Below are 55,671 nucleotides of genomic sequence, written 5' to 3' on the forward strand. Positions count from 1 at the left end.
AAATAGCACCGCTGTCCTTGTCGACTTCGTATTTGATCGGGTCGGCATTCTGCGGGATTTCGATGATGACATAGATATCGTCGGGCAGGCTCTTGCCGGCCGGTACCAGGTTCAGGCTCATGATAATTCCTTCGTTGTTAGTATCAGGTTTGCAGGCCGATATTATAGCGATGTGATGTTAAATGACCATATTTCAGCGGCTATCGCTAACAAAGAAGGGGGATGTTTCCGCTTTGCGGCGCTTTGATGTGTGCGGGATGCAACAAAACGGCTGTTTTGATGCCCTGCCGGTGAGCAAGGTCACCGGCAGAGCATGTGGAGTTGCGAGCAAAGGGGGTCAGAGCGAGTAGGGGAGTCTCGACTCGTTGACCAGTCGCGACAGGGCTGTCACTACATGAGGGTCAAACTGGGTGCCGGAGCGGGACTGGATATACTCCATGGTCTGCGCCAGCGTCCAGGGCTCCTTGTAGGGGCGCTTGCTGAGCAGGGCATCGAATACATCGACTACCGCCACAATCCTCGCCGACAGCGGGATCTGCTGGCCAGTCAGCTGCTGAGGGTAGCCCTTGCCATCGAAGTGCTCGTGGTGGCCCCGGGCGATTTCGGCGCCGAGAGAGAGGTAGCTGGTTCCCTCCACCATTTCGCCCGCCTTGTGCAGGATATTGGCGCCGATACCGGCGTGCTGCTCCATGATGGCCCGCTCTTCCGGGTCGAAACGGCCGGGTTTGTGCAGGATATGATCCGGGGTGCCCACCTTGCCCACATCGTGCAGGATGGAGGCCATGCCGATCATCTCGACAAACTCCGGGGTTAGCTGCTCGGGATAGGCTGCCATTTGCTTCAATTCGGCCACGATGGCATCCGAGAGCTTCTGCACCCGCAAGACATGCTCGCCGGTATCGGAGTCGCGAAACTCCGCCAGCGCCGCCAGCGCCACCACGGTGGCCTCTTGGGCGCGCAGCAACTGGTTGTAGAGATAGAGGTTGTCGTAGGCTGCCGAGATGCGCTGGCAGAAGACATCCAGCAGGTCGCACTCGAGGGGATCGAGGGGCTGGGTCGGGGTAAAACTCAACACGAACTCGCGACCATTCTGGGCGGCGATATAGAGGGAGTCCTGCGGGTGTTCAAAGCGGTTGCAGCGCGCCGCCAGTGCCTTCAGGACCGAGTCATTGAGGGTGGGAAAGTCGGTGATCTTGCCATCATCCAGCAGAGTCTCGTAGTCGCCGGTGGCGGCGAGGATCTCCAGCCCCTGTTCGCCGGGACGGCGCTCGGCGCAGATGGCCCCTTCGGTGCCCACATCGAGAATGGCGCTGATCTGTTTCAGCACGCCGGAGGCAAACTCCTTGAGTGAATGAAGATGGTAGAGATCGCCTGCCCCTTCCAGAATTTTTCCGAGCCCCTGCCGGCTCTTGTCGATGGCACTGAGGGTTTCGTATGAGCGCAGGGATGCGATGACAGTGGTGTAGAGTTTTTGTACCGTCAGCTCGGTCTTTGTCTTGTAGTCATTGATGTCGTAATCGAGGATCACCCGCTGCTCGGGGGCTTGGCCGGGTTGGCCGGTACGCAGCACGATCCGCACCAGCGAGTTGTGCATTTCGTTGCGGATCCGGTGCACCAGCCGCAGACCTGCGTCTTCGGTCTCCATCACCACATCGAGCAGGATCAGTGCAATCCTGGGATTGGCCTCCAGCATGCGGCCAGCTTCGGCGCCGCTGTAGGCATTGAGCAGCTCTAGCGGGCGGGATTTGTAGTGAATGTTGGAGAGGGCCAGGCGGGTGGCATGATGGATATCCGGCTCATCATCCACGATCAGCACTTGCCATGGGTTGAGTGCCTTGGGGACCACGACCTCCTCATCATCGAGTTCGATGATGTCGTCGTCCAGCAAGATATCGTCCTTGTCTTGGGCACTGCTCATATCGGTTACGCCTCCGGCGCTCAATGAGTATGTGAACAGTATGCACGATCACATCCTCTCGGATCATCAGGATAAGTAGATATCGTGAGCTGGCTCCGCCTCTTTATCGCTACTCGAAAGGTTCCAGATACCCCTGGATAGACTTCTTCAACCAGGCCAACACCTTGCCGTGATAGGCGTTTTCCGCCAGATAGACCCCGTAATCCCGCCACTGCAGGCTGAACTTGTGTTTCAGGGTCAGCAGGGAGCCTTGTCGCAACTGGCTCTGGATCAGTGGCGAGGGGAGCACTGCCCAGCCCAGCCCGTCCAGCACCGCATTGCGCATCAACTCGAAGCTGGAGAGACCGATATGCTGCCCTCCCACAGGTAGCAGGCTTTTTACAGAAAATTCATCTACATACGAGAGGGTAACCTGGGTGTGATCGGTCAGATCCTGCTGTTTGACCCGCTTCAGTCCGGCCAGCGGATGGCTGGGTGCCACCACCATCAGGGTGCGGATCGGGTTGAGCACGTCGATATTGAGGCCGCTGCGCTCCTGATCTTCGGTAATAAGGCCAAAGGCGGCATCGACGAATCCCTCTTCCACCAGCGCCGGCAGTTCAGGCGGAGAGGCGAGCACCAGCGAGATACTGGTGCCAGGAAACTGATTGTGCAGGCTGGCCAGCATCTCGCGCCACACCGGCTCGGGAATGGCGTCATCGCGGGCAACCCGCAGCGCCACTTCGGCCCCAGAGGCGTAATGTTTGCACTTCTGCTGCAGGCTGTTGGCTGCCTGCAGCAGGCGAGTGCAATCATCAAGCACCAGCTCGCCGATCTCGGTCAGGCGACTCTGATTGGCGCCTCGTTCAAAAAGTTCGACGCCAAGCTCAACTTCCAGCGCCGCGATGGCGGTGCTGACGGCGCTGCGGCTTTTGCCGAGGCGACGGGCAGTGTTGGCAATAGAGCCTCTATTGGCGGACTCTACAAAGAGTTCTATCTGATATAGCTTCATGTTTTACAGGCTATGGCGGAGTTTTTCACTATCACCTTAGCGTGTCGAACCAAGGCAAGGCAAACCTGTGGCGTCGGAATAATCGACGCTGAGCGATTGTCGCGAGTTGCTTCTCCCCGTTTACCATCTCTCCCGTCGAAGCAACAAAGGCATCTTATATGTTATTAAGTCGTATGTTTCTGGCCCGGCTGTTTTTGACCGGCGCCATCGTGACCGAGGTCGCCGGTACCTCCAGCATGGCCATGATCCCCGAGCAGGGAGCTGGCTGGATGAATTACATCCCGATGTGGCTGTTGATCGGCTTCTCGTACTGGTTGCTGGCGAAAGCCGCCAAAACAATCTCCATTGGTATTGCGTTTGCGCTCTGGGAGGGGCTCGGGATCACCTTGATCACCATAGTGTCGGTCATGTTCCTTGGTTACGATGTGACCGTTCAGGAGCTGATTGGCCTGGCTCTCGCGATAGTGGGGATTGTTATGGTGACCATGGGGGAGACCCATGATGAGCCTGCAGACAAGTCAGTAGAAGCGGAGGCCACAGCATGAGTCCGTTTGTGATTGTATTGGGTGCCGCACTGATCGATATCGGCGCCAACATGGCCATCAACCGCTCCAAGGGTTTTCGTTACAAGGGGTGGGGCTTCCTGGGGATCATGCTGGTACTCGGCGCCTTTACCCTGCTCTCGGAAGCGGTAAGTGGCGGCCAGATTGACCTGGCTGTTGCCTACGCCACCTGGGGGGCTATCGGCATCGTCGGTACGGCGCTGGGCGGTTTGCTCTTCTTTGGTGAGCGGCTCAAGCCCATCGGTTGGGCTGGCATGATGGTGATGGCGCTGGCTGTCGTTATGCTGACTACCGCCTGATAACCTGAAGCAATAAGAAAAGCCGCCCGGTCGCAACCGGGCGGCTTTTGTTTGGCTGATTGCTTGGTAAATGCAGGCTCAGCGCGGCGCTTCGTAGAGTTCCAGCGGCAGACCATCGGGGTCGGCGAAGAAGGTAAAGCGCTTGCCGGTCAGCTCGTCCACTCGCACCGGCTCTACCTCGACCCGATGGGCCTGCAGGTGGGCGATGACCCGGTCAAGATCGCTGACCCGAAAGGCAAGATGGCGCAGGCCGCACGCCTCGGGGCGGGAGGGGCGCTCGGGAGGCGAGGGGAAGCTGAACAGCTCCAGCTGGCTGCCGTCCGGCAGGGCCAGATCCAGTTTCCACGATTGGCGCGCTTCGCGCAGAGTCTCGGCGATGATGGGCAGCCCCAGCACCTCGTGGTAGAAGTGGCGCGAGCGTGGGTAATCGCTGGCGATGATGGCCACATGGTGGATGGCGTCAAACAGCGGAAAGGTCATGGTGTTTCCTTGTCAGCAGCATAGTGAACGGGCAGCCTGTGCTGCCCGTGTCGTTGATCTAGTTGAAGAAACCGCCGAACCAGTCATCCAGCGCACTGCGCGGCGTCGCACTGCTGGCGCAACCGGCCGGGGAGCCCATGGTGGAGGCTTTGGCCGGCACCTGCAGGCTGCCCGGGCAGTCGCTGGCGACGCGGGTGCCGCTGGCGCGGGAGAAGTTGGCCCAGGTGACCCCTTCCGGCATCTTCAATCCCAGACTGTTGACGCCGCGCTGGCTCATGTAGCCGCTAAAGAGCTGCAAGGCACCGCTGGCACCGGTCAAACCCGCCGGGGTGTTGTCGTCGCGACCGACCCAGATACTGACCAGTTCGTTGTTGTCCATCCCGGCAAACCAGGAGTCGCGCAGCTCGTTGGTGGTGCCTGTCTTGGCCGCCATGGTGGCGCCCGGGAACTTGGCACTGAGCGCGCGGGCCGTGCCCTGACTCACCGTCTTGGTCATGGCGAACAGGGTCAGCCAGCTTGCTTGCTGGTCGGTGACCCGCTTGGCGGTCTGATCATGCTGATAGAGCAGGCTGCCATCCCCGTTGACTACGGCGCGAATGGCCGACAGCGGCTGGGTCAGTCCCTGATTGGCGATGGGCAGATACATCTGGTTCACCTCCAGCGGGGAGAGGGCCACTGCCCCCAGCACCAGCGACGGATAGGGCTGGATCTCCTGCTGGACTCCCAGCTTGTGCAGGGTGTCGACTACCTTCTCCAGCCCGACTTGCAGACCCAGATTGACGGTCGGTACGTTGAGGGAGCTGGCCAATGCATCCATCAGCGGCACGCTCTGGCGGAACTTGCGATCGTAGTTTTGCGGCGTCCAGACCTGACCATCCTGACCGCGAATGCGGATCGGCTGATCTTTGAGCGGGGTCGCCAGGGTAAGACCGTTGGATAGACCGGTGAGGTAGACTGCCGGTTTCACCAGCGAGCCGATCTGGCGGCGGGCATCGAGCGCCCGGTTGAACCCGGCGTAGCGGGGATCGCGGCCACCCACCAGCGCGACCACTTCGCCCTTGTGCCAGTCGGAGACCACCATGGCCGCCTCCAGCTTCTTCTTGCCGCGCAGCTTCTCGATATCGGCGAGGCCCGATTCGACCGCCCGCTCGGCCGCGTGCTGGGCGATGGGGTCGAGACTGGTGAAGATCTTGAGGCCGGACTGCTTGAGCAGATCGGCGCCGAAGCGGCTCTGGATCTCCCGTTTGAGCAGCCCCATAAAGGCCGGGGTGCGACCATAACTCATCTGGCCGCGAGCGATGATGCCGAGGGGCTGACGGCTGGCCAGTTCATACTCGGCCTGGGTCAGGCTGCCGTGATCCATCAGCAGCTTCAGCACCAGATCACGGCGGGTCTTGGCCCGCTCCGGGAAGCGCCATGGGTCGTAATAGGAGGGGCCTTTCACCAGACCGACCAGCAGGGCGACCTGATCGATATCCAGCTCGTTGACCGGAATGCCGAAGTAGAAGTAGGAGGCGAGGCCGAAACCGTAGACCCCTTGCGAGAAGTTTTGCCCCAGATAGACCTCGTTGAGGTAGGACTCCAGGATCTCGTCCTTGCTGTAGCGATAGTCGATCAGCACCGCCATGTAGGCTTCCTGCAGTTTTCGCCACAGGCTGCGTTCACGGGTCAGGAAGAAGTTCTTGGCCAGCTGCTGGGTCAGGGTACTGCCCCCCTGCACGGTACGACCCGCGATCAGGTTGGCGAACATGGCGCGCATGATGGCCACCGGCGAGACGCCACCATGCTGGTAGAAGTCGCGATCTTCGGTGGTGAGCAGGGTCACCAGCAGGCTGTCGGGCACTTCGGCGATACGCACCAGCAGGCGATCTTCCCGATCTTCGGTATTGAGGCGATCGAGCAGCACCGGGTCCATCTGGGCGTAACCGAGCTGGCGCTGGTTCTCCAGCGACTGGATCCCCTCAAGGCGCGGGCCGTTGAAGGTGAGGCGCAGGCCGCGGGCTCCATCGGCGCCATCATAGAACTCGAAAGGACGGCGAATCAACTCGATGCGGTTGCCGTTGATGGTGTATTCACCCGGCGTGTGAGGCTGGCGCACCTGCTTGTAACTCAGCATGTTGAGCTCGCGCAGCATCTGGTCCCGCGACAGGCGCTGGCTGGGGTAGAGCTCCAGCGGGCGGCTGTAGACCATCACCGGCAGCTGCCACTTCTCGCCATCGAAGCGCTCGCGCACCTTGGTATCGAGGTAGATGCCAAACACCACCATAAAGGCCGCCACCACCAGGGAGAGCTTGAAGCCAAGCCAGAACAGCTTGCGCCAGATGGTGCGTTTGGGCGCTGCCTTCTTGGGGGCACGCTTGCGTCGTTGGGTTGCCATAAATCCTCTTTGCTTTCCTTTCTACTTGTTATGTCGCATTCGCGAACGTTCGAGCGGGATTAACCCATCGAACCTAGATGCCCATCTTCTTTTTGGTGACTTTGGTCGGCATCGCTTCCAGCGGATTATCCGGCCAGTAGTGGCGGGGATAGCGCCCCTTCATCTCTTTTTTCACCTGCTCGTAGGATCCAGCCCAGAAGGCAGCCAGATCGGCGGTGATCTGCAGCGGTCGCTGGGCGGGGGAGAGCAGCTCTACCACCAGCGGCACCCTGCCATCTGCCACGCAGGGGGTCGAACCTTGACCGAACATCTCCTGAATGCGCACCGGGATTACCGGTGCCTGCCCGGGCTGATAGCGGATCCGCACCCGGCTGCCGGTGGGCGCTGCAAAGTGGCTCGGCAGCGCCTCGTCCAGCCGCTTGGGCTGCGGCCAGGGCAGGGATTGGCGCAGGATGTCGCCGAGGTTGAGCTTTTTCAACTGCTCAAGCCGGGTCATGCCGCTCACCGCTGGCAGCAGCCACTGTTCGAGGGTGGCCAGCAGGCTCTCGTCATCCATGGCTGGCCACCCCTCATCGGGCAGCCAGTCGCGGGCACAGCGTAGACGGGCCAGCAGCCCTTCGCTGCTCTCGTCCCACGGCAGCACATGCAGCCCCTTGCGGCGAATGCCTTGCAGCAGGCAGCGCCCTTTCTGCTCGTCAGAGAGTTCGGTCAGCGGTCGCTGGCTCAGCACCAGCTCGCCGATCACCTGCTGGCGTTCGGCGCGCACCCGCTCTTCACGTTCATCCCAGTCGAACCACTGCCGTTCGCTCACCAGTTCCGGCAGCAGGCGTACCAGCTCGTCCAGATCGACCGGTTCGGCGATAAAGATGCGGCTGCCGCGATCGTTCTGCCCCATCTCAATGGCGATGAGGGCGGCTTGTCCCTGACAGGGATGACCTTCTACCAGATCGCAGCTCACCCCACCACTGAGTTGATAGCGACTGCCGCTACGCAGTTTGCCGATGCGATCCGGCCAGGCGAGGGCACAGATCAGCCCCAGCCACTGACCCTGTGCATTGGCAGGGCGCACGCCAAGCCGTTCAAACCAGCGGGCCGCGCTCTGGCGCAGAGCGTTTTGACGGCGGTGGAACAGCACAGAGAGGCGCTCCGATCCTCGCAGATCTTCTTCCTGCAACGCCACCAGATAAGCGGCATCGGCGACAATCCCTGTCAGACCTTCAGCTTCCAGCTCGCGGGCGCGCAGCAGCATGCGGGCGAGCCGAGGGTGGGTACCGAAGGCCGCCATGGCGCGGCCAGCGGCAGTGAGTTGTTGCTCACCCTCCGGCTTCATGGCGCCAAGATCCACCAGCAGCCGCTGGGCGCTGGCCACCGCAGCGGCGGGGGGCATGTCCAGCAGCGGCAGATCTTCCACCTTTGCCCCCCACTGGGCGGCATCCAGCAGCAGGCCGGTCAGCTCCTGAGTGAGGATATCTGGCGGGCTCTGCTCGGCGAGCCGCTCCTGCACCTCGCTGCTCCAGAGCCGGTAGCAGACGCCGGGGCCGAGACGACCGGCGCGGCCTGCCCGCTGGATGGCGGAGGCTTTGGCGATGGGGCGGGTCTCCAGTCGGGTGACACCGCTTTTCAGATCATAGGAAGCCCGTCGTTCCAGCCCGCTATCGATCACCACCGAAATCCCCTCAATAGTGAGGGAGGTCTCCGCCACATTGGTGGTAAGCACCAGCTTACGGCGGCCCGCAGGCGCCGGTTCGATGGCCGCCTGCTGGGCTGCCATATCGAGGCGGCCGTAGAGGGGGGCGAAGGTCACGTCGTCCGGCAGTTTGTCTGCCAACCATTGCGCCAACCGCTCGATCTCCCCCTGTCCCGGCAGAAAGACCAGCAGGCTGCCATCTTGATCGGCCAGCGCCTCGAGTACCACGGTTCCGACTTGTGGCTCCAGCCACTGCTGGCGATTGGCGGGGCGGTAGTGGTAATCGATAGGGAAACCACGCCCCTCGGAGCGAACCACAGGAGCATCCGGCAGCAAGGTCTCGAGTGCCATGCCATCCAGGGTTGCGGACATCACCAGGAGCTTGAGGTCATCGCGCAATCCCTGCTGGCTCTCGATAGCGAAGGCCAGCGCGGTATCGGCGTGCAGACTGCGTTCGTGGAACTCATCGAAGATGACCAGCGAGACGCCATTCAGCTCAGGGTCTTGCTGCAACATCCGGGTCAGCACCCCTTCGGTGACGATCTCTAGCCGGGTCGCTGAGCTGGTGCGGCTCTCGCCACGCACTCGCAGGCCGATGCGCTCGCCCACCTTCTCCCCCAGCTGGCGCGCCAGAAAGCTGGCGATATTGCGCGCCGCGAGGCGCCTTGGCTCCAGCATGATGATGCGGCCGGGCAGCCGGTTCTGACGCACCAGCTCCAGCGGCAGCAGGGTCGATTTGCCTGCGCCGGGGGGCGCCTGCAGGATCACGCTGGTGTGGCTGTCGAGGGCGGCAAAGAGTTCGGGCAATACCGAAACGATGGGGAGCTGGGACAAAGCGATGAGCACCTTCTGTAGCAACCGGTAAAACGGCGCCTATTCTGCCACAGCCGCCCGCGCCACCGTGAGTGGATGTGCGGATATGGCCACTCGGGCGGGAGGGTGGCGAGACATGGCCGGATAGCTGCCATAGAATGGGCCCATCCAATGAGCGTGAAAAAGGCATTATCACCACATGGCCAAACTCTTCTTTGCCCTGCCCGTCAAGGAGCTCGCCCCCGAGCTCATCGCCTGGCGCGATCAGCTGCCTTGGCCCGGTCAGCCGGTGCCGCAAGCCAACCTTCATCTGACCCTCGCCTTTCTGGGGGAGGCGGACGAGTTGACCACCCGCCGCCTGATCGCCGCCGTAGAGCGCCAGCACTGTCCGCCGCTCACCATCAGGCTGGATGAGACCGGCTGGTTCAGCCGGGCCAAGGCGGCCTGGATTGGCCCGAAGGAGTGGCCCAATGAGCTGACCGTGCTGGCGAAGGCGCTGCGCCGCCACGGCGAGAAGTTGCGTCTTGGCAATGGCGAGCAGGGTTATCGACCCCATGTCACCCTGTCGCGCAAGGCGGGTGAGGCTCCGGCCATCCTGCCAGCCCCAAATTTTCTGCTGCAGGCCGATGAGTTCTGCCTCTATCAATCCATCTCGACTCCGGACGGGGTGCGCTACGAGCCGCTTGCCTGCTGGCCGCTGCGCGCCCGGGTAAAAGAAGATGCGCGGAGGGCTAACCCGTGATTTTTGATCCCCCCCTGCAATCGGGCCAGCTGCTGGCCCGCTACAAGCGCTTTCTGACCGATGTGCAACTCGATAACGGCGAGGTCATCACTATCCACTGCGCCAATACCGGTGCCATGACCGGTTGTGCCGATCCGGGCACCCGGGTCTGGTACTCCACCTCTGATAACCCCAAGCGCAAGCTGCCCAACAGCTGGGAGATCGCCGAGAGCCCGGCGGGCCACTTTATCTGCGTCAACACGGCGCGCGCCAACCAGATCGCCCGGGAGTTGATCGAGCAGGAGGCTATCGCTCCGCTGGCGGGTTACAGTCGGTTGCGCACCGAGGTGAAGTATGGCGAAGAGAACAGTCGCATCGATCTGTTGCTGGAAGATGATGAGAAGGGCAATTGTTACATCGAGGTAAAATCGGTCACCCTGCTCGACGAGCGGGAGGAGGTTGGCATGGGCTACTTCCCCGATGCGGTCACCGCCCGTGGTGCCAAGCATTTGCGCGAGTTGATGGCGATGAAAGCGGCGGGCCACAGGGCCGTGCTGCTCTTTATGGTGTTGCACTCCGGAATAAGCCGGATGCGCCCTGCAACCCATATAGATCCGCACTATAGTCTGCTAATTGAGCAGGCAATCGCGGCGGGGGTTGAAATTTTATGCTATCGGCCCCATGTTGGGGTGCAAGGCATGGTGGCTCAAGGGTTTATTCCGTTTGAATCTGGTCACCTGTTACCCGAGGGGAGTGCATAAATATTGGAGTGGGTAACATTATTGGTACGGCTCGTTTGCTTACCCGTTACCCTTCTGCTATAGATGTCGCCCTCAATTTATGGATGGCACGGGTAGCGTGCTGAATTAGGAGACAGGGCATGCCAACAGGCGAAAACAGGAAATCTCTGGGCCCCCTGGCCATTGCGGGTGTCGCGCCTTACCAGGAAAAGCCGGGTGAGGAGTACATGAATGACCAACAAAAGGCGCATTTTCGCAAGATCCTGGGTGCCTGGCGCAACCAACTGATGCAGGAAGTTGATCGTACCGTCGACCATATGAAAGACGAGGCTGCCAACTTCCCGGATCCCGTGGATCGTGCCGCGCAAGAAGAAGAGTTCGCTCTTGAACTGCGTACCCGCGACCGTGAACGCAAGCTGATCAAGAAGATCGAGAAGACCTTGCAGCTGCTTGAAGACGATGATTTCGGTTACTGCGAACACTGCGGTATCGAGATCGGTATCCGTCGTCTGGAAGCCCGTCCGACTGCCGACCTCTGTGTCGATTGCAAGACGCTGGCCGAGATCAAGGAAAAACAGATGGCCGGTTGATCCCGACCCTCTGGTATATGAAAAAGGGAGCTTGCGGGCTCCCTTTTTTATTGAGCTTTTGGCGGTCGCGCCCCAGAATGCAGCCTCAATGAATCGCTTACCCGAACAGTCATGCCAGTGAATTCCCCGTCCTCACCCCTTGTGCGCCCCTATGTGGGCCGTTTTGCCCCCTCACCCTCAGGCCCGCTTCATTTCGGTTCGCTGATCGCCGCCCTCGGCAGCTTTTTGCAGGCCAGAGCGCAGCAGGGACGTTGGCTGGTGCGCATCGAAGATATCGATCCGCCTCGGGAGATGGCGGGGGCGGCCGACCTTATTCTCAAAACCCTTGAGGCATATGGTCTCGAGTGGGATGGGGAGGTGATGTTCCAGAGTGCGCGCCACGGCCGTTATGACGAGATCATCGACCAGCTCTATCGGGCGGGGGACCTCTACTGGTGCCGTTGCACCCGGCGCGAAATTATGGCTGCGGGCGGTCTTTACAGCGGCCACTGCCGCACCCTCGGGCTGGCGGCCGAAGGTTGCGCCGCCCGGCTGCGCCAGCACCATCCGGTCTACCACTTCGACGATCGTTTGCAGGGCCATATCGCGGTCCCGGCGGCGCTCGCCGAGGAGGATTTCATTATCCGCCGCCGCGACGGGCTCTACGCCTACAACCTGGCGGTGGTGGTGGATGATATGGACAGCGGCATCACCGAGATAGTGCGCGGTGCCGATCTGCTGGAGCCCACGGTGCGCCAGATTGCCCTCTACCAGACCCTGGGGGCAGCGGTGCCCGACTGGGTGCACCTGCCGCTGGCGGTGCTGGCAGATGGCAACAAGCTCTCCAAGCAGAACCATGCGCCTGCGCTGGCGCTTGATGAGGTGCGCCCGGCACTGTGGCAGGCGCTGCACTTCCTCGGCCAGTGCCCGCCGCCCGAGCTGATGGCGAGCCGGATCGACGAGATCATCCGGTGGGGGATCGCTAACTGGCAGCTCGAACGGGTGCCCGCCAGCGAGAAAATCCCGCTCGCGGATTGCTGAGTCGACCAGGTGATTTTTGTTTGATTGAGCGTAAATTGCCGCTGTTGATTGTGATTTTACCGGGATGATCCGTTTCAAACGGGATCAATTGTCAGCACGGTTTTTCATTTGGTCAGGCGTGAGCTATGCGCAGTTAGACCGCTATTTTTTGGCTCGGCTTGATTCAAATGAGCTGAAGTAGCCACATGGTTTTTCATTTGTGCAGGCCTGAGCTATGTGCAGATTGACCGCTATTTTCGCTGGCAGACGGTTTCATGCGGGATCAATTGTCAGCACGGTTTTTCATTTGGTTAGGCGTGAGCTATCATAGGCCGCTATTTTTTGGCCTCCCGTCAATTTAGAAGTCATGAAGAGGTGTACCATTTTTTCCCAGATCGCAAACTTTTGCCGCAAGGTGCTCGGCAAGGAAGACGGCGAGCAGTCGGTGGAATCCCCCATTCCAGCCCGTGTCGCCGGTCAACGTCGTACCTTAAGCCGTGATCAGCACCCTATTTCGCGCAAAGAGATCAGCGAGAATGCACTCAAGGTGCTCTATCGCCTGAACAAAGGGGGCTATGAGGCCTACCTGGTCGGCGGCGGAGTCCGGGATCTGCTGCTCGGGAAGACGCCCAAGGATTTCGACATCGCAACCGATGCGACGCCGGAGCAGATCAAGGCGCTGTTCAGCAACTGCCGCCTGATTGGCCGTCGTTTCCGCCTGGCCCACATTGTCTTTGGTCGTGACGTGATCGAAGTGGCCACCTTCCGGGGTCACCACCATCAGGTCAATACCAGCAAACATGTGTCGGCCCAGTCTGATGAAGGCATGCTGCTGCGCGACAACGTCTACGGCACCATCGAAGAGGATGCCGAGCGCCGCGACTTTACCGTCAACGCCCTCTACTACAGCGCCAAAGATTTCACTCTGCACGATTTCGAAGGGGGTCTGGAAGATCTGGCCGAGCGCAAGCTTGAGCTGATCGGCGATCCCGAGACCCGTTATCGTGAAGATCCGGTGCGGATGCTGCGCGCCGTGCGCTTCGCCGCCAAGCTGGATATGACCATCAGTCCGCGTACCGCCGCCCCCATCAAGGAGCTGGCGCCACTGCTGCAAGACATACCGGCTGCCCGCCTGTTTGAGGAGACCCTCAAGCTGTTCCTGGCTGGCGACGGTCTGGCGACCTACAAACTGCTGCGCGAGTATGGCCTGTTCCAACAGCTGTTCCCGCAAGTGGCGGCGCTGTTTACCCCGCACGGCAACTCGCCCTACGAGCAGTTTATCGAGCAGGCACTGATCGATACCGACACCCGCGTTCGTGAAGACAAGCGCGTCACCCCCGCCTTCCTCTACGCCACCCTGCTGTGGGGCTGCGTCGAGGCCCGTGGTCGGGTGCTGGAGAACGAGAGCGGCCTGCCCTGGTATGACGCCTTCATGCTGGCGATCAACGAGGTGCTGGACAATCAGGTGCGGATCATCGCCGTTCCCCGCCGTTTCACCACAGATGTCCGCGACATCTGGGCACTGCAACAGCGGCTGACCCGTCGTCAGGGCAAGCACCCCGAGCGCGCCATGGAGCATCCCAAGTTCCGCGCGGCGTTCGACTTCCTGTTGCTGCGCAACCGGGTCGAGCGCGGTCTCGGCGAGCTGGCCAGCTGGTGGGAGCGCTATGTCGCCTCCAATCCGGATGTGCGCCCGCAACTGCAGCGTGAAGCGACCCGTCGCCCGGCCAGCGGTGAGCGCGGCGAGGCTCGCAGCCACGATGGCGAGAAGCGCAGCAGCAACAGCCGTAACCGCCGTCGCCCCCGTCGCCGCAAACCGAAAGTGGCCGAGTGACAACAGACGTGATGACCGAGGTCTTCATCGCCATTGGTTCCAACCTGTCTGATCCGCTGGGTCAGGCTCGTCGCGCCGTTGCCGCCTTGGCAAGGTTGCCGGAATCTGTGCTGGTGGATGCCTCGTCGTTTTACAGCAGCCGCCCCATGGGGCCTGCTGACCAACCGGACTACGTCAATGCCGTGGCCCGGCTCAATACCCGGCTCGCGCCCCTTGCGCTGCTGGACCAATTACAAAAAATCGAGCTGGAACAGGGACGTGTGCGCAAAGATGAGCGGTGGGGGCCGAGAACTCTGGATCTCGATCTGCTGCTCTATGGGGATCAGGTGATCAACCATGAGCGCCTCATCGTACCCCACTACGGCATGAAGGAGCGGGAGTTCGTGCTGCTGCCCCTTGCCGAAATTGCGCCTGCTCTGGTGCTGCCCTGCGGCACCCCGCTCGCCCGACTGGTTGCCCGCTGCCCGCACAATGATTTGGCCATCATTGCCCCGCGTGCAGACGTACAGGAGCCTCTATGAGCAAGATCACCACCGCCAGCCTGCTGAAGATGAAGCAGGAAGGTCAAAAGTTCACCGCCATCACCGCCTATGATGCCACCTTTGCCAAGCTGTTCGACGACGAGGGGGCCCACGTGCTGCTCATCGGCGATTCGCTGGGCATGGTGCTGCAAGGGGGTCAGGATACCCTGGCGGTCAACATGGATGAGATGGTCTATCACACCCGCTGTGTGGCGCGCGGTGCCAGCAAGGCACTGGTGGTCGCCGACATGCCGTTCATGAGCTACGCCACCCCCGAGCAGACTTACCAGAACGCCGCCCGCCTGATGGCGGCCGGTGCCCGCATGGTGAAGATGGAAGGGGGCGACTGGCTCTGTGACTCCATTCGCCACCTCACCCGCAACGGGGTGCCGGTGTGCGGTCACCTCGGCCTCACTCCGCAATCCGTTCATGTCTTTGGCGGCTTCAAGGTGCAGGGGCGCGATGAGTTTCAAGCCCAGGAAATCTACCGCCAGGCCCTCGAACTGCAAGCGGCCGGTATCCAGCTACTGGTGCTCGAGTGTGTGCCCACTGCGCTGGCCGAGCGCATCACCAAGGCGCTTCGCATCCCGGTGATCGGCATTGGTGCCGGCCCCGCGACCGATGGTCAAATTTTGGTGATGCACGATGCCTTTGGCGTCACCTCCGGCTATGTGCCCAAGTTCACCAAGAACTTCCTGGCCGAGACCGGCGATGTGCGTGCCGCCATCCGCCTCTATGTCCAGCAGGTGAGCGAGGGGAGCTTCCCCGGCCCGGAGCACTGCTTCAACTGATCCTGGCGGTTGCATGATGGGGGCTGCGGCCCCCGTCTCTGCTTCTCAGCCTCGCACAGTTAATCTGTATAGCTAATCCGTATCTTATTGATTCATCTAAAGGTGAACTGCTGATAGCCATGTTCGTGCCCCATCCCGCCCGAGCGCTATCTGTGGATGCAACCCGTCTCTCTTTTTGATTTATCGGAAGGTGAACTGCTGATGTTGGTCGTAAATAATCCCGTCGTTCTGCGTGAGCAGATAAGCCAATGGCGCCGTGAAGGGCGTGCCATCGCATTCGTGCCCACCATGGGCAATCTGCATCAGGGCCACCTGACGCTGGTGAAGGAGGCGCACAGCCACGCCGAGAAGGTGGTGGTCAGCATCTTCGTCAACCCGATGCAGTTCGACAAGGCCGAGGATCTTGCCAACTATCCGCGCACTCTGGAGCAGGATTGCGCTGCGCTGGAGGCGGCCGGGGTCGACATGGTATTCACCCCGACCCCGGAGATCATGTATCCGCAGGGGCTGGCGAGCCAGACCTTCGTCGAGGTGCCGGGTCTCTCCAATCTGCTGGAGGGAGCGCTGCGCCCGGGTCACTTCCGTGGTGTCAGTACCGTCGTCACCAAGCTGTTCAATCTGGTACAGCCGGATGTGGCCTGCTTTGGCCAGAAGGATTACCAGCAGTTGGCGCTTATTCGAAAGATGGTGGCCGACATGGCGATGCCCATCGAGATCGTCGGCGTGCCCACCGTGCGGGCCGAAGACGGGCTGGCGCTCTCTTCCCGCAACGGCTACCTGACTGCCGCCGAGCGGGCCATTGCCCCCGAGCTGGCGCGCACCATGAACTGGATCGCCGAGCAGATCGAAGCGGGTGATCACCACCTGCCGTCCTTGGTGGCGCAGGCCAGCCAGCGTCTCGACAACGCCGGTTTTCGTACCGATGCCATCGACATCGTCGATGCCGCCACCCTCGAATCCGCCACAGATGAGAGCGCGCAGCTGGTGATCCTGATGGCTGCTTATCTTGGCAAGGCCCGCCTTATCGACAATCAAGTGGTCACGCTGTAGCAAGCCTGAGCCCGCCACAACCAGGAGGACCCCATGTCCAAGAAGGTTTACTGCATTGCCCAATTCCTGCCCAAACCCGGTCAGGAGCAGGCCCTGTTTCAGGTGCTGCAGGCGCTCGAGCCCAACACCCTGCGTGAGGATGGTTGCCTGCAATATCGGGTGACCCGCCACATCGAGAGCCCGTTTGCCGATGGGGAAAGCTTTCCCATCGTGTTCAACGAGATTTGGCAAGATATGGCGGCCTTTGAAGCCCACTGCCAGCGCACGGAGATCAAGGCTTTCTTCGAGCGTTACTGTCTGGCGGAAGATGGTTTGGCTGCCAAGTGGAATGTCTGCGTCTATAGCGACGAACCCGAACAGTACGACGCCCCCGTAAAGAAGTAATTCCCCCGAATGCCAGCGGACGCCCCCTCGGGCGTCCGCTGCTTTTTCACGCCTGCACTCTCCTGCATTCCGGCGTTTTGTTCTGCGGCCCAGCCCGCATCTCCCTTCGTTTCTATCCACTTTTGGCCTGATGGCCGCTACAGGTACTCATGATGTTTGTCCTGATTGCATCGCTTGTTTTCTGTCTGCTCTGTTTTGCCCTGACCCGGATTCCCTCTACTGTGCCGCTCTCGCGCAAGGTGCTTGCGGGTCTGTTGCTTGGCGCCCTGTTCGGGCTGGCGCTGCAACTGGGTTGGGGCGCCGATGATGCCGACGTTCAGCAGACCCTGGAGTGGGTCAATATCGTCGGCGGTGGCTATGTCAGCCTGCTCAAGGTGGTGATGATGCCGCTGGTGTTCACCTCCATCCTCTCCGCCATCAACAAGCTGGAGCAGGCCCAGTCCCTCGGCAAGATCAGTGCCGTGCTGATCGGCTCCATGCTGACGCTGGTGATGATCGCCGGTGTGGTGGGGATGACCATCACCCACCTAAGCGGTCTCACGGCAGCCGGGTTGTTGAGTCACGGTAGCGACAGCGCCACCCTGCAACAGAGCATGAGCACCATCGACAGAGCCCAGACCCTGCCGGCCCTGCTACTCTCGCTGGTGCCCACCAACTTTGCCGCCGATATGGCGGGTAGCCGCAGCCTCTCGGTGATCGGGGTGGTGATTTTCACCGTGCTGGCGGGGGTTGCTCTGCTCCAGATGAAGACGGAGCACCCGGAGGCCGGTGCTCGCGCCGCCGTGGCCATCGACACTCTGCAACTGTGGGTGATGAAGATGGTGCGGGTGGTGATTGCCCTCACCCCTTATGGCGTGATGGCGCTGATCGCCCGGGTGGTGGCTCACTATCCCATGAGCGAGATCCTCAGCCTGCTCGGCTTTATTCTGGTCTGCTACGTCGCCATTCTGGCGATGTTTGCGGTACACATGGTGATCCTGCTGCTGATCGGCCAGAACCCGCTGCACTATCTGCGGGAAGTGTGGGGTGTGCTCACCTTCGCTTTTGTCTCCCGCAGCAGTGCCGCCTCCATCCCCCTCAGCATCGAGACCCAGCAGCGCCTTGGGGTGCCCGCCAGCATCGCCAACTTTGCCGCCTCGTTCGGTGCCAATCTGGGCCAGAACGGTTGCGCCGGCATCTATCCGGCCATGATGGTGGCGATGATCGCCCCCATGCTCGGCATCAACCCCTTTGATCCCCTGTTTCTGCTGACTCTGTTGCCGGTCATTGCGCTCGGCTCCATCGGGGTGGCTGGCGTTGGCGGCGGAGGCACTTTCGCCGCGCTGATCGTGCTCTCCACCCTCAACTTCCCCATCGCGCTGGTGGGGGTGATGATCGCCATCGAGCCACTGGTGGATATGGGCCGCACAGCTCTCAACGTCAACGGCTCCATCATGGCGGCCATGATCACCAAGCGGTTGCTGGGCAAACAGCAGCTGGCCGAGACGCAGGTGCTGGAGCAGCAGGCCGCCAGCTAACCCCGAGCGTTACCCAATATGAAAGAAGCCCGCAGTTGCGGGCTTCTTTCATATTGGCTGTGTTGCCTTGTAGGCAGACGCGGTTATTCGGCAGAGACGGGGTAACCGGCTCCTTTCCAGGCGAAGATGCCGCCCGGCACCCGATAGACTTGCTGATAGCCCTGAGTCACCGCCCAGGCGGCTGCGTTGTGGCTGCGGCCGCACTTGACGAAGCCGCAGTAGATCACCACGGGGCGGGCTTTGTCTTCACCCAGCAGCGCCTGGAACTGCTCCGGTGTACCGCTTCCCTCGACGATCTCGCTCCAGTTGTCGCCTGACTTGGCCTCCTTCACGAAGACAAAGTTCTTGGCGCCCGGGATGTGCTCTTTCTTGTAGGAGTCCTCATAGGGCATGGTGTCGATGATCACCAGCTCCTCGCCCTTGTCCATCCGGGTTTTCAGCTCGGCAACGGTCAGCAGCTGATAGCCCCCCTGCTGCGCCTCCTGTGCCAGTTGTACCGCCGATTGTTCCAGCTTCACCTCCTGCTCGAACTGGTTGTCGCCACAGCCTGCGAGGGCAAAGCTGGCGGCGATCAGCGAGGCTACCAGAGTGCGGGATCGCAATGTCATCATGTCACTACTCCTTTGGAACGGGAAAACGGGGCGGGAAGTTCGCAGCAGGGCGCCCGCAAGCGTCAGTAGCAGCAGATCCCGCACAATGGCCTCCGGCAGCGAGCTGAGATCAGCCCTGCCAAGACAGCCGCAAGAGATGTCGAGCCCGATGGCAATGCCATAGCCCAACACCGGAATAAACAGGGCGAGCAGCCCGATCACCAGCCACAATCCCCAGCGCCGGTTGGCGATGACTGCAAGCCCGGCGCAGAGCTCAAGGGCAATCAGCCCCCAGGCGGCGAACGGGATCAGCTGCGGCCAGATCAGACCAAAGGCGCCGATCTGCTCGATGAACAGGGCGGGGGAGACCAGCTTGAACCCAGCGGAGGCGAGGAAGAATCCCCCCAGCGCCAGATTGGCCAGCATGCGCAGATAAACAGCCATGGGATAGCTCTTTATCATCCATGACTCCGACTGCCAGCCACAGGCGTTTGCTTCGCCATGTCCGGGCTATTGGCCGGATAGCGGGCCAGCTCCTGATAGTCGCCGTCCGCTTCGCAGCGAAAGACGGCGGCGGTTTCACCGCTCTGGCACCACTGCTGCCACTCGTCTGGCGGGCTGTGGAGGCGAATGGCGAGGCCACAGCCGGCGCTGAGCAGGCGCGGCACATCGCAGACCCGAAACGCCTGGCCGTGCTGCTCCAGCCGTTTGCGCAGCCTGACCGTGCCGAGGGTGGAGTGGAACAGGTAGAGAAACTCCTGATTCATGATTTGCCTCCCGTGCTGGCGCGGGCGCCGAACAGGGCGGCCCCCAGCGCACCGGCAAACTGGGCATCCGGGTGGGTGGCGACCTCACAGCCCAATCCTTGCGCCAGATAGTGGCGGAAGGTGGCGCAGTGGCTGACTCCGCCGGTAAAGAGCACGCTCGGTCGGGCGCCGAGGCGGCCGATAAAGCTGGCGCTGCGCCGGGCCATGGAGCGGACGATGCCGGCCAGGATCGACTCGGCGGGAATGCCCGCCGAGCGCAGGCTGATCGCCTCCGACTCGGCAAACACGGTGCACATGCTGCTGATGTCGTGGGGTTCGGCCCCTTGCAGCAGTTCGTCGAGCTGTTCGACCCGCGCCCCCAGAGTGCGGGTGATCACCTGGAGAAAGCGCCCGGTACCGGCGGCGCACTTGTCGTTCATCAGAAAATCGGTGAGGTTGCCGTCACTATCGAGCTGGATCACCTTGCTGTCCTGGCCGCCGATGTCGATGACGGTATGCACTGACGGGCAGAGCAGGCGGGCGCCCAGCCCGTGGCAGGAGATCTCGGTGACCCGCCGATCGGCGAACGACGCCAGATCCCGGCCATAGCCGGTCAGGGTCAGGTGGGGGCGCTCTGGCAAATCGGCCGAGAGCTCCTCCCAGCCTTGCTCGATGGCAGCCAGCGGACGAAAGGGAGTCGGCACCAGAAAACGGCGGACGATACGCCCGCCATCCTTGTGGTCGAACAGGATCCCCTTGGTCGCGGTGGAGCCCGAGTCAATCCCGATGGAGAGTGACACTGCGCCTCCTTACAGCATTTCGATAAAGGCGGCCAGCCGGGTGGCCAGCTGTCCCTTGTCGGCGCTGGAGTAGTCGGTCTCGACCGCCATGTAGGGGATGCCATGGCATTCGCGCACATGGCGCTTGATGGCGAGCGACTCCACCGCATAGGTGTGGCAGGCTTGCAGGATCACATCGATCACCCCGTCTGCCTGATACTCCTCCACCATCTGGCTCAGCAGATTCATGCGCTGGTGGTTGGGGGAGATGCAAGAGCAGCCGATGGCCAGATACTTGTCGGTCAGCGCATCGAACAGGTCGCCCTCTTCCCTGACGCACTGCTCGGTTGCCTTGGCGCCGGTGCAGTTCTCGTAACCCACCACCCAGCCGCCGTGCTCCTCGATGAGGCGCACCACCTTGTCAGCTGCGCCGCCGATGGGGCAGCCGGTGATGAGGATGCGCGGACGGGCATCGAGCCGCTTGCCCTCGGCATACTCGGCCTTGATGCGGCGGGTCATCTCCTGCAGCTCGCTGATGAGCTGCTCCTTGTCGAAGCGGAAGGTGGCGCCATAGACCACCTTGAGCAGGTCGGTGCCGCTCAGCGCCGGCGGGTTGAGCTGACCCAGCCGGTAGAAGTCGGCCAGCGCGCGGCGCTCGCGGTTTTTCAGCACGATGGCCTCTCGTAGCGCCTGCTCGCTGATCGGTTGGCCAAACTGCTGCTCCAGCAACTCCTTGAAGCGGACGATTTCGCTGCGCCACAGGGTGCGGGAGGCTTCGTCATCGGCGCGGTTGGGCAACTGCATCACATGCACCGGTTTGAACTCGGCCATGTACTCGTACATCTTCTTCTTGCCGTCGCAGGTGGTTTCCCCCACCACCAGATCGGAGAAGTAGAAGTAGGGGCACTTGTCGGTCTTGCCAAAACCGTAGCTGCTCTTGATGAGCGGGCAGAGGTTGCGGGGCAGATCTTTCTCGGCCTCCTCGATGGTCTCGTCGCTGGTGGAGCAGAGCGATACCACCACGGCGCCGGCGGCCATCGCCACCTCCTGCGGCATAAAGGTACAGTAGGTACCGACCAGGGGGATCTGTCGCTCCTTGAGTGCCATTACAGCCAGAAAGCCCTGACGACGGGCATCTGAAAAGCTATCGAATATGGCTGGCAACTCGGTGATAAGTGACATAGGCGATCCTGCCCTGATGAGAGAAATGAAGAGACGGACGAGCCATCCGTGACGGCACATCCAACCGCGAGAATTATACCTTTAGGGGTAATTAGAAAATTGCGGTGGATCACAAGGTGTCAGGTAAATCCTTAATGACAGGCAGGTTATTGAGAAGGGAGCTGGCAGGTTGAAGGGGCTACAGGGGGAATAAAAAACGGGCACCGTGAGGTGCCCGTTTTGGCAATCAGTGGCGCAGGCCGGTGCCCCGGGAGATAAGCCACCAGGCGATACCGTAGAGGGCCACGATAAAGCCGATGATGATGAGGTAGGCGGTGCCGAGCGGCACGTCGGAGATGCCGAGGAAGCCGTAACGGAACGCGTTCACCATGTAGATGATCGGGTTCACCTGGGAGACACTCTGCCAGAAGGGGGGCAGCAGGCTGATGGAGTAGAACACCCCGCCCAGATAGGTGAGCGGCGTCAGCACGAAGGTGGGGATGATGCTGATGTCGTCGAAGGTCTTGGCAAACACCGCATTGATAAGGCCACCCAGCGAGAAGAGGATCGCGGTGAGCAGCACGGTCACGCAGACGCTGAACAGATGGTGGATCTGCAGCGGCACGAAGAACAGCGACACCAGGGTGACGATGAGGCCGACACAGAGGCCGCGTGCCACGCCCCCACCCACGTAACCGGCGATGATGACGTAGTTGGGTACCGGCGCGACTAGCATCTCCTCGATATTGCGCTGGAACTTGGCGCTGAAGAAGGAGGAGGCGACGTTGGAGTAGGAGTTGGTGATCACCGACATCATGATGAGGCCGGGCACGATGAACTCCATGTAGGTGAAACCGCCCATGTCACCGATGCGCGAACCGATCAGGTTGCCGAAAATGACGAAGTAGAGGCTCATGGTGATGGCCGGTGGCACCAGGGTCTGGATCCAGATGCGGGTGAAGCGGCTCACCTCTTTGGCCAGAATGCTCTTGAAGGCGATGTAGTAGATGGCCAGATTCATGCTTTTCTCCCCTCTTCGACCAGATTGACGAACAGCTCTTCCAGCCGGTTGGCCTTGTTGCGCATGCTCACGACCTGCACCTGCTGCTTCGACAGTTGCTCGAACAGGCTGTTGAGTGACTGGCTCTTGTCGAGATCCACCTCAAGGGTGCGCTCATCCTGCATGCGGCCGTTGAACTCTGGCACCTCGGGTACGGCAGAACCTGGCGCAAGGTCGAGCAGGAAGGTCTCGCGACCCAGCTTGCCCAGCAGATTCTTCATGCTGGTGTTCTCGATCAGACGACCCTTGTCGATGATGCCGATGTTGCGGCAGAGCATCTCGGCCTCTTCCAGATAGTGGGTGGTGAGAATGATGGTCACCCCCTGCTCGTTGAGATCCTTGAGGAAACTCCACATGGAGCGACGGATCTCGATATCGACCCCGGCGGTCGGCTCATCGAGGATCAACAGCTTGGGCTCGTGCATCAGGGCGCGGGCGATCATCAGGCGACGCTTCATGCCGCCGGAGAGGGTGCGGGCCGGCATGTCGCGCTTTTCCCACAGATCGAGCTGGCGCAGGTACTTCTCGGCGCGGATCTTGGCTTCTGCCTTGGGCACGCCGTAGAAACCGGCCTGATGGGTGACAATCTGGATCACCTTCTCGAACTGGCTGAAGTTGAACTCCTGCGGCACCAGTCCGAGCTGGGCCTTGGCCTGTTCCAGATCGCTGTCGATGTCGTAGCCAAACACCTTCACCTTGCCGGCGCTCTTGTTTACCAGCGAGCTGATGACGCCGATGGTGGTGGATTTGCCCGCGCCGTTCGGGCCGAGCAGGGCGAAGAAATCCCCCTGCCTGACGGTAAGATCGATGCCTTTAAGGGCTTCGACGCCCCCCTGATAGGTCTTTTTCAGGCCGCTGATTTCCAGTGCGTTCATTGCAACCTCTGTGATGGTTGAATCCGGCTCGATACAGAAAAGGCGGCCAAGGCCGCCTGCACAGAGTAAAGGGCGCAAGGCCGCTTCACCCGTGATATTCCTGAACCTGGCTTACTCCTGGGGTACCACTTTGCCGATAAACGGCAGGTTGCGGTACTTCTGGGCGTAGTCGATGCCACAGCCGACCACGAATTCGTCCGGAATGGCGAAGCCAATCCAGTCTACCGGCACCTGCACTTCGCGGCGGGAGGGTTTGTCCAGCAGGGTGCAGATGGCCAGGGATTTCGGCTCGCGCAGGGAGAGGATCTCGCGCACCTTGTTGAGGGTGTAACCGGTGTCGATGATGTCTTCCACGATCACCACATCTTTGCCCTTGATGTCATCGTCCAGGTCTTTGAGGATGCGGACGTCACGGGTGCTGTGCATGCCGGAGCCGTAGCTGGAGGCGGTCATGAAGTCCAGGGTGATGGGCAGCTGGCACTGGCGGCAGAGGTCGGCCAGGAAGATGCAGGAACCGCGCAGCAGCGCAATCATCACGACTTCGTCAGAACCCTGATAGCGGGCGGTGATCTCTTCACCCAATTTGGCGATCCGGGCGGCTACTTCAGCCTCGGAGATCATCACCTCGACGGTGTGTTTCATCACTTACTCCCATAAGGCCAAAGGGGATTTGGCCGTTCATGAATATCAAAACCGATGATTCTACCACTCATGTTGAAGGGTGCTAGAGATACGTGGTGCTTTTATCGGCTTATTTTAATTGATAGAGTTAGCAGGCACTCAGGCATGATTAGTTAAAATACTATAAACACCATAATCAATAACTATTAGATGATAAAAACTATGGAACCACGCGCAGAAATAAGACGTCGTACCCGGCTGTCGCCGGAAGCTCGTCGCTCCCAATTGATGGAATGTGCCATCGAGGTGTTCTCCCGTCGCGGCATTGGCCGTGCAGGTCACGCCGAGATAGCCGAACAGGCCAAGGTCTCTGTGGCTACCGTCTTCAACTATTTCAACACCCGTGAGGAGTTGGTAGATGAGGTGCTGGCCGAGATCGAACGCTTTGTGAACCAGATGCTGTCGCAGGCATACGGTGACCAGGGCTCCATTTTCGACAAGATCCAGCGTCATGTACGCCTCTCTGTCGATGCCGCCTACGATCAACCGGATTATGCCGGTATCTGGCTGGAGTGGAGCTCATCGGTTCGGGAAGAGGTATGGCCCCGCTATACCCGGCTGCTCGATCACTGCCTTGAGCTGATCGCCAGCGAGCTGCAAACCGCCATGGATGCAGGGGAGATCACCAGCGTGCTGTCAGCACAGGATCTGGCCCGCTCTTTGACCGGTTTTGGCTATGTGATGATGCAGATGATCAATCAACCTCAGCGCCCGGCGCGCCAAGAGGTGACTGATTTCCTGTTCAAGTACGTGACGGCGCCAATTCAGGCTCGCTAACACGGCTTAACGAAAAAACGGCGTCACTCATTGAGTGGCGCCGTTTTTTTATGGCCGGATATGGCGGTCAGCTCAGTGGTGGCCATAGCCCCAGCGGTGGGTCAACTCATGCTCGACACCGAGATGATCGAGGATGCGGGCGACCATAAAGTCCACCAGATCGGCGATGCTTTTCGGCTCATGATAGAAACCGGGGGCGGCAGGCATGATGGTCACCCCGAGCCGCGCCAGTTTCAGCATGTTCTCCAGATGGATCGCCGAGAAGGGGGTTTCGCGGGGCACCAGGATCAGTTGGCCACGCTCCTTGAGCACCACATCCGCTGCCCGCTCCAGCAGGTTGTCCGAGGTGCCGTTGGCAATGGCCGAGACGGTGCCCATGGAGCAGGGGCAGACCACCATCTGTTTGGGCGCGGCCGAACCGGAGGCCACCGGCGAGAACCACTCCTCCTTGCCGCAGGCGACAATCTGCCCCTCCTTGGCGCCATATTGGCGACAGAGATAGGCAGAGAGCTCTTTCGGCGAGCCCGGCCAATCCTGCTGCTGCTCGGTCTTGAGTACCACACGAGCCGCCGAGGAGGCGAGCAGGTAGACCCGATAGTCCGCCTGCACCAGACACTGGAGCAGGCGCAGGGCGTAGGGGGCGCCGGAGGCGCCGGTCAGCGCCAGGGTGATCGCTTTGTTCATAGTTCGCCGTGGTAATCCTTGAGGCGGGCGATCAGCTTGTCATGAATGCCACCGAAGCCGCCGTTGCTCATGATCAGAATATGGTCGCCATCGCGGCTCTCGGCCACCAGCCGGTTGATCAGGGTCTCCAGATCATTGAATACCTTGGCCGGTCGGGTCATATGGGCGGTCACCTCGCCGAGATCCCAGCCGATGTTGGGCGGCTGGAAGAAGAACACCTCGTCGGCGCCATCGAAGCAGCCAGCCAGCTCCTCCTTGTGAACCCCCAGCTTCATGGTGTTGGAGCGCGGCTCCAGCACCGCCAGAATGCGGGCCTCGCCCACTTTGGCGCGCAGGCCGCCGAGGGTGGTCTCGATGGCGGTGGGGTGGTGGGCGAAGTCGTCATAGACGCTGATGCCCGCTACCTCACCCTTGAGCTCCATCCGCCGCTTGGGGGATTTGAATTGGCAGAGGGCGGCGATGCCATGCTCTACCATGACACCGGCGTGGCGGGCAGCGGCGATGGCCATCAGGCCATTGTTGACGTTGTGCTCGCCGATGCACTCCCAGTGCACCTCGCCCTGTTTTTCACCATCCAGCCACACCTCGAAGGCGGAGCCGTCATCGGCCAGCTTGACCGCCTGCCACTTGGCGTCGTCCTGACCTACCAGCTCCACTTCGCTCCAGCAGCCCATCTTGCGCACGGCGGTGAGGTTGTCATCGGCTTGCGGGAACAGCACTCGGCCGTTGCTCGGCACGGTGCGCATCAGGTGGTGGAACTGGCGCTGGATCGCGGCGAGATCCGGGAAGATGTCCGCGTGGTCGAACTCCAGATTGTTCATCACCAGGGTGCGCGGGTGGTAGTGGACGAACTTGGAGCGTTTGTCGAAGAAGGCGCAGTCATACTCGTCCGCTTCGATGACGAAGAAGGGGGCGGAGCCGAGACGGGCCGAGACCGGGAAGTTGCCCGGCACGCCGCCAATAAGGAAACCGGGCTCCAGTTTGGCGTACTCCAGCACCCAGGCCAGCATGCTGGCGGTGGTGGTCTTGCCGTGGGTGCCGGCTACGGCCAGCACCCAGCGATCTTGCAGCACGTGCTCCAGCAGCCACTGGGGGCCGGAGATGTAGGGCAGATTGCGGTCCAGCACATATTCAACACAGGGGTTGCCGCGGCTCATGGCGTTGCCAATCACCACCAGATCCGGCGCCGGATCGAGTTGGGAGGGGTCATAGCCTTCGGTCAGTTCGATGCCCTGTTGCTCGAGCTGGGTACTCATGGGGGGATAGACATTGGCATCCGAACCGGTTACCCGGTAACCAAGCTGTTTTGCCAACACCGCCAGACCACCCATAAAGGTGCCGCAGATCCCGAGAATGTGAATATGCATACCGCTTCCTTTCGCAGTAAAGGGAAGTGCGCATTCTAGGGGGTGTTGCGGTGGTGGCACAAGCCGCACTCATGGTGAGAGGCCCACAGATGCAGCACCGGAGGCAGAAATCTTGGCGCTGTTGGGATATGCGAGATTGGAATGGGCTGATGGGCTTTATTTGAGGCTTGATATTGTGTCGCACTTTCTTACAATTCTTCGGTTTTGTGACGCACTCTACAGTTTTACGATATCGCCCTTTTCCAAAGGAGAGTCCCCATGGGCAAGTTCCTGCTTTGCTATCTGGTCGGTGGTCTGGTGGCCATCAGTTGGGCTGCGCTGCCCGCTCACGGTCCCTGGGATCAGTGGGACCTCGCGATTTTTCATACCGTCAACGGCTGGCTCGGCCAGTCGGCTCTGTGGGCCGATCTGGTGGCCATCACCAATAACCGGCTGTTCGATCTGGCGGTGCTGGCCTGTATGGGGCTGATCCTGGCCCGCTGCTTCTTCGCCCGGGATTTGGCGGGTCGTCGCCAGCTGGTGGCGATGGGCATAGTGATGCTGCTGAGTGCACTGGTGATCAACCAGCTTGGTCACCGATTGCCGGTGGAGCGACCCAGCCCGACCCTGATGGTGGCCGATGCGCTGCGGGTGACCCAGATCAGCGCTATTCCGACCAAGGACTCTTCCGGTGACAGCTTCCCCGGGGATCACGCCCTGTTCCTGATGATCTTCGCCGGCTACGCCTTGCGCTATCTACCGCGCTGGGCGGGAGTCACCGCATTGCTGATGGTGCCGATCTTTTCCGCGCCGCGCATTCTGGCTGGGGCTCACTGGTTTACCGATGTCTACGTCGGCGCACTGGGGCTGGCGACCCTCTGTCTGCCCTGGTTGCTGCTGACCCCGCTGGCGGATCGGCTGATAGAGCGCATCGCCCCCCGATTGGCCCGTGTGCCGCTGCTGCGCAGTCAGACCCACTGATTGAACGTCGCAAAATAAAACGCCCCGACATGAAAATGTCGGGGCGTTTTGTTATCCACCCGCTAGATCATCAGCCTTGATAGCCGTTCGGGTTGTTGCTTTGCCAGCGCCAGGTATCGACCATCATCTGCTCCAGACCGCGCTCTGCCTGCCAGCCCAGCTCGGCACGGGCCAGCGTCGGCTCTGCCCAGCACTCGGCGATGTCGCCCGGGCGACGGGGTTTGATCTGGTAGGGAATGGGTCGGCCGCTGGCCGCTTCAAACGCCTTGACCATCTCCAGTACCGAGTAGCCCTGACCTGTGCCCAGGTTGTAGGTGAAGACGCCGGTGTCGCTCTTGATGCGCGCCAGTGCTTTCAGGTGGCCGATGGCGAGATCCACCACATGGATGTAGTCACGTACGCCGGTGCCATCCGGGGTCGGGTAGTCGTTGCCAAATACCCCCAGCTCCTTGAGCTTGCCGACACCCACCTGGCTGATATAGGGCAACAGGTTGTTGGGGATGCCGTTGGGATCTTCACCAATCAGGCCGCTCTCGTGGGCGCCGACCGGGTTGAAGTAACGCAGCAGTACGATAGCCCAGCGGGGATCGGATTTGGCGAGATCACGGAGGATCTCCTCCACCATCAGCTTGGAGCGACCATAGGGGTTGGTGGCGCTGGTGGGGAAATCTTCCCGCAGTGGTACCGAGGCGGGATCGCCATAGACAGTGGCCGAGGAGCTGAATACCAGCCGGAAAACCCCGGCCTTGGCCATCTCTTCGCACAGCACCAGAGTGCCGCTGATGTTGTTCTGGTAGTAGGTGAGCGGGATCTGGCTCGACTCCCCGACCGCCTTGAGGCCGGCGAAGTGGATGACCGATTCGATCTGGTGGTTGGCAAACAGCTGCTGCAGGCAGGCTCTGTCCAGCACATCCCCTTCGACGAAGGTGACCGGTTTGCCGGTGATCTGCTCGACCCGCTTGAGTGACTCCGGTGAGGAGTTGGAGAGGTTGTCGAGTACCACGACCTGCTGCCCCGCGCCGAGCAGCTCAACCAGGGTGTGGGAGCCGATATAGCCGGCGCCCCCTGTGACCAGTATTGTCATTTTTTATCCCGTGTTCTGGTGAAACTGGGGCCGAGTCTACCCGTCCTGCCCGCTCGAGAAAAGGTTGAGATACCAATGAAGCCCTTTGTGTATCTCAATAATCGAGGTTGATATCCCCTTTTGCGGTGCAGGAGCAGGCCAGAGCAACGCCGCTCTCCAGATCCTGAGCACTCAGGGTCATCACGCTCTGGCGCTCGATGTCACCTGTGGTGGTGCAACGACAGCTGCCACATACCCCGGCGCGACAAGCCGCCATTATGGTTTCGCCTGCAGCTTCCAGCGCCGCCAGCAGGGTCTGACCCGGCAGGATCTTCACCTTTTTGCCGCTCTTTTTCAGGGTCAGCCAGAAGTGGTCGCTGGTGGTCGTGGCTGGCTCTACGGGAGGAAGACCGAAGGACTCCTGATGCAGCTGCTCCTGCGGCAGTCCCAGTTCGGCCAGCATGGTTTTGACCGCCGCCATATAGGGTGCCGGGCCACAGAGATAGACGTGGCGTTCGCGCAGATCCGGGGCCAGTTCGGCCAGCATGGCGGGGGTGAGTCGGCCAATCCAGGGGTGATCTGCTGGGGCCCCTTCCAGTATCAGGGCATGCCGTACACCGGGGTGCGCTTCGGCCAATGCAGCCAAGTCATCTGCGAAGATCACATCTGCTGGCGAGCGGGCGCTATGGATAAAGCGAATATCGGCATCCGGCCGTTTGGCGAGCTCGTCTCGCAGCATGGCCCACATGGGGGTGATGCCGGAACCGGCGCTCAAGAGCAGTGGTCGTTCGCAGGGCAAGGCGGTTAGGTTGAAGTCGCCAAAGGGACCATCCACCCGGATCTCGTCGCCCACTTGCAGGGTCTGGTGCAGATGGCGAGAGACCCGTCCCACATACTTGATAGTCACTTGCCAGCAGGCATCCTGCGGGCTGGAGGAGAGGGTATAGGCGCGGCACTCCGGCTGGCCGTCGATCTCGGTGTGCAGGGTGATGCACTGGCCTGCCAGCACGGGAGGGAGGCTGCCGGAAAACGGCACCAGCTGCCAGCTCACTACGTCGTGGGTGTTCTGTTGGCGGCCAATGCAGGTGAGCGTGAGAGAGGTCATCACAAGGCTCCTTAGGTTTGAAACGGTTCGAAAAACGTCTGGTGAAAAAGCCGGGTCCAGAAAAAAGGCGAGCCGGGCGGCTCGCCAAACGCTTACAACATGCGGTACCGATCAGGCCGCCAGGATCTCGGCCAAGTCAGCCTCGGCCGTGGTGGTCCCTTTCAGACCGAACTGCTCTTCCAGCACCTTGAGCAGGGCCGGGGTGAGGAAGGCGGGGGCGGTCGGGCCGGTACGAATATCCTTCACCCCGAGGGAGAGCAGGGTGAGCAGAATAACGATGGCTTTTTGCTCGAACCAGGAGAGCACCAGCGTCAGCGGCAGATCGTTGACCCCGCACTCGAACGCCTCGGAGAGTGCCAGCGCCAACTGAATGGCGGAGTAGGCATCGTTGCACTGGCCCACGTCCAGCAGACGCGGAATGCCGCCGATGTCGCCAAAATCGAGCTTGTTGAACTTGTATTTGCCGCAGCCCAGGGTGAGCAGCAGGCTGTCGCGCGGCGCCGCCTTGGCAAACTCGGTGAAGTAGGCGCGCTCGGCCTTGTCGCCGTCACAGCCACCCACCAGGAAGAAGTGGCTGATCTCTCCGGCTTTGACCTTCTCAATCACCGCGGGGGCGGCCTGCATCAGGGCGTTGCGGGCAAAGCCGATGGTGATGAAGTGCTCGAGCTCTGTGTGTTTGAAGCCTTCCAGCGCTTGCGCCTTGGCGATCACGGCGGAGAAATCATCCCCCTCCAGATGAGTGACGCCCGGCCAGCCGACGATGGAGCGGGTGAAGATACGATCCGAGTAGTTGCCCACATTCGGGTCGATGATGCAGTTGGAGGTCATCACCACGGCGCCCGGGAAGTTGGCAAACTCCTTCTGCTGGTTCTGCCAGGCGGAGCCGTAGTTGCCCACCAGATGGGGGTACTGCTTGAAGAAGGGGTAGGCCAGCGCGGGCAGCATCTCGCCGTGGGTGTAGACATGAATGCCGGCCCCCTTGGTCTGCTCCAGAATGAGCTTGAGATCCATCATGTCGTGGCCGGAGACCAGAATGCACTTGCCGGGGATGGGGGTGACGCGTACCTGGGTCGGCTCCGGATGGCCGAAGGCGCTGGTTTCACCCAGATCCAGCATCTCCATGATTTTGAAGTTGAGCTGACCGATCTCCATGGCGCAGCTGAACAGCCGACCCATTTCGCTCGGGTCTGTGCTGAGCCAGCTCATGATGCGGTGGAATTCGGCGGCCACCTCGTCACTCTGCTGATCCAGCACCCGGGCGTGCTCCATGTAGGCGGCGGCGCCCTTGAGGCCGTAGAGACAGAGCAGACGCAGCCCCATGATGTCTTCGTTCACCTCGCTCTTGCCCCGATTGGGGGCGGCTGGTGCGGCATGGGCAAGTTGTTCCAGCAGTTCGGCACCGGGTTCGAAGTAAGCGGACTGTGGCAAGTCGTTGACCTGCACCGCCATGGCGGTCAGACGATCGGCTAACTGCTGGCGATAGGCGAGGGCCTGATTGACGTAGGCCACGATGCGATTCGAGTCGAAGTTGACGTTGGTGAGGGTGGCGAAGAAGGCCTTGGGCACGAAAGCATCGACCTCGCGATCTATGATGCCTTGCTCGCGGGCGGCCAGCGCCCAGGCGCTGAGCCCCTGCAGGGTGTAGATCAGCACATCCTGCAGATCCGAGGTTTCCGCCGTCTTGCCGCACATACCTTGTGCGTAGGCACAGCCGTTGCCTGCCGGGGTACGAATTGTCTGTTCACATTGCACACAAAACATCATGCCTCTCCTAATTGGACATTTCAGTTGTCTGTTTTGTGGTGATTCTATTCCTCTCGCGAAAAACTTAATAGGTATTCAATTTGCCAATTAAGATTCCCTTGATGCAGATCAAAAACAAAAAAAGCCGCCCAAACAGGGCGGCAAGCGGGTGGATAAAAGGAGAGACAACTCAGGTTTGCAACAGAACATAACAATCAGACGGATTGGGCCGTGGTCTGGTCAGGAGCTTTCGGCCCGGTACTTACTCAAGCCAGCATACGTACGCTGTAGCTGGCTTGGTTCACTATCAGGCCAGATAAGCGCGCAGCATCCAGACCAGTTTTTCCTGCTGCTGCACATAGTCGGAGAGGATGGAGGCAGTGCCCTCATCACCGGCTTCGGCGGCCTGGCCCAGAATACGACGCTGGGCGACCAGCAGTTCGCGGAAGCTCTCCAGCAGGGATTCGACACAGGCGCGGCCATCGCGAAGCCCCTTTTGCTCTGGGATGGCAGAGACTTTCAGGTAGTCACTGAAGCTGTGCATCGGCACGCCATCCAGGGTCAGGATCCGCTCGGCCAGTGCATCGACTTTCAGCAGCAGGTCGTTGTAAATCTCTTCAAATTTCAGGTGCAGTTCGAAGAACTGGTTGCCACGGATATTCCAGTGGAAGCCGCGCACGTTCATGTAGAGGATCTGGTAGCTGGCCAGCAATTTGTTCAACTCGGCTGCCAGGGCTTGTGATTGAGCAGTATCAAGACCAATCGGGCTTTTCATCATTCACCTCCAGATTTGGAAATCGGTTTTAAATTCTCTTTCGGAACGCAGTCAGAATAACGCCTTGCAAAATGCAGGGACAATTGCTTGTGCCTAACTGTTTGATAGCTAACGGCTATCAAACAGTACGCAGCAACGGGGGCAATGGATGAGGATTAGGGGAAGTATTTTTCGAGCAGCGCCATCAGGATGGCCTGACACTCGCGGTCCGGTTTGCTATCGACCTTGCTGGCGCGAAAGTGGAGCTGAAAGGCGCCCATGACGGCGCGGCTCTGCTCATCCCACTGGCCGCTCCGGGGCAGACCATAGCCATAGCGGGCCAACTGCTGCTGCCACATGGCCGCATCCCAATAGGGCAAGGGACTGGCCAGCAACTCGGCCACCCGACCTGCATCGGGCCAGGCACCGACCCCGTACGTCAGATATAGCTGGCGCCAGGGGAAGTGAGGGCCGGGATCCTGCTTGCGCTCGGGGGCGATATCGCTGTGGCCCAGCACCTGGGTCGGTGGAATCTGGTAGCGGGCGACCAGCTCCCGGCTGAGTGCGCCGACGGCAGCTATCTGCTGCGGGGTATAGGGTTGCCAGCGCCGGGCATCGGGGGCCAGCGGCTCATCTTCCGCTGGATAGCCGAGGTTGACGATCTCGATGCCAAGGGAGCTGGCATTGAGCCCGGCATATTGGTGCCAGCGGCTGCGTCCCGCATGCCAGGCGCGCGCGCTGTCCGGCACCAGCTGATAGACCGGTAGCGGGGTCTCGTGACTGTCGCGGGGGATCAGGTAGTGGGCGCTCACCTTGTGCTCCGGCTCGGTCAGCAGGCGCAGGGAGTTGGCATCATCTTCATCGGTGTAGTGGAGGATCAGAAAGGCGATCCGCTCATTCTGGTTGGCGCTCTGATAGCGGGTAGATAGCTGGTATTCGGACGGAGTGCAACCACCCAGCAGCAGAACCAGTGGCAGAAAAAAGAGGGGAAGAAGACAGCACCAGCGCCATCCCCCTGCCACAGCCAGGCTGCTGAGCGTGGGAGGAGTGAGTCGCTGGCACATGTCGAAGGACCTGTCTGGTCAGTCGCGCGGCTGGTTAGCCGCGGTATTTGGCCGTGAGACCGATCAGGAAGTTGCGCAGGATCTGATCCCCGCAATCCTGATAGTGCTTGTGATCCTTGGAGCGGAACAGGGCACTGAGCTCGGACTTGGAGAGGTTGAAGTCGGCGAGCTTGAGGGTGCCGAGCATGTCCTCTTCCTTGAAGTTGAGACCGATGCGCAGCTTACGCAGGATCATGTTGTTGTTGATCCGGTTCGGGATCACCTGGGCCGGTGCATCTTCCCGCACACCGCGGCGGGCGATGATGAAACCGTCGAGGAACTGGCTCAGGGCCGAGTCGGGACAGGCGACATAGCCTGCCTCTTGCTCTTCACCTTCCGCTGCCTCTTTCATCAACCAGCTGTGCAGCTGGGCGTGAGTGACCGTCAGGTTGCCCTTGGCAAACATCTCGACCATCTGGTCGTTGCTGATGGTGAGGGCGTAGCGCAGACGGCGCAGAATATCGTTGTTGGTCATGCTGACTCCTGTGTAAACGGCGCAACTTTACCATCTGGCAGCCCTCGCGTCAGAAAAAGCGGGGGCCGATACAGTTCAGGTCAAGCTCATCAAGCTTTGCCGAGATAGCGGGGCGCCTCCTGGCGCACCAGTTCCAGCGCATCTTGCAGCTCCAGCAGCTCGGGTTCCAGCTCGCTCACCGGCACGCCGTCACGCAGCTGTTGCTCCAGCTGGGAGAGCAGCCGTTGCAGTCCCGGCACACCGGAATAGGCACAGCCGCCGTTGAGGCGATGGAGCTGGGCCAGCACTTCGCTATCTTCAATTTCGCCCGCCAGCGCGCTATCCAGCACCGGCTCGACCTCGTCAAAACTGGCCAGCAGCATGGTCAGCATCTCTCTGGCGAGATGCTCTTTCCCCGCCGCCTGTCGCACCGCCAGTGCCCAGTCGATCTGTTGGGCACCATTATTCTGGTGGCGGCGATGGGCAAAGTCGGTGATGAGCTGGGCCAGCATGCTCTCGTCGATGGGTTTGGCCAGATAGTCGTCCATCCCCTGCCTGATCAGCCGCTCTCGCTCTCCGGGAATTGCGTGGGCGGTCACCGCCACGATCGGGGTGGTGGTGTTGAGGGACTGGTTGCGGATCGCCTGGGTGGCGCTGATGCCATCCATGATCGGCATCTGGATATCCATGAAGATGATGTCGAACGGCTGGCTCTGGGCCTGCTTGACCGCTTCCTTGCCGTTTTTGCACACCACCACCTGACTCACCATCTCCTTGAGCATGGCGGCGATCAACTTGAGGTTGGCGGCGTTGTCATCCACCGCCAGCACCTTGATTGGCTGCAACTGGCGCGGCGCAGGCTGGGCGGGCAGCTTCTGGCGGCTCGATTCCGGCGAGAGCAGGGCGTGCAGCAGCTTGCGGTGGTTGACCGGTTTGGAGAGGCAGTGCTGGGCGCCATGGGCCAGCATCGCTTCATAGAGCGCCGGCTCGTGGCTGCTGAGCAGCACTATGGTGTTCTGCTGCTGGCCATTCAGTCTGTCGAGACGGCCGATCACCTGCTGCGGCGTATGCAGGGTGCTGCTGCCGATGATCACCATCTCCTGCTCGCTCATCTCGGGCCAAGGATCATCGCTGGTCAGTGGGTGCACATCGAGGTGCCATTCCGCCAGCAGGGCGAGCAGAGAGGTTTGCGCGAAGGGATCCGGCTCCAGCAGCCAGAGCCGTTTGCCACGGATCCGATCCAGCGGTAGTTGATCGGTCTGGGGCAGGGGCGAGACCTCCACATCCAGACTGAACGAGAAGATGGAGCCCTTGCCGAGCTCCGATTCAAAGCGGATCTGGCCGCCCATCTGCTGCACCAGCTTCTGGGTGATAACGAGGCCCAGGCCCGTGCCGCCATAACGGCGGGAGATGGATGAGTCGGCCTGATTGAAGGCCTGGAACAGCTGATGTTGCTGCTCTTGGGAGATGCCGATGCCGGTATCGCGGATCTGGACGTTGAGCCTCACCTTGTGGTTGCCACTGCCGGTCTGCTCGATATGGACATCCACGTTGCCTTGCTCGGTGAACTTGATGGCGTTGCCGGTGAGGTTGGTCAGCACCTGTTGCAGACGCATGGGGTCGCCGGTGAGGTAGTCCGGCACATCGGCATCTACCCGCAGGGAGAGCTCCAGCTGCTTGTCGTGGGCGCTGGGGCCGAGCAGGTGCATGGTCTCGTTGAGGGTGTCGCGCAGGCTGAACGGGATATGCTCCAGCTGCAGTTTGCCCGCTTCCAGCTTCGAGAAGTCGAGGATGTCGTTGATGATGCCAAGCAGGTTGCGCGCCGACTTCTCGATGGTCTGCATGTAGTCGGTTTGGCTCGGGGTCAGGCTGGTTTTCAGCAGCTGGCGGGTAAAGCCGATGACCCCGTTGAGTGGGGTACGCAATTCGTGGGACATGTTGGCCAGAAACTCCGACTTGACCCGCGCCGCCTCCTGCGCCCGTTTCTTGGCCATGTCGAGTTCGACGTTCTGGATCTCGATCTGCTCCAGAGTTTCGCGCAGGTCAGAGGTGGCCTGATCGATATTCTGCTGCATCTCTTCGTGATATTCGGAGAGCGCCTTGGCCATGGCGTTGATGCCATTTTTCAGCATATCCAGCTCGCCGGTGAGCTGGCCGCTGACCCGTGTATCGAGCCGCCCCTCCCTGATCTTGTGCACCGCCTGCACCATGTTGGTGATGGGCTGGGTCACGCTCTTGACCAGACGGAAGCCAAACAGGGTACTGAAGGCGACCCCGATGAGCACCATGATCACCGCAAAGAAGGTGTCGCGGTACTGCAGCAGCATGGCCCTGTCGGTCGCCATCTGCATCGAGATGTAGCCGATCATCGGCGGCTCTACATCGCTGGGCAGCGGGAAGCCATCCAGACTGGTTTCAGCCTGGATCGGTGTGCGCAAAATGATGTCGTCCCCCTGAAACGTCACGCTGGTCAGATCCGGAATGGGCTCGCCATCGGGCAGCCTGAGCCGGGTGAAATCCCGGTGATAGTTCGAGGTAACGAACAGCTGGTTGTCTTGGGTGAAAACCGCGATGGACTTGATGAAGGGGGAGTTCTTGCGATGGGTCAGACCTATCAGCCGCTTGAGGGATTCGCGACTGTGCTGGGTCATCCCGTATTCACTGGCGATCGCCAGCGGTTCGATAATGTTGATCCCCTGATCAATGAGGTTGTTTTCCAGCTGCTGGTAGCGGTGGAAGGTGAAGTAACCGGCCATCAGGCCACCGATGATCAGGGTTGGCAGGATGGTGAAGGCGAGAACGCGTGCTCTCAGGCCATATTTGGTCATACGAACAGGCCACCAGTGAACAGGGTTGGCGATAGGGTTGATGGCAATACACGGGCTCTGTGGCCGTATTTGGTCATACTATTATTCTTGTGGGACAATACCCGGCAGCAGATTCCACAATCATGACATAGCCACCTATAGGCACCAAGTTTTATGGCCCAGTTTTTCAAGCCCCAAAAGAAGTCCACCCAGCTCCAACGCATTGAATTTACGATAGACACCCTCGATCACCACTGCGTCGGTATCGGTCGCCATCAGGGCAAGGCGATCTTCGTCGAAGGGGCACTGCCCGGCGAGACCGTCAAGGCACGCATCACCGAAGAGAAAAAGCAGTATGGTCACGCCGCCTTGCAGCAGGTGGTGACCCCGGCGGCCAATCGTATCGCCCCCTTTTGCGGCCACTATCGCGAGTGCGGCGGTTGCAGTGCCCAGCACATGTCGGTTGCCGATCAGCAAGCCGCCAAGGCGGCGGGACTGGTCAGCTTGTTCGAGCGGTTGGGCAACATCAAGGCGCCGGCGCTGGAGCCGGTACTGACCGGTGAAGATCGTGCCTATCGCCGGGTCTGTCGTCTGGCCATCAAATTTGACAAGAACGGTCGCTGCACCCGGGTCGGTTTCCGCCGTCGCAACAGCAACGATCTGGTGGAGATCGACAGTTGCCCTGTGCTGACCGAGCCGCTCTCTGCGCTGATTGCCCCGCTGCGTGAGTGCCTCAATCGCTTGAAGAGCCAGCGCGAGCTGGGCCATGCGGAGCTTATCCAGGCCGAGCAGGGGATCATGATGCTGCTGCGCCACACCGGCCGCCCCAATGAGGCGGATCGCGCCCTGCTGGTGGAGTTTGCAAAAGCGCAGGGGATCGACCTCTATCTGCAGGCTGCCGATGATCGCATCGAAGCGCTGCAGCAACAATTTTCCCCATCCTACTCGCTGGATGGCCTGTCTCTTGCATTTGCCCCCGGTGATTTCATTCAGGTCAACGGCCCCATCAACCAGAGCATGGTTGAGCAGGCGCAGACATGGCTCGGGGCGAGCAAGGATGACAAGGTGCTCGATCTCTTCTGCGGCATCGGCAACTTCACCCTGCCGCTAGCCCGTCAGGCTCGCGAAGTGGTGGGTGTCGAAGGTGAACTGGCCATGGTGCAGCGGGCCGAAGAGAACGCCCGTCGCAACGGCATCACCAATGCCCGTTTCTACAAGGCCGACCTGAGCGATGACATCGTCGGCATGTCCTGGGCGCGAGAAGGGTTTGATCTGGTGCTGCTGGATCCGGCTCGCCCCGGCGCGTTGGAAGTGATGGGACACGTCGTGAAACTTTCACCCAAGCGGGTGGTCTACGTCTCCTGTAACCCGGTCACCCTGGCGCGGGACAGTCAGGTGCTGGTGAAAGGGGGTTATCGTCTGGTGCGCCTCGGCATGCTCGACATGTTCCCTCACACCGGTCATCTGGAGTCCATGGCGCTGTTTGAACGGGAGTAAATGACTCATCAGTACGGCGATGCGGATATGTAATCTGGCATGTCTGCGTCTGTTTGAGCTGATGTGATTGGGGTAATCTAGACCCTCGTCGTTCGGCAGGGCCTGTTGGTGCGCTCTATTGTCTTTCTGGACAATATGCCTTGAAAAGTGCGCTGGATATCCCCATTTGAGGCAATCTCATGAGGGGGAGAAAGTGACAGCTTTCGGCCCGATAATTTAAAGGATTGATACCATGGTTGCGGTTCGCGATATTCATTTGAAAGACAACTTCACCCTGGAAGAGTGGGTCAGCTCGCTCTCCTTGAGTGACAGTGAAAAGGATCAGCTGCGAACCGTCTACCAGTATTGTCTGACGCTCGGTGACGAGGCGCTGACCAGCAAGCTGCTGGTACGCGGCATCGAAATGGTGGGCATCCTGCAGATGCTCAGCATGGATATTGGCACCCTCAAAGCGGCCATCATCTACCCCTTCGTCGAAGCCGGTCTCATCAGCCAGGAGCGGATGGACGAGGACTTTGGCTCCAAGATCGCTAAGCTGGTGGAAGGGGTGCTGGAGATGGAGGCCATCCGCTCCCTGCAAACCCTCCATCGCAGCGAAACCTCGCCGGAGCAGGTCGACAATGTGCGTCGCATGTTGCTCGCCATGGTCGAGGATGTGCGTGCCGTGGTGATCAAGCTGGCGGAGCGGATCGCCTGCCTGCGGGAAGCGAAGACGGCAGATGAAGAGACCCGGGTGCTGATGGCCCAGGAGATCACCAATATCTATGCACCGCTCGCCAACCGTCTGGGTATCGGCCAGCTCAAGTGGGAGCTGGAAGATCTCGCCTTCCGTTACCTGCACCCGGATACCTACAAGCAGATCGCCAAGCAGCTCGACGAGAAGCGGCTTGACCGCGAGCGCTACATCCGCGAGTTTGTGCAATCCCTGCGTAATGGCCTGAAAGAGGCGGGAGTTGACGCCGAGGTGTACGGTCGGCCGAAACACATCTACAGCATCTGGCGCAAGATGCAGAAGAAGCACCTCGAGTTCAACGAGTTGTTCGACGTGCGCGCGGTGCGGGTAGTGACCAAGCGGCTGCAGGATTGCTATGCGGCGCTCGGTATCGTGCATACCCAGTTCCACCACATTCCTCGCGAGTTTGACGACTATGTCGCCAACCCCAAACCCAACGGCTATCAGTCGATCCACACCGTAGTGGTGGGGCCGGAGGGCAAGACGGTCGAGATCCAGATCCGTACCGACCAGATGCATCAGGATGCCGAGCTCGGCGTCGCGGCGCACTGGCGCTACAAGGAAGGGGCACAGGCTGGCGGCAAGGCCAACACCTTCGAAGACAAGATCGAGTGGCTGCGCAAGCTGCTCGCCTGGCAGGAAGATCTCTCCGAGAGCGGCTCCCTGCTGGAAGATCTGCGCAGTCAGGTGTTCGAGGACCGGGTCTACGTCTTCACCCCGAAAGGGGATGTCATCGACCTGCCGGCTGGCGCCACCCCGCTCGATTTTGCCTATCACGTCCACAGCATGATCGGCCACCGCTGCATCGGCGCCAAGATTGACGGCCGCATCGTGCCGTTTACCTATGCGCTGCAGACCGGCGATCAGGTGGAGGTGATCACCCAGAAAGAGCCGAACCCGAGCCGCGACTGGATGAACCCCAACGCCGGCTTCCTGCGCTCCAGCCGGGCGCGGGCCAAGGTGGCGACCTGGTTCAGAAAACTGGATCGGGACAAGAATATCGTGGCCGGTCGCGAGCTGTTCGAGAAGGAGCTGGATCGCCACAATCTCAGCATTTCCAAGATCGACAAGGGCAACATGCTGCGCCGCTTCAATCTGGAGAGCACCGACGATCTGCTGGCCGGTATCGGCAGCGGCGATATCCGCATCAACCAGGTGCTCAACTATCTCGACACCTGTTACAACAAGCCGACGGCGGAAGAGGAAGATCGCCGCCTGCTGGAGAAGCTGGAGCAGAAGGCCAATGCGCCGATGCGCCACAAGCCCAAAGACCACATAGTGGTGGAAGGGGTCGGCAACCTGATGACCCATATCGCCCGCTGCTGCCAGCCTATTCCGGGGGACTCCATTCAGGGCTTTATCACCATGGGGCGTGGCGTTTCGATCCACCGGGAAGATTGCGAGCAGCTCAAGGAGTTGTCACGTCGCAACCCCGAGCGGCTGATCGATGCGGTGTGGGGGGAGAACTACTCCGGCGGCTACGGCCTCACCATCCGGATCATCTCCAACGATCGTTCCGGCCTGCTGCGCGATATCACTACCGTGCTGGCCAACGAGAAGATCAATGTGATGGGGGTGCGCTCGCGCTCCAATGTGCGCGAGCAGACCGCCGAGATCGACATGGAGCTGGAGATTTACAACATCAACGCCTTCAACCGGGCGTTGGCCAAGCTCAGTCAGCTCAACGATGTGATCAGCGCCAAGCGGCTTTGATATCGAACCGACCGGCCCCAGTGGCCGGTCTGCATTTACGACCCTTTTTGAACGAATTGAAAGCGAATATCCCATGTCCCAACGTTACGATCTGCCCCAACTGCTCGACATCATGGCTCGCCTGCGCGATCCGCAAAACGGCTGCCCCTGGGATCTGAAACAGGACTTCCAGACCATAGTGCCGCACACCCTGGAAGAGGCCTACGAGGTGGCCGACGCCATCGAGACCGAAGATTGGCAGGGGCTGAAAGGGGAGCTGGGTGACCTGCTGTTTCAGGTGGTGTTTTACGCCCAGCTGGGTAAAGAGCGGGGCTTGTTCGACTTCGCCGATATCGTTGATACGGTGAGCGAAAAACTCATTCGCCGTCACCCCCACGTGTTTTCCGATGCAGATCTCTCCAACGAGCAGGCGGTAAAAGCGAACTGGGAGGCGGAAAAGGCCAAAGAGCGGGCGGCCCTCGACAAAGAGAGCGTGCTGGACGACATCCCGCAGGCGCTGCCTGCCCTGACCCGCGCCGCCAAAATTCAGAAACGCTGCGCCACTGTCGGTTTTGACTGGAAGACGTTGGGGCCTGTGGTGGACAAGATCCACGAAGAGATCGACGAGGTGATGGAAGAGGCGCTGATGGCCGATGTGGACGAGGCGCGGGTGAGCGACGAGCTCGGCGACCTGCTGTTTGCCACCGTCAATCTGGTGCGTCATCTGGGCAAGGATCCGGAGCAGGTGCTGCGCGGTGCCAACGCCAAGTTCGAACGTCGCTTTCGTCAGGTTGAGCAGATAATCGCCGCAGAAGGCTTGAAAATGACCGATTGCACCCTCGAAAAGCTCGATGCCGCTTGGGATAAGGCGAAGGAAACCGAGCAAAGTTGATTTGGCGCAAGATGGGGGGGCGGTGAGCCTGATAGATTTTTGCTCATTGTTTGGGAGAGGGGTTTTTGGTATACTGTTTCCCCGTCCTGCTTCATCCCCGAAGCACCCCTTAAAATTCCCTAAACTTCTTTCAGGTTCAGCATGACGACCAAATATATTTTTGTTACTGGTGGCGTTGTTTCATCCCTCGGCAAAGGCATTGCCGCAGCTTCTCTGGCAGCCATTCTGGAAGCCCGTGGTCTGGATGTGACCATCATGAAACTGGACCCGTACATCAACGTGGATCCGGGCACCATGAGCCCGACCCAGCATGGTGAAGTGTTCGTAACCGAGGACGGGGCCGAAACTGATCTGGATTTGGGCCACTACGAGCGTTTCATCCGCACCAAGATGACCCGTCGCAACAACTTTACCACCGGCCGTATCTACGCCGACGTACTGCGTAAAGAGCGTCGTGGTGACTATCTGGGCGCCACCATTCAGGTTATCCCGCACATCACCAACGCCATCAAAGAGCGGGTGATTGCCGGTGCCGAAGGCCATCAGGTTGCCATCGTCGAAGTGGGCGGTACCGTAGGTGACATCGAGTCCCTGCCGTTCCTCGAAGCCATTCGTCAGCTGGCTGCCGAAGTGGGCCGCAACAATGCCATGTTCATGCACCTGACGCTGGTTCCTTACCTGGCTGCTGCCGGTGAAGTGAAGACCAAGCCGACCCAGCACTCCGTCAAAGAGCTGCTCTCCATCGGTATCCAGCCGGATGTGCTGATCTGCCGCTCCGACCGTGCCATTCCGGCCAACGAGCGCGCCAAGATCGCCCTGTTCTGCAACGTGCCCGAGCGCGCCGTCATCTCCATGAAAGACGTCGACTCCATCTACAAGATCCCGGCACTGCTGAAATCCCAGAATCTGGACTCCTACTTCACCGAGCGTTTCGGTCTGGAGTGCAAAGAGGCCGATCTCTCCGAGTGGGAACAGGTTATCTACGAAGAGGCTAACCCGACTGGTGAAGTAACCATCGGTATGGTCGGCAAGTATGTCTCCCTGCCGGACGCTTACAAGTCCGTCAACGAGGCGCTCAAGCACGGTGGTCTCAAGACCCGTCACTCTGTCAACATCAAGTACATCGACTCTCAGGATATCGAGACCCGTGGCGCCGAGCTGCTGGAAGGTCTGGACGCGATCCTGGTGCCGGGTGGCTTCGGTGAGCGCGGTGTGGAAGGCAAAATTTTGGCTGCCCAGTATGCCCGCGAGAACAAGATCCCCTACCTGGGTATCTGCCTCGGCATGCAGGTTGCCATGATCGAATTCGCTCGCAACGTGGCGGGCATGGAAGGGGCTCACTCCTCCGAATTCAAGAAAGATTGCGCGTACCCGGTCGTCGGCCTCATCACCGAGTGGGTGGATGAAGAGGGCAACGTCGAGACCCGTACCGAGAAGTCCGATCTGGGCGGTACCATGCGTCTGGGTTCCCAGCTCTGCCACCTGGTCGAAGATTCCAAAGTGCGTCAGATGTACGGCAGCCCGACCATTTACGAGCGTCACCGTCACCGTTACGAAGTAAACAACAAGCTGCTGCCGCAGATTGAAGCGGCAGGTCTGAAAGTGACCGGTCTCTCCGCCGACAAGAAGTTGGTGGAAATCATCGAGATCCCGGATCACCCCTGGTTCGTGGCTGCGCAGTTCCACCCGGAGTTCACCTCTACTCCTCGTGATGGCCACGCTCTGTTCGCCGGTTTTGTGAAGGCGGCAGGCGAGTATCAGAAGCGTAATTTGAAGTAATTGAAAATAAATGCGGTTGGGGCACTGTGCCACAGCCGCTTTTTTTGGCATATTTTTGTTGTTTTTTTACGAAACCTGAGGAAATACACATGTCCAAGATCGTTAAAGTGATCGGTCGTGAAATCATCGACTCCCGTGGTAACCCGACCGTTGAGGCCGAAGTTCACCTGGAAGGTGGTTTTGTTGGTATGGCAGCCGCTCCGTCTGGCGCGTCCACCGGTTCCCGCGAAGCGCTGGAACTGCGTGACGGCGACAAGAGCCGTTTCCTGGGTAAAGGCGTGCTGAAAGCCATCGAAGCTGTAAACGGCCCGATCGCTCAAGCTCTGCTGGGTAAAGATGCCAAGGACCAGGCCACTGTCGACCAGATCATGATCGACCTCGACGGTACCGAGAACAAATCCAAGTTCGGCGCGAACGCCATCCTGGCTGTTTCTCTGGCTAACGCCAAAGCTGCCGCTGCTGCCAAAGGCATGCCGCTGTACGCCCACATCGCCGAGCTGAACGGCACCCCGGGTGTTTACTCCATGCCGCTGCCGATGATGAACATCATCAACGGTGGTGAGCACGCCGACAACAACGTCGACATCCAGGAGTTCATGATCCAGCCGGTTGGCGCCAAGACCCTGAAAGAAGCCGTTCGCATGGGCGCAGAAGTGTTCCACAACCTGGCCAAAGTGCTGAAGTCCAAGGGCTACAACACTGCAGTTGGTGACGAAGGTGGTTTCGCTCCGAACCTGAAATCCAACGCCGAAGCGCTGGAAGTTATCGCTGAAGCCGTTGCCGCTGCCGGTTACAAACTGGGCACCGACATCACCCTGGCTATGGACTGCGCTGCTTCCGAGTTCTACGACGCAGAGAAGAAAGAGTACAACCTGAAAGGCGAAGGTCGTGTCTTCACCTCCAACGGTTTCTCCGACTTCCTGGCTGACCTGACCACCAAGTTCCCGATCGTCTCCATCGAAGATGGCCTGGACGAATCTGACTGGGAAGGTTTCGCCTACCAGACTGCTGAACTGGGCAAGAAAATCCAGATCGTGGGTGACGACCTGTTCGTAACCAACACCAAGATCCTGAAGCGTGGTATCGACAACGGCATCGCCAACTCCATCCTGATCAAGTTCAACCAGATCGGTTCCCTGACCGAAACTCTGGCTGCCATCAAGATGGCCAAAGACGCTGGCTACACTGCCGTCATCTCCCACCGCTCTGGTGAGACCGAAGACGCGACCATCGCCGACCTGGCTGTTGGTACCGCTGCTGGCCAGATCAAGACCGGTTCCATGAGCCGTTCTGACCGTGTTGCCAAGTACAACCAGCTGATCCGTATCGAAGAAGCTCTGGGTGCCAAAGCTCCTTTCCGCGGTCTGAAAGAAGTTAAAAACCAGGCTTAATTTACTGGTTTGCCAGCCTCGGCTGGAATGAAAAAAACCGGAACCCCTGGGTTCCGGTTTTTTTATGCCTGATCCTTGCCACAACGGCCTGAGAGGCGAGGGGGCTGTGGCTCTGGTCTCGGGTCAGATAAAGGGGAGCGTGCGCTGATAGCGCCCTGCATGCGCCTGGAAGCCCAGCTTTTCAAACAGGGCGATAGAGCGGACGTTATCTGCATCGATATCTGCGGTGAGGCGGGTGACCCCCAATGTGCTGGCATGGACGAACAGCAATCCCAGCGCCTCCGACATAAACCCTCTGCGCCAATAGGCCGCATTGAGCAGGCAACCTACCTCGCAGCTGTGGCCCGCCTCACTGAAACTGTGCAGGCCGCAGGTGCCGATCACCTTGTTGCCCTCCCGCTCGACAATCGCCCACTCCAGCGACTCCCCCGTTTGCTCCAGCCGCACCACGCTCGCCATCATCTGCGCCACCATGGCGGGGGAGGTAAAGCAGGGATCAGAGGCAAACTCCATGGTCAGCGGATTGCCATAAATCTCGAACAGATCGGCGGTATCCTGCGGGCCAATGGTGCGCAGTACAATCCGAGTGCCGGTTAAGTCAGGCTTCATAAATCTCCTTTGGATGTTTTACGCCAGCAAAGCTACAGGTGGATAAAGAGACCGTATAAAAGTCGGTCTCAAAGACAACTGGTACTATCAAGAAATATTGTTTTCGCGAATGTCCGATTACGCTTCGCTAATCGAACCTATGGGCTGTATATTTTAATTTAGAATGGATAAACATCTATTCAATACTTGTTTGTTATCTATGATAATTAGCTTTAGTTTTTTTCGAGTTCTGGTTATATTCTGGAATAACATTTTCACGGTGTCGTAGTAGGTGTTTGAATTGTATAGGAGTCGACCTGTTTTATGGTAATAAAAATGCTTATCTATAACAACCGCAACATTATCAAACTCTTGACCAATTACTTTGTGTGATGTTTTGCTTTCTATGTGAGAATATGATTCATGATGTTCTCGCTTATATTGAGATGGGGTCAACCTCAGAACCTCCCATCCATCATCACTTATGAGTGAAATGTAGTCCCTGACATTTTCCAAATCAGTAAAATAATCAAAGCTTATATTTTCACAACTTGATAGAACAACATCATTTCTCAGGTTGTTGAATAATAGTTTAATAAAGTTTGCGATCTCTTTGTTTGTTCTGATTTTATCTGATAGAGCATATTTAACTATGCCTCTGATGGAGTTTATTCTGCTATCAATATCTGAATTGGTTTCGGATGCAGATAAAGTCTGTTGTTTATCATACGAAAAGACACATTGAAAATTACTAGTTTCGGCATCGTCGAGTATTTTATTAAATTGGGATATATATATCCGTTGTGTTTCATCTATTAGAACTAGATCTAAACTACTTAAATCATGATTTTTCAATTCCTTTATGGCTATAATATTCCATCCTTTTGCTCTTAATCGAACATGTCCATCGTTTAATTGCCCACAATGTACTATTAACGTGCGTTTTTTCTTCCTGATGGTTTTTATAATATCATATGTTAATAGCGTTTTTCCTGTGCCTGGCCCACCAGTAATAGCCATGAATTTTGCTGTATTACTTTCTATTGCATCAATAATTTTATCTTTGATTGCCTCCTGCTGACTCGTCAAAAAGTATTGATTGTTTATAAATTTATCTGTGGAGTTGAATGGTGACACCAGATATTCTGATGGATTGAATAAAGTATCAGGATTGTCTAGATTCATCAGGTTTTGCTGGGTTAACAACTTAACTAGATGCGTTAACTCAACAGTTTCTATTTCACCGCCAGAATTTAACTTGTAAAGGGTCTTTGTTTGGGAAATAAAACAAAAGTTATGTATGACTTTATTTATGTGACCAAGATAGTAATTGTTCCTTTGAAGTTGTCGTTTTATTTTATCTGCTGTGCTTATTTTTTTGATCTCAACATTAATTATATAGTTGCTTCCAAACCTTAATAAGTCAAATTCTTTGCTGATGTGTTGTATTTTATATCCTATGTAGAAGCTATTAAATATGCTCACAAATGGAAGGCTTTCATACATTTCAGTTGCTAATGTTTTTAGGTCGTCAACCTCATTTCTTTTTATATCAATGTTATAGTTTTTTATAAAACTATTGTATTCATCAGAAGAAAGGGATGAGTGGGCCTGTATAAGAGATAAGATATTTATACTTTTCATTTATTAAGCTCTATGGTACCTAAAATTATGTTTTTAACTTTTAGTTTTTAGCTAATGCGGTGATTTTCCGAGGCTAATTTCTTGGTGCCGTGGGTGATTGGTTTTTAATATAACCTAAAGTGTCATTATGTAATTAATTAGTTTATTGTGGCTCCATTTTAATGGAGTATCGATACGTAATATCCCTGTGAGAGAATATTGCGTTTAAACATCGTAATTGCTACCGCCCCTGAATTTCAGCCTCCAGTCTGCTGCTTTTAACCAACGAGGTGTGGCTGGCATGGCTCATGGGAGACTCCGACGAGGCAAGTGTTGCCAAATGGCAATATTAACCATGGCGCTGTGGAGAGAAAGCTCAATATTTAGAATTTCTGTGCAAGATCAATAAATTAATCAAATGTCACCCACGATTGATGACGCGCCGAGATAGCGTGAACAACCCTTCTTGAGCTATCACCATAGAATATTCATGGTCATATCTGGCTTGAACCAGCATAAAACTCTTTGTTATTGTCCGCACTCCCCGCTGAAACAGCTTATTTATCTATAAATCAACAAGATAGCATTGTGCGTTGGCGTCGCGGGGGCATCTGCTATCGGGAAGGAGAGTTATGAAGTCGCAGTTCAAAGTGGCGCTGGCCATGTTGGCCCTGTTCGTCGTCCAAGGCTGCACAGCCCCGGATTCATCCACCAAGCGCAATGCACCCGGCCCGGTGCTGACCGTGCATTACGAAAGCGCCCCCCTGATCCCCGTCACCATCGCCGGTGAGCAGTACCAGTTTTTGCTCGATACCGGGGCCAGTATCACCTTTATCGATCGTCGTCTGGCCAGCCGCTTCAAGGCGCTGACCTTAAGCGAATTGCCCAGGGCCTATCAGGCTGATTTTGCCACTGTGAGCAGCGTTTCGAGCCAACTGGGCAGCGAGCAGCTTGGCTTTGTTGAGCCGCAGCCCTTCTCGGTGGGGTCGGTCACCATTGATGACAGCGATCTGTGGGCAACCGTTGATTTCGATCTTTTCTCCCAGTCTCTCGGCAGTCGTGTCGATGGCATCCTCGGGATCGACACCATCCGCCGTTTCAACTGGGTGTTTGATCGCGACAGGCATCAGCTCACGGCTTTGCTGACGGCACAGTCGGCAGCCACGTTCGAGCGTTGCATCGGCTATGAAGACAGCTACAACCGCTCCCCAGCAGTGTATCTGACCCACGGCGAGAGCAGCGTGCGCATGTATCTGGATACCGGGGCCGATCAGAGCTATGCCGACCATGCCTTTATCGACTTTATGGCGAGCCAGAAGGCGATCTCTGGCGAAGATGCCACGCCACGCAAAGGGGTGGATGCCAGCGGTATGGTGGAGGGGCGTGACCATATCCTCACCGGCCTGCACTTTGATGAGCGCCAGCTCGGTGAGCTGCGCGTGTCGGAAAACAGCAATGAGCAGTATGGTCTGGGGCTGGATTTTGTTAACCGCTTCAATCGCTTTGCGATCATGCCCGGGCGGATGATGCTCTGCTACGACGCCGACAGCCTGGCGCGCAAAGTGCCGCCAACCCTGCGCAATATCGGGGTGCGTTTTGATGGCGAGCATCTGCAGGTCTACTACAGCGACGAACGGGATCTTGCCCCCTATGGTCTGGCTAATGGCGACATTCTGGAGCAGATCAACGGGGTGGCTTATCGTCCCCTCGATATCGACAAGGTGCGTGAACTGCTCAGCACCGGCAAGCCGGGGTCGCTCAAGTTGCGGATTGTGCGGGAAGGAAAACCGCTGGATATCGCTATCTAGTCAAGGTGAGGGCGGCAAGACGAGCCGCCCCTATGAGCGTCAGCCCTTGGTCGGATTTTCCATGCAGGTGAGGGTTGGCTGGCCGTAACGCTCCAGCGTGGCGTCGTCCCCCTTGATGAAGAAGGTGAGGTTTTGCCCTTCATAACGGGCGCCGCTGGCGCTGGGGGCTTCATAGGCGAGCACTTGTTGCTGCTTGTCGCCCTCGCTCAGGTTGATCACCGCGGCGGGCAGCTTGGCATCGTTATAGAAGTAGGTGGAGAGAGTGACGCTCTTGCCGCACTTGTAGTTGACCGGTGCCGGCACCATCAGCTGGCCGCCGCTGATCTGCAGTTCGGTGATCCGCAGCAGGTAGTTATCTTCCACACACTGGCGCAGATCCTGCCCCTTCCAGCAGTCGTTACGCCCCTTGATCCAGCCGCGCTGCATGGCGCGCTCTGTCTTGAGCTGTTCGGGAGAGAGCGCGGCAATCGCCTTGGGGTAGAGGGCCGCCAGTTCGTTATCAAGGGCGGCCAGTCCGGCATCCTTGCAGATCAGGGTTTCGACCGACCCGGAGGCTTTGGTGCAGTCAAAGGAGGGGGTTGCGGCGCTGGCCAGCAGAGGGGCAAACAGCAGGGTGGCAAGCAAGGTCTTGTTCATCGATAGATTCCAGCAATAAGGAGGGCATATCTGTCTACTACAGCACACTCTTCAGGGCAATGCAGCAGGGGAGCCGAGCCCACTTGCACTGCTGAATGGCTGCCAAACGGAAAAACCCGACACTCCTGGCCGGAATGTCGGGTTTTTTGTGGCCGGGATAAAGGGGGAGGCGGGTTGCCCGGTTGATCAAGCCAGCGCCAGTTGCTGACTGCGGGCGCGCCACAGCCGCTCGTGGAAGAAGAACACCAGGGTGTTGATGGCCGGTTCAATCATCGCCATCACGCCGCCGGTGAGCAGCTCGCCGCTCAGCAGGAAGGCCACCCCGAAGGCCACCGAGAAGTGGACCACCGCGAAGCTGCTGGTCTTGGCCTGCAGGCTGTGATTTGGCTTGAGCTTGTGCCAGCCAAGGTCATGAAAGTAGAAGGCGACCGTGTTGACGGCGGGCTCGATCAGGGCGATCAGGCTGGCGGTCAGCAGCTCACCGGTCAGCAGGTAGGCCACGGTAAAGGCGACACCGAAGTGCAGGATGGCAAAGCTGATGGTCTTTTTCATGATGGCGGCTCCCTCTGTTGATGATGTGAGTATCCGCCGAAATGAGATTAAATGAAAACTATTCTCATCTATTGCCGAAATAGAGAGAACCTATCAACGGGCGAGTGGCCGGTGCGCTTCAGCGGTTGCCAATCGCAACCAAGGCGATAAAGTACAGGTTCTTCACACTTGCCCATGAAAAAGGATCTTTCATGAATATCAATGCCACCCTGCTTGGCCAGTTCATTGCGTTGCTGATGGTCATCGTCGGCCTCATCGCCTGGCGACTGGCGCGTCGCAAGAGCGAGCATCCGGCGCTGATCACCCTTATCTGCTCCCTGCTCTGTCTGTTTCCGCCTTTTGGCCTGCTGGCCCTGTTGCTGGTTGCGCTGAAACAGGATCTGCCCGCCCGCTCATAGGACGCGCAGGTTCAGGCTGCCGTACACACCGGCTGCACCAATAGCAAAAGCCCCGTGATGGGGCTTTTGCTTTTGAACTCGGTGAGCGCCCTAGGGGCGGGGGATTAATCCTCGACCTTGTTCAGCCACTCGACCTTGTATTGGGCGCCGGCGCCCTGCGCCAGTTTGGCACAGAGGGGCTTCAAGAAGGCTTCAATCTGCTCGTCCAGCATCCAGGGCGGGCTGATGATCAGCATCCCTGAGCCGTTCATGCCCCAATCCTTGGTCTGACCGGCCACTTCCAGCTCGGCGACCAGCACGTTGCCGAAGTTCTCGCGCTTGATGGCGCGCAGCATATCGCGGGATTTGTCCGCCTCTTCCCCCAGAATGGGATACCAGAGGGCGTAGATGCCGGTGGCCCAGCGCTTCTGCGCCTTTTTCAGGGTATCGACCACGGCGAAGTAATCTTCCTTGAGCTCATAGGGCGGGTCGATCAGCACCAGCCCGCGGCGCGGGGTGGGGGGCAGCAGGGCGACCAGCCCTTCGAAACCATCCCTATGGTGGACGGCAACTCGCGGGTCGTAACCCATGTTGGCGCGCAGATCTTCCACTTCGTTGTTGTGCAGCTCCATCAGCGCCAGCTTGTCCTGCTCGCGGGTGAGGCGACGGGAGAGCTCCGGCGAGCCGGGGTAGTAGTGCAGCTGGCCATCGCTGTTCATCTCTTCGATGACGCCGAGATAGGGGGCCATGGCAGACCACTGGGCCCGCTCGTCCCACAGGCGGCCGATGCCGTCGGCATACTCGGCCTTCTTCTGGGACCAGTCGCCGCGCAGGTCGTAGAGACCGCCGCCGGCATGGGTGTCCAGCACGATGAAGGGTTTCTCCTTCTTCTTGAGGGACTCGATGATCAGGGCCTGAACGGCGTGTTTCAGCACGTCGGCATGGTTGCCGGCGTGAAAGGCGTGGCGGTAGCTCAGCATATTAGATCTCTGAGGGGGCCCTGCTGGGCACCCAGTAACGATAGATAGTTCAACAAATTGCGGCTGTTGCCGCGAAACAGGGAGAGGCTGCGCAGGGTCTGCAACAGGACGCCCTGTTGCAGCCGCTCCAGCTCCAGCTCGTGGGCCAGCATCGACTGATACTGCTGCTCGTCGAGTCGCGTCTTGGCGCTCTGGCGCAGGGCACGCCACGGGGTCAGCACCGCTTCGGTCTGCACCAGCGCCGGTTGCAGGTCGGTCAGATCGACCACGATGCCGAGTTGATCGAGCCGGTGCAGCAGCAGCGCCAGATTGACGTTGCCCCCCTGCTCCTGCACGGTGAGCCAATCCTGGCTTCGCTCACCATAGACTTTGCCGCTCCAGTGCCAGAAGCCGATCGGCGTCGGCAATTCGTGGACCGCGACCCGCTCGCTGGCCATCAGCTGTTCGTCACGCAAAGAAGGCTTGCTCCATGGTTTCCAGCTCCTCACTGAGGCTCATCCACTCCAGCTCCACCTCTTCCAGCTCTTCCTTGAGGGGGCCCTGGGATTTGAGCAGCTCGGAGAGCTTGGTTTTAGCACTCTCTTCATAGATGGCGGGGTCGGCCAGCTGGCTCTCGATGTCGGCCAGCTTGCCCTGCAGCTTCTCCATGCTCGCTTCGAGCTTTTCCAGCTTCTGGCGCAGGGGACGTGTCGCTTGCCGAAACTCCGCCTCGCGCCGCTTCTGATCCTTGCGCGCCACTGCCGAGTTGGCGGAGACGGGGCCATCGGCCGGTTTGGCGTTGGCCTCTTTCTCCTGCTCGCCGAGCCACTTGTGGTAGTCGTCCAGATCGCCGTCGAACGGCTCGACCCGGCCACCGTGTACCAGATAGAAGTCATCTGTGGTGGTACGCAGCAGGTGACGGTCGTGGGAGACCACTACCATGGCCCCTTCGAAGCCTTGCAGCGCCATGGTCAGGGCGTGGCGCATCTCCAGATCCAGGTGGTTGGTCGGTTCATCGAGCAGCAAGAGGTTCGGCTTTTGCCAGGTGATCAGCGCCAGCACCAGCCGCGCCTTTTCGCCGCCGGAGAAGGGGGCCACCTTGTCGAGCGCCTTGTCACCGTGAAAACCGAAGCTGCCCAGATAGTTGCGCAGCTCCTGCTCGGTCTTGTCGGGCGCAAGGCGGGCCAGATGATCGAGCGGAGAATCATCGAGACGCAGGGTCTCCAGCTGATGCTGGGCGAAGTAGCCGATGCTCACCCCGGCGCTCACTTCGAGCTTGCCCGACAGCGGTGGGTTGGAGCCCGACAGCATCTTGATAAAGGTGGACTTACCGGCGCCGTTGCGACCGAGCAGACCGATGCGGGACCCCGGCACCAGATTGAGTTTGATCTTCTCGAGGATCACCTTGTCGCCGTAACCGGCAGAGAGGTTCTCCATGGCGATGAGCGGGGTCGGCAGGGCCGACGGCTCGCGAAACTCGAAGCTGAATTCCGAGTCGGCGTGGGCGGGCAGGATCTTCTCCATCCGCTCCATCGCTTTCAGGCGGCTCTGGGCCTGGCGGGCCTTGGAGGCCTTGTAGCGGAAGCGGTCCACATACGCCTGCATGTGGGACATCTCCCGCTGCTGCTTCTCGTACATGGACTGCTGCTGGGCCAGATGTTCGGCGCGCTGCAGTTCGAAGTCGGAGTAGCCGCCGGTGTATTCGTTGAGCTTGCCATTCTCGATATGGATGATGCGGCTGATGACCGAATCGAGGAAATCGCGGTCGTGAGAGATGAGCACCAGCGTGCCCTGATAGCCCTTGAGCCACTTCTCCAGCCAGATCACCGCATCGAGATCCAGGTGGTTGGTCGGTTCATCGAGCAGCAGCAGATCGGAGCGGCAGAGCAGCGCCTGGGCGAGGTTGAGGCGCATGCGCCAGCCACCGGAGAAGCTGCGTACCGGCGAGCTCAGCTGCTCGTCGCTGAAACCGAGACCGTGCAGCAGTTCGGCGGCGCGGGCGCGAATGCTGTAGGCGCCGATGGTATCGAGGCGACCGTGCAGCTCGGCTACCAACAGGCCATTGTCATCCTGCTCGGCCTGCACCAGCTGGGCCTCCAGCGCGCGGAACTCCTTGTCGCCGTCGATCACGTAGTCGAGGGCGGAGCAGTCCAGCGCCGGGGTCTCCTGCGCGACGCCTGCGATCTGCCAGCCAGCGGGCAGGCTGAAGGTGCCGCTGTCGATGGCCAGCTCGCCCCGTACCAGTGCAAAAAAGGTGGACTTGCCACAGCCGTTTTTGCCCACCAGACCCACTTTGTGGCCGGGGTGAATGGTGGCGGAGGCGTTGTCCAGCAGCTTGCGGCCGCCGCGGATCAGTTCGATTTGACTGGCAACTATCATGGGTGGGATCTGCTTGCTCAAAATGGAGGAGAAAAACTGGCGCGGATCTTACGTGAAATGACACTGATTTGCACTGTAGCGAAGGGCTGGCCACTGGCTGGCGCTGCAAAAACATGCCATAACAGAGAAACCAGTTTGGTTACGGGAGGTTAGCATGCATATCAGGGATATTATGACGACCCGGGTCGCCACCGTTTCAATGGATGATCGACTCCGAGTCATCAGGGATATCTTCGAGCAGGCACACTTTCGCCACCTGCTGGTGCTGGAAGAGGAGGAGCTGGTGGGGGTCATCTCGGATCGGGATCTGTTCCGCGCCATCAGCCCCTATCTCGACTCCGAAGCCGAGATGAGCCGCGATACCGAAACCCTCAACAAGCGGGCCCACCAGATCATGAGTCGTCAGCTCGTCACCATCGCTCCCCATCTCACCGTGCGCGACGGCGTCAAGCTGATGCTGGAGAAGGGGGTCTCCTGCCTGCCGGTGCTGGAGAATGGCGCTCTGGTCGGCATCATCAGCTGGAAAGATTTTCTCAAGGCGGCGCTGGAGAGTGATGCGCTGGTTTGAGCCCAACGCTCATCGCCATCAGCTGACAGAGAACCAATATAGAGAGAGGGGAGCCAAGGCTCCCCTCTCTCTATATTGGCTTTGCCGACAATGCCGGTTTGCACGCCGCCAGCATCATCACGGCTCGGGCTGTCCTGCGACAAGACAGGAGGGGCCGCTGCCGGAGAGGTGCGGCTGCAGATGGGTGCGGATCTCCTGCAGGGTGCGCTGGTACTGCCGGGCATGCTGATCGAGAAACGCGGGGCTGTGCTTGAGGCGCCGCTCCAGGGTATCGACCAGCAGCGCCACCCTGGGAGCGGCCATACCCGCAGGCCAGCAGTGTTGCAGCAGCTCCAGCAGTTGCCAGGCATCGCCCGGCAGGGCGGGGAACTCCTCCAGCAGCTGCAAGCCCGCTTGCAGGGCTGTCTGATATTGGCTGGCCTGCATCGCCTTGTGGCGCAGCTTGCGCAGTTCGCTCAGCCGCTGCTCTCTCGCCGTCAGACGCTGGCCCAGCTCGGCCACCAGATGGTGGAACAGCTGGCGGGTGAGCGGGTGGGGCGCCACCCTGACGCGGTATTGGGTCAGCTGGGTCAGGTAGCGCTGGGCGTGGTGGGGCAAACCGCAGAACTGGCTGACCGCAAAGCCGAGCAGCAGGGTGAGGTGGTTGTCGCTCCCCTCATCCGGCTGGTGGTGGGCAATCAGGATCAGCGCCTCGTCGAAGCGGTAATCCAGCCCCAGCATCAACGCCTGCAGCAGCTCATATTCGTGGGGTTGCAGGTGGACGGTGCGCTTGAGGTGCTCCCACTCCTGTTGCAGGGAGCGGATCCGGTTGCTGGAGGGCGCGCGCCACAGCACCGCCAGACTGGCATTGAGCATGAAGCTGTCGATGGCGAGCCGGACGCGCTGCTCGCCGAAGTGGCGCAGGGTCAGGCTGTTGGCCTGCTCCAGCACCTTCTCCTCATCTTGCAGCACCAGCCCGAGCAACATCGCCAGCTGATGCCAGCGCGGCTGATGGGGGCGGATCTGCAGCAGCTCTCCCATGGTCTCCCAGGCCGCCAGCCAGTGATGCTGATGCAGCTGGCTGGCGAGTTGCAGCTCAAGCCGGGTGGCCATCGAGACGCTGGCCTGATGGCGCTGCAAGTCGGTCTGGGCGCTCTGCAATTTGCCGAGCCCCAGCATGGCGTAGAAGAGCCCGGCCCTTGGCCAGCTCGCCTGATATTCGTTGGCACAGAGG

At 59.5% G+C, this 55,671-nt stretch carries 52 protein-coding genes and 1 pseudogene (2 of these 53 running past the window's edge); 22 read left to right on the plus strand and 31 right to left on the minus strand.

Going from position 1 to position 55,671, the window contains the following annotated elements; translation table 11 throughout:
- The 3 genes from ppa to ACTG2T_RS13280 form a co-directional block, all read right to left on the minus strand.
- A protein-coding gene (gene ppa / locus ACTG2T_RS13270) for an inorganic diphosphatase (protein WP_005335667.1) crosses the window boundary here: on the minus strand, window positions 1-121 show its 5' end (the start). 410 nt of this gene lie to the left of the window's left edge; the window shows 121 of its 531 coding nt (coding positions 1-121); the start codon lies at window positions 119-121; its stop codon lies off the left edge, out of view.
- A gap of 216 nt (window positions 122-337) precedes the next feature.
- Complete coding sequence (locus tag ACTG2T_RS13275; RefSeq protein WP_330125335.1) at window positions 338-1,918, minus strand: DUF3369 domain-containing protein; 1,581 nt, start codon at window positions 1,916-1,918, stop codon at window positions 338-340.
- Window positions 1,919-2,027: 109 nt separating this feature from the next.
- Window positions 2,028-2,909, minus strand: a complete 882-nt coding sequence (locus tag ACTG2T_RS13280; protein WP_330125336.1) for a LysR family transcriptional regulator — start codon at window positions 2,907-2,909, stop codon at window positions 2,028-2,030.
- A gap of 158 nt (window positions 2,910-3,067) precedes the next feature.
- Between ACTG2T_RS13280 and ACTG2T_RS13285 the strand changes: the two genes are divergently transcribed.
- The gene (locus ACTG2T_RS13285) at window positions 3,068-3,454 is read left to right on the plus strand and encodes a DMT family transporter (RefSeq protein WP_005335660.1); all 387 of its coding nucleotides are present in this window, start codon (window positions 3,068-3,070) and stop codon (window positions 3,452-3,454) included.
- On the plus strand, window positions 3,451-3,771 hold the full coding sequence (locus ACTG2T_RS13290; protein WP_005335659.1) for an SMR family transporter: 321 nt from the start codon (window positions 3,451-3,453) through the stop codon (window positions 3,769-3,771). The genes ACTG2T_RS13285 and ACTG2T_RS13290 overlap by 4 nt, the downstream gene beginning before the upstream one ends.
- Before the next feature lie 78 nt (window positions 3,772-3,849).
- Here the strand turns inward: ACTG2T_RS13290 and gloA2 are convergent, their stop codons facing one another.
- From gloA2 to hrpB, 3 genes are all read right to left on the minus strand, one after another.
- Window positions 3,850-4,251 (minus strand): SMU1112c/YaeR family gloxylase I-like metalloprotein, encoded by a 402-nt coding sequence (gene gloA2, locus ACTG2T_RS13295; RefSeq protein ID WP_139495604.1) that lies wholly within the window; start codon window positions 4,249-4,251, stop codon window positions 3,850-3,852.
- Between the two features lie 58 nt (window positions 4,252-4,309).
- Window positions 4,310-6,628 carry a penicillin-binding protein 1B gene (mrcB, locus tag ACTG2T_RS13300; RefSeq protein WP_100652841.1) on the minus strand — a complete coding sequence of 773 codons (2,319 nt, stop codon included), beginning with the start codon at window positions 6,626-6,628 and terminating at the stop codon, window positions 4,310-4,312.
- A gap of 73 nt (window positions 6,629-6,701) precedes the next feature.
- Window positions 6,702-9,149: an ATP-dependent helicase HrpB gene (hrpB, locus tag ACTG2T_RS13305; RefSeq protein WP_330125337.1), complete on the minus strand. Its 2,448-nt coding sequence runs from the start codon at window positions 9,147-9,149 to the stop codon at window positions 6,702-6,704.
- Between the two features lie 178 nt (window positions 9,150-9,327).
- Between hrpB and thpR the strand changes: the two genes are divergently transcribed.
- The 10 genes from thpR to ACTG2T_RS13355 all read left to right on the plus strand — a co-directional run bounded on the left by thpR (window position 9,328) and on the right by ACTG2T_RS13355 (window position 18,275).
- Window positions 9,328-9,870 carry an RNA 2',3'-cyclic phosphodiesterase gene (gene thpR / locus ACTG2T_RS13310; protein WP_107682735.1) on the plus strand — a complete coding sequence of 181 codons (543 nt, stop codon included), beginning with the start codon at window positions 9,328-9,330 and terminating at the stop codon, window positions 9,868-9,870.
- Complete coding sequence (gene sfsA / locus ACTG2T_RS13315; protein ID WP_330125338.1) at window positions 9,867-10,610, plus strand: DNA/RNA nuclease SfsA; 744 nt, start codon at window positions 9,867-9,869, stop codon at window positions 10,608-10,610. The genes thpR and sfsA overlap by 4 nt, the downstream gene beginning before the upstream one ends.
- Before the next feature lie 119 nt (window positions 10,611-10,729).
- Entirely contained in the window at window positions 10,730-11,179 is a 450-nt protein-coding gene (gene dksA / locus ACTG2T_RS13320) for an RNA polymerase-binding protein DksA (RefSeq protein ID WP_005335644.1), read from the plus strand.
- Between the two features lie 111 nt (window positions 11,180-11,290).
- Complete coding sequence (gene gluQRS, locus ACTG2T_RS13325) at window positions 11,291-12,199, plus strand: tRNA glutamyl-Q(34) synthetase GluQRS (RefSeq protein WP_330125339.1); 909 nt, start codon at window positions 11,291-11,293, stop codon at window positions 12,197-12,199.
- Between the two features lie 346 nt (window positions 12,200-12,545).
- Complete coding sequence (gene pcnB / locus ACTG2T_RS13330; protein ID WP_005335642.1) at window positions 12,546-14,012, plus strand: polynucleotide adenylyltransferase PcnB; 1,467 nt, start codon at window positions 12,546-12,548, stop codon at window positions 14,010-14,012.
- Window positions 14,013-14,023: 11 nt separating this feature from the next.
- A complete protein-coding gene (gene folK / locus ACTG2T_RS13335; RefSeq protein ID WP_139495635.1) occupies window positions 14,024-14,533 on the plus strand; it encodes a 2-amino-4-hydroxy-6-hydroxymethyldihydropteridine diphosphokinase in 510 nt (169 codons plus the stop codon).
- Entirely contained in the window at window positions 14,530-15,324 is a 795-nt protein-coding gene (gene panB, locus ACTG2T_RS13340) for a 3-methyl-2-oxobutanoate hydroxymethyltransferase (protein WP_005335640.1), read from the plus strand. The genes folK and panB overlap by 4 nt, the downstream gene beginning before the upstream one ends.
- A gap of 201 nt (window positions 15,325-15,525) precedes the next feature.
- A complete protein-coding gene (panC, locus tag ACTG2T_RS13345) occupies window positions 15,526-16,374 on the plus strand; it encodes a pantoate--beta-alanine ligase (protein WP_115521744.1) in 849 nt (282 codons plus the stop codon).
- Window positions 16,375-16,407: 33 nt separating this feature from the next.
- The gene (locus ACTG2T_RS13350) at window positions 16,408-16,758 is read left to right on the plus strand and encodes a putative quinol monooxygenase (protein WP_330125340.1); all 351 of its coding nucleotides are present in this window, start codon (window positions 16,408-16,410) and stop codon (window positions 16,756-16,758) included.
- A gap of 149 nt (window positions 16,759-16,907) precedes the next feature.
- On the plus strand, window positions 16,908-18,275 hold the full coding sequence (locus ACTG2T_RS13355; RefSeq protein ID WP_330125341.1) for a cation:dicarboxylate symporter family transporter: 1,368 nt from the start codon (window positions 16,908-16,910) through the stop codon (window positions 18,273-18,275).
- 83 nt (window positions 18,276-18,358) lie between these two features.
- Here the strand turns inward: ACTG2T_RS13355 and ACTG2T_RS13360 are convergent, their stop codons facing one another.
- From ACTG2T_RS13360 to hpt, 8 genes and pseudogenes are all read right to left on the minus strand, one after another.
- The gene (locus ACTG2T_RS13360; RefSeq protein ID WP_330125380.1) at window positions 18,359-18,886 is read right to left on the minus strand and encodes a rhodanese-like domain-containing protein; all 528 of its coding nucleotides are present in this window, start codon (window positions 18,884-18,886) and stop codon (window positions 18,359-18,361) included.
- Between the two features lie 21 nt (window positions 18,887-18,907).
- A pseudogene (locus tag ACTG2T_RS13365) lies at window positions 18,908-19,327 on the minus strand (MauE/DoxX family redox-associated membrane protein); the annotation flags it as partial.
- Complete coding sequence (locus ACTG2T_RS13370; protein WP_330125342.1) at window positions 19,324-19,632, minus strand: DUF3343 domain-containing protein; 309 nt, start codon at window positions 19,630-19,632, stop codon at window positions 19,324-19,326. The pseudogene ACTG2T_RS13365 and the gene ACTG2T_RS13370, both read right to left, overlap by 4 nt.
- The gene (locus tag ACTG2T_RS13375; protein ID WP_330125343.1) at window positions 19,629-20,411 is read right to left on the minus strand and encodes an acyl-CoA dehydratase activase; all 783 of its coding nucleotides are present in this window, start codon (window positions 20,409-20,411) and stop codon (window positions 19,629-19,631) included. The genes ACTG2T_RS13370 and ACTG2T_RS13375 overlap by 4 nt, the downstream gene beginning before the upstream one ends.
- A gap of 9 nt (window positions 20,412-20,420) precedes the next feature.
- The gene (locus ACTG2T_RS13380; RefSeq protein ID WP_330125345.1) at window positions 20,421-21,572 is read right to left on the minus strand and encodes a double-cubane-cluster-containing anaerobic reductase; all 1,152 of its coding nucleotides are present in this window, start codon (window positions 21,570-21,572) and stop codon (window positions 20,421-20,423) included.
- Window positions 21,573-21,798: 226 nt separating this feature from the next.
- Window positions 21,799-22,572, minus strand: coding sequence for an ABC transporter permease (locus ACTG2T_RS13385; protein WP_167574161.1), 774 nt, complete (start codon window positions 22,570-22,572; stop codon window positions 21,799-21,801).
- Window positions 22,569-23,486, minus strand: a complete 918-nt coding sequence (locus ACTG2T_RS13390; protein WP_330125346.1) for an ABC transporter ATP-binding protein — start codon at window positions 23,484-23,486, stop codon at window positions 22,569-22,571. Before ACTG2T_RS13390 ends, ACTG2T_RS13385 begins: the two co-directional genes overlap by 4 nt.
- A 111-nt stretch (window positions 23,487-23,597) precedes the next feature.
- Window positions 23,598-24,128 carry a hypoxanthine phosphoribosyltransferase gene (gene hpt, locus ACTG2T_RS13395; RefSeq protein ID WP_005335618.1) on the minus strand — a complete coding sequence of 177 codons (531 nt, stop codon included), beginning with the start codon at window positions 24,126-24,128 and terminating at the stop codon, window positions 23,598-23,600.
- Window positions 24,129-24,329: 201 nt separating this feature from the next.
- Between hpt and ACTG2T_RS13400 the strand changes: the two genes are divergently transcribed.
- On the plus strand, window positions 24,330-24,944 hold the full coding sequence (locus ACTG2T_RS13400; RefSeq protein WP_042079938.1) for a TetR/AcrR family transcriptional regulator: 615 nt from the start codon (window positions 24,330-24,332) through the stop codon (window positions 24,942-24,944).
- A gap of 72 nt (window positions 24,945-25,016) precedes the next feature.
- Here ACTG2T_RS13400 and ACTG2T_RS13405 read toward each other — a convergent pair whose 3' ends face one another.
- Window positions 25,017-25,628 (minus strand): flavin prenyltransferase UbiX, encoded by a 612-nt coding sequence (locus ACTG2T_RS13405; RefSeq protein ID WP_107682724.1) that lies wholly within the window; start codon window positions 25,626-25,628, stop codon window positions 25,017-25,019.
- Entirely contained in the window at window positions 25,625-26,995 is a 1,371-nt protein-coding gene (mpl, locus tag ACTG2T_RS13410) for a UDP-N-acetylmuramate:L-alanyl-gamma-D-glutamyl-meso-diaminopimelate ligase (RefSeq protein ID WP_107682723.1), read from the minus strand. Before mpl ends, ACTG2T_RS13405 begins: the two co-directional genes overlap by 4 nt.
- Window positions 26,996-27,253: 258 nt before the next feature.
- On the opposite strand from mpl, the gene ACTG2T_RS13415 reads away from it, so the two are divergent.
- Entirely contained in the window at window positions 27,254-27,955 is a 702-nt protein-coding gene (locus ACTG2T_RS13415) for a phosphatase PAP2 family protein (protein ID WP_107682722.1), read from the plus strand.
- A 70-nt stretch (window positions 27,956-28,025) separates the two neighbouring features.
- Here the strand turns inward: ACTG2T_RS13415 and galE are convergent, their stop codons facing one another.
- The 7 genes from galE to barA form a co-directional block, all read right to left on the minus strand.
- A complete protein-coding gene (gene galE, locus ACTG2T_RS13420) occupies window positions 28,026-29,039 on the minus strand; it encodes a UDP-glucose 4-epimerase GalE (RefSeq protein ID WP_005335608.1) in 1,014 nt (337 codons plus the stop codon).
- Between the two features lie 94 nt (window positions 29,040-29,133).
- On the minus strand, window positions 29,134-30,123 hold the full coding sequence (locus ACTG2T_RS13425; protein WP_330125347.1) for a hybrid-cluster NAD(P)-dependent oxidoreductase: 990 nt from the start codon (window positions 30,121-30,123) through the stop codon (window positions 29,134-29,136).
- Between the two features lie 111 nt (window positions 30,124-30,234).
- The gene (gene hcp / locus ACTG2T_RS13430; protein ID WP_107682719.1) at window positions 30,235-31,884 is read right to left on the minus strand and encodes a hydroxylamine reductase; all 1,650 of its coding nucleotides are present in this window, start codon (window positions 31,882-31,884) and stop codon (window positions 30,235-30,237) included.
- A 289-nt stretch (window positions 31,885-32,173) separates the two neighbouring features.
- Window positions 32,174-32,641: a Dps family protein gene (locus tag ACTG2T_RS13435; protein WP_107682718.1), complete on the minus strand. Its 468-nt coding sequence runs from the start codon at window positions 32,639-32,641 to the stop codon at window positions 32,174-32,176.
- 155 nt (window positions 32,642-32,796) lie between these two features.
- On the minus strand, window positions 32,797-33,684 hold the full coding sequence (locus ACTG2T_RS13440) for an N-acetylmuramoyl-L-alanine amidase (protein ID WP_330125348.1): 888 nt from the start codon (window positions 33,682-33,684) through the stop codon (window positions 32,797-32,799).
- Between the two features lie 34 nt (window positions 33,685-33,718).
- The gene (locus ACTG2T_RS13445) at window positions 33,719-34,198 is read right to left on the minus strand and encodes a DUF1456 family protein (RefSeq protein ID WP_005335594.1); all 480 of its coding nucleotides are present in this window, start codon (window positions 34,196-34,198) and stop codon (window positions 33,719-33,721) included.
- 89 nt (window positions 34,199-34,287) lie between these two features.
- The gene (gene barA / locus ACTG2T_RS13450) at window positions 34,288-37,005 is read right to left on the minus strand and encodes a two-component sensor histidine kinase BarA (RefSeq protein WP_330125349.1); all 2,718 of its coding nucleotides are present in this window, start codon (window positions 37,003-37,005) and stop codon (window positions 34,288-34,290) included.
- Window positions 37,006-37,158: 153 nt separating this feature from the next.
- Between barA and rlmD the strand changes: the two genes are divergently transcribed.
- The 5 genes from rlmD to eno all read left to right on the plus strand — a co-directional run bounded on the left by rlmD (window position 37,159) and on the right by eno (window position 44,968).
- Window positions 37,159-38,481, plus strand: coding sequence for a 23S rRNA (uracil(1939)-C(5))-methyltransferase RlmD (gene rlmD / locus ACTG2T_RS13455; protein WP_330125350.1), 1,323 nt, complete (start codon window positions 37,159-37,161; stop codon window positions 38,479-38,481).
- A gap of 232 nt (window positions 38,482-38,713) precedes the next feature.
- Window positions 38,714-40,927: a GTP diphosphokinase gene (gene relA / locus ACTG2T_RS13460; RefSeq protein ID WP_330125351.1), complete on the plus strand. Its 2,214-nt coding sequence runs from the start codon at window positions 38,714-38,716 to the stop codon at window positions 40,925-40,927.
- A gap of 73 nt (window positions 40,928-41,000) precedes the next feature.
- Window positions 41,001-41,798 carry a nucleoside triphosphate pyrophosphohydrolase gene (gene mazG / locus ACTG2T_RS13465; protein ID WP_043821669.1) on the plus strand — a complete coding sequence of 266 codons (798 nt, stop codon included), beginning with the start codon at window positions 41,001-41,003 and terminating at the stop codon, window positions 41,796-41,798.
- 141 nt (window positions 41,799-41,939) lie between these two features.
- The gene (gene pyrG / locus ACTG2T_RS13470; RefSeq protein WP_005335584.1) at window positions 41,940-43,577 is read left to right on the plus strand and encodes a glutamine hydrolyzing CTP synthase; all 1,638 of its coding nucleotides are present in this window, start codon (window positions 41,940-41,942) and stop codon (window positions 43,575-43,577) included.
- 89 nt (window positions 43,578-43,666) lie between these two features.
- Window positions 43,667-44,968, plus strand: a complete 1,302-nt coding sequence (gene eno / locus ACTG2T_RS13475; RefSeq protein WP_005335583.1) for a phosphopyruvate hydratase — start codon at window positions 43,667-43,669, stop codon at window positions 44,966-44,968.
- Window positions 44,969-45,091: 123 nt separating this feature from the next.
- On the opposite strand, the gene ACTG2T_RS13480 is transcribed toward eno, so the two are convergent.
- Together ACTG2T_RS13480 and ACTG2T_RS13485 are read right to left on the minus strand one after the other, a co-directional pair.
- Window positions 45,092-45,577, minus strand: a complete 486-nt coding sequence (locus ACTG2T_RS13480; protein WP_330125352.1) for a GNAT family N-acetyltransferase — start codon at window positions 45,575-45,577, stop codon at window positions 45,092-45,094.
- Window positions 45,578-45,730: 153 nt separating this feature from the next.
- Complete coding sequence (locus ACTG2T_RS13485; protein WP_319919641.1) at window positions 45,731-47,200, minus strand: DNA/RNA helicase domain-containing protein; 1,470 nt, start codon at window positions 47,198-47,200, stop codon at window positions 45,731-45,733.
- 611 nt (window positions 47,201-47,811) lie between these two features.
- Here ACTG2T_RS13485 and ACTG2T_RS13490 point away from each other — a divergent pair.
- Window positions 47,812-48,987 (plus strand): retropepsin-like aspartic protease, encoded by a 1,176-nt coding sequence (locus tag ACTG2T_RS13490; protein ID WP_330125353.1) that lies wholly within the window; start codon window positions 47,812-47,814, stop codon window positions 48,985-48,987.
- 39 nt (window positions 48,988-49,026) lie between these two features.
- Here the strand turns inward: ACTG2T_RS13490 and ACTG2T_RS13495 are convergent, their stop codons facing one another.
- Window positions 49,027-49,623 carry an MliC family protein gene (locus ACTG2T_RS13495; RefSeq protein WP_330125354.1) on the minus strand — a complete coding sequence of 199 codons (597 nt, stop codon included), beginning with the start codon at window positions 49,621-49,623 and terminating at the stop codon, window positions 49,027-49,029.
- A 186-nt stretch (window positions 49,624-49,809) separates the two neighbouring features.
- A complete protein-coding gene (locus ACTG2T_RS13500; protein WP_040099042.1) occupies window positions 49,810-50,175 on the minus strand; it encodes a DUF2061 domain-containing protein in 366 nt (121 codons plus the stop codon).
- 191 nt (window positions 50,176-50,366) lie between these two features.
- On the opposite strand from ACTG2T_RS13500, the gene ACTG2T_RS13505 reads away from it, so the two are divergent.
- Window positions 50,367-50,573 (plus strand): hypothetical protein, encoded by a 207-nt coding sequence (locus ACTG2T_RS13505; protein WP_043821654.1) that lies wholly within the window; start codon window positions 50,367-50,369, stop codon window positions 50,571-50,573.
- 104 nt (window positions 50,574-50,677) lie between these two features.
- Here ACTG2T_RS13505 and ACTG2T_RS13510 read toward each other — a convergent pair whose 3' ends face one another.
- Genes ACTG2T_RS13510 through ACTG2T_RS13520 form a run of 3 tightly spaced genes read right to left on the minus strand, consistent with a single transcriptional unit; the run spans window position 50,678 to window position 53,890 of the window.
- The gene (locus tag ACTG2T_RS13510) at window positions 50,678-51,532 is read right to left on the minus strand and encodes a 23S rRNA (adenine(2030)-N(6))-methyltransferase RlmJ (protein WP_330125355.1); all 855 of its coding nucleotides are present in this window, start codon (window positions 51,530-51,532) and stop codon (window positions 50,678-50,680) included.
- Complete coding sequence (locus ACTG2T_RS13515) at window positions 51,526-51,987, minus strand: DUF2390 domain-containing protein (RefSeq protein ID WP_005343337.1); 462 nt, start codon at window positions 51,985-51,987, stop codon at window positions 51,526-51,528. Before ACTG2T_RS13515 ends, ACTG2T_RS13510 begins: the two co-directional genes overlap by 7 nt.
- Window positions 51,980-53,890, minus strand: a complete 1,911-nt coding sequence (locus ACTG2T_RS13520) for an ABC transporter ATP-binding protein (protein ID WP_330125356.1) — start codon at window positions 53,888-53,890, stop codon at window positions 51,980-51,982. The genes ACTG2T_RS13515 and ACTG2T_RS13520 overlap by 8 nt, the downstream gene beginning before the upstream one ends.
- A 154-nt stretch (window positions 53,891-54,044) precedes the next feature.
- Between ACTG2T_RS13520 and ACTG2T_RS13525 the strand changes: the two genes are divergently transcribed.
- Complete coding sequence (locus tag ACTG2T_RS13525) at window positions 54,045-54,458, plus strand: CBS domain-containing protein (RefSeq protein WP_040068349.1); 414 nt, start codon at window positions 54,045-54,047, stop codon at window positions 54,456-54,458.
- Between the two features lie 117 nt (window positions 54,459-54,575).
- On the opposite strand, the gene ACTG2T_RS13530 is transcribed toward ACTG2T_RS13525, so the two are convergent.
- Window positions 54,576-55,671 carry the 3' portion of a hypothetical protein gene (locus ACTG2T_RS13530; RefSeq protein ID WP_330125357.1) on the minus strand. 566 nt of this gene lie beyond the right edge of the window, so 1,096 of the gene's 1,662 nt are visible here — the last part of the coding sequence; its start codon lies beyond the right edge, outside the window; its stop codon occupies window positions 54,576-54,578.

The organism is Aeromonas sp. 75A (assembly GCF_051919425.1).
GTDB classification, from domain to species: Bacteria; Pseudomonadota; Gammaproteobacteria; order Enterobacterales; family Aeromonadaceae; genus Aeromonas; species Aeromonas veronii.

What these genes read in the sequence shown, in the direction of transcription:
- ACTG2T_RS13275 (WP_330125335.1), bottom strand. Translation starts at nt 1,918, where the DNA reads ATGAGCAGTGCCCAAGACAAGGACGATATCTTGCTGGACGACGACATC.
- ACTG2T_RS13280 (WP_330125336.1), bottom strand. Translation starts at nt 2,909, where the DNA reads ATGAAGCTATATCAGATAGAACTCTTTGTAGAGTCCGCCAATAGAGGC.
- ACTG2T_RS13285 (WP_005335660.1), top strand. Translation starts at nt 3,068, where the DNA reads ATGTTATTAAGTCGTATGTTTCTGGCCCGGCTGTTTTTGACCGGCGCC.
- ACTG2T_RS13290 (WP_005335659.1), top strand. Translation starts at nt 3,451, where the DNA reads ATGAGTCCGTTTGTGATTGTATTGGGTGCCGCACTGATCGATATCGGC.
- gloA2 (WP_139495604.1), bottom strand. Translation starts at nt 4,251, where the DNA reads ATGACCTTTCCGCTGTTTGACGCCATCCACCATGTGGCCATCATCGCC.
- mrcB (WP_100652841.1), bottom strand. Translation starts at nt 6,628, where the DNA reads ATGGCAACCCAACGACGCAAGCGTGCCCCCAAGAAGGCAGCGCCCAAA.
- thpR (WP_107682735.1), top strand. Translation starts at nt 9,328, where the DNA reads ATGGCCAAACTCTTCTTTGCCCTGCCCGTCAAGGAGCTCGCCCCCGAG.
- dksA (WP_005335644.1), top strand. Translation starts at nt 10,730, where the DNA reads ATGCCAACAGGCGAAAACAGGAAATCTCTGGGCCCCCTGGCCATTGCG.
- gluQRS (WP_330125339.1), top strand. Translation starts at nt 11,291, where the DNA reads ATGCCAGTGAATTCCCCGTCCTCACCCCTTGTGCGCCCCTATGTGGGC.
- pcnB (WP_005335642.1), top strand. Translation starts at nt 12,546, where the DNA reads ATGAAGAGGTGTACCATTTTTTCCCAGATCGCAAACTTTTGCCGCAAG.
- folK (WP_139495635.1), top strand. Translation starts at nt 14,024, where the DNA reads ATGACCGAGGTCTTCATCGCCATTGGTTCCAACCTGTCTGATCCGCTG.
- panB (WP_005335640.1), top strand. Translation starts at nt 14,530, where the DNA reads ATGAGCAAGATCACCACCGCCAGCCTGCTGAAGATGAAGCAGGAAGGT.
- panC (WP_115521744.1), top strand. Translation starts at nt 15,526, where the DNA reads ATGTTGGTCGTAAATAATCCCGTCGTTCTGCGTGAGCAGATAAGCCAA.
- ACTG2T_RS13350 (WP_330125340.1), top strand. Translation starts at nt 16,408, where the DNA reads ATGTCCAAGAAGGTTTACTGCATTGCCCAATTCCTGCCCAAACCCGGT.
- ACTG2T_RS13355 (WP_330125341.1), top strand. Translation starts at nt 16,908, where the DNA reads ATGATGTTTGTCCTGATTGCATCGCTTGTTTTCTGTCTGCTCTGTTTT.
- ACTG2T_RS13360 (WP_330125380.1), bottom strand. Translation starts at nt 18,886, where the DNA reads ATGATGACATTGCGATCCCGCACTCTGGTAGCCTCGCTGATCGCCGCC.
- ACTG2T_RS13370 (WP_330125342.1), bottom strand. Translation starts at nt 19,632, where the DNA reads ATGAATCAGGAGTTTCTCTACCTGTTCCACTCCACCCTCGGCACGGTC.
- ACTG2T_RS13380 (WP_330125345.1), bottom strand. Translation starts at nt 21,572, where the DNA reads ATGTCACTTATCACCGAGTTGCCAGCCATATTCGATAGCTTTTCAGAT.
- ACTG2T_RS13385 (WP_167574161.1), bottom strand. Translation starts at nt 22,572, where the DNA reads ATGAATCTGGCCATCTACTACATCGCCTTCAAGAGCATTCTGGCCAAA.
- ACTG2T_RS13390 (WP_330125346.1), bottom strand. Translation starts at nt 23,486, where the DNA reads ATGAACGCACTGGAAATCAGCGGCCTGAAAAAGACCTATCAGGGGGGC.
- hpt (WP_005335618.1), bottom strand. Translation starts at nt 24,128, where the DNA reads ATGAAACACACCGTCGAGGTGATGATCTCCGAGGCTGAAGTAGCCGCC.
- ACTG2T_RS13400 (WP_042079938.1), top strand. Translation starts at nt 24,330, where the DNA reads ATGGAACCACGCGCAGAAATAAGACGTCGTACCCGGCTGTCGCCGGAA.
- ACTG2T_RS13405 (WP_107682724.1), bottom strand. Translation starts at nt 25,628, where the DNA reads ATGAACAAAGCGATCACCCTGGCGCTGACCGGCGCCTCCGGCGCCCCC.
- mpl (WP_107682723.1), bottom strand. Translation starts at nt 26,995, where the DNA reads ATGCATATTCACATTCTCGGGATCTGCGGCACCTTTATGGGTGGTCTG.
- ACTG2T_RS13415 (WP_107682722.1), top strand. Translation starts at nt 27,254, where the DNA reads ATGGGCAAGTTCCTGCTTTGCTATCTGGTCGGTGGTCTGGTGGCCATC.
- galE (WP_005335608.1), bottom strand. Translation starts at nt 29,039, where the DNA reads ATGACAATACTGGTCACAGGGGGCGCCGGCTATATCGGCTCCCACACC.
- ACTG2T_RS13425 (WP_330125347.1), bottom strand. Translation starts at nt 30,123, where the DNA reads ATGACCTCTCTCACGCTCACCTGCATTGGCCGCCAACAGAACACCCAC.
- hcp (WP_107682719.1), bottom strand. Translation starts at nt 31,884, where the DNA reads ATGTTTTGTGTGCAATGTGAACAGACAATTCGTACCCCGGCAGGCAAC.
- ACTG2T_RS13435 (WP_107682718.1), bottom strand. Translation starts at nt 32,641, where the DNA reads ATGAAAAGCCCGATTGGTCTTGATACTGCTCAATCACAAGCCCTGGCA.
- ACTG2T_RS13440 (WP_330125348.1), bottom strand. Translation starts at nt 33,684, where the DNA reads ATGTGCCAGCGACTCACTCCTCCCACGCTCAGCAGCCTGGCTGTGGCA.
- ACTG2T_RS13445 (WP_005335594.1), bottom strand. Translation starts at nt 34,198, where the DNA reads ATGACCAACAACGATATTCTGCGCCGTCTGCGCTACGCCCTCACCATC.
- barA (WP_330125349.1), bottom strand. Translation starts at nt 37,005, where the DNA reads ATGACCAAATATGGCCTGAGAGCACGCGTTCTCGCCTTCACCATCCTG.
- rlmD (WP_330125350.1), top strand. Translation starts at nt 37,159, where the DNA reads ATGGCCCAGTTTTTCAAGCCCCAAAAGAAGTCCACCCAGCTCCAACGC.
- relA (WP_330125351.1), top strand. Translation starts at nt 38,714, where the DNA reads ATGGTTGCGGTTCGCGATATTCATTTGAAAGACAACTTCACCCTGGAA.
- mazG (WP_043821669.1), top strand. Translation starts at nt 41,001, where the DNA reads ATGTCCCAACGTTACGATCTGCCCCAACTGCTCGACATCATGGCTCGC.
- pyrG (WP_005335584.1), top strand. Translation starts at nt 41,940, where the DNA reads ATGACGACCAAATATATTTTTGTTACTGGTGGCGTTGTTTCATCCCTC.
- eno (WP_005335583.1), top strand. Translation starts at nt 43,667, where the DNA reads ATGTCCAAGATCGTTAAAGTGATCGGTCGTGAAATCATCGACTCCCGT.
- ACTG2T_RS13480 (WP_330125352.1), bottom strand. Translation starts at nt 45,577, where the DNA reads ATGAAGCCTGACTTAACCGGCACTCGGATTGTACTGCGCACCATTGGC.
- ACTG2T_RS13485 (WP_319919641.1), bottom strand. Translation starts at nt 47,200, where the DNA reads ATGAAAAGTATAAATATCTTATCTCTTATACAGGCCCACTCATCCCTT.
- ACTG2T_RS13490 (WP_330125353.1), top strand. Translation starts at nt 47,812, where the DNA reads ATGAAGTCGCAGTTCAAAGTGGCGCTGGCCATGTTGGCCCTGTTCGTC.
- ACTG2T_RS13495 (WP_330125354.1), bottom strand. Translation starts at nt 49,623, where the DNA reads ATGAACAAGACCTTGCTTGCCACCCTGCTGTTTGCCCCTCTGCTGGCC.
- ACTG2T_RS13500 (WP_040099042.1), bottom strand. Translation starts at nt 50,175, where the DNA reads ATGAAAAAGACCATCAGCTTTGCCATCCTGCACTTCGGTGTCGCCTTT.
- ACTG2T_RS13505 (WP_043821654.1), top strand. Translation starts at nt 50,367, where the DNA reads ATGAATATCAATGCCACCCTGCTTGGCCAGTTCATTGCGTTGCTGATG.
- ACTG2T_RS13510 (WP_330125355.1), bottom strand. Translation starts at nt 51,532, where the DNA reads ATGCTGAGCTACCGCCACGCCTTTCACGCCGGCAACCATGCCGACGTG.
- ACTG2T_RS13520 (WP_330125356.1), bottom strand. Translation starts at nt 53,890, where the DNA reads ATGATAGTTGCCAGTCAAATCGAACTGATCCGCGGCGGCCGCAAGCTG.
- ACTG2T_RS13525 (WP_040068349.1), top strand. Translation starts at nt 54,045, where the DNA reads ATGCATATCAGGGATATTATGACGACCCGGGTCGCCACCGTTTCAATG.